42 protein-coding genes and 1 tRNA gene (2 of these 43 cut by a window edge) are annotated in these 57,671 nt (G+C 67.8%); 23 read left to right on the forward strand and 20 right to left on the reverse strand.

Annotation, left to right across the window (positions count from 1 at the left end; all coding sequences use genetic code 11):
* Positions 1 to 32: the 3' end of a stage II sporulation protein M gene (locus ASG79_RS20015; protein ID WP_186447784.1), read on the forward strand. It extends 961 nt beyond the left edge of the window; only the last 32 of its 993 coding nucleotides appear in the window; the start codon falls outside the window, past its left edge; its stop codon occupies positions 30 to 32.
* 124 nt (positions 33 to 156) lie between these two features.
* A complete protein-coding gene (locus tag ASG79_RS20020) occupies positions 157 to 1,455 on the forward strand; it encodes a TIGR01906 family membrane protein (protein WP_056393503.1) in 1,299 nt (432 codons plus the stop codon).
* Here the strand turns inward: ASG79_RS20020 and ASG79_RS20025 are convergent.
* Complete coding sequence (locus ASG79_RS20025) at positions 1,446 to 3,275, reverse strand: AMP-dependent synthetase/ligase (protein WP_056393505.1); 1,830 nt, start codon at positions 3,273 to 3,275, stop codon at positions 1,446 to 1,448. The two genes, ASG79_RS20020 and ASG79_RS20025, sit on opposite strands and share 10 nt — an antisense overlap.
* Before the next feature lie 67 nt (positions 3,276 to 3,342).
* On the reverse strand, positions 3,343 to 5,070 hold the full coding sequence (locus tag ASG79_RS20030) for a dolichyl-phosphate-mannose--protein mannosyltransferase (protein ID WP_056393507.1): 1,728 nt from the start codon (positions 5,068 to 5,070) through the stop codon (positions 3,343 to 3,345).
* A gap of 46 nt (positions 5,071 to 5,116) precedes the next feature.
* Between ASG79_RS20030 and rsmI the strand changes: the two genes are divergently transcribed.
* A complete protein-coding gene (gene rsmI / locus ASG79_RS20035; protein ID WP_056393510.1) occupies positions 5,117 to 5,992 on the forward strand; it encodes a 16S rRNA (cytidine(1402)-2'-O)-methyltransferase in 876 nt (291 codons plus the stop codon).
* A 181-nt stretch (positions 5,993 to 6,173) separates the two neighbouring features.
* Complete coding sequence (locus tag ASG79_RS20040) at positions 6,174 to 7,673, forward strand: NAD-dependent succinate-semialdehyde dehydrogenase (protein WP_056393611.1); 1,500 nt, start codon at positions 6,174 to 6,176, stop codon at positions 7,671 to 7,673.
* A 60-nt stretch (positions 7,674 to 7,733) separates the two neighbouring features.
* Here the strand turns inward: ASG79_RS20040 and ASG79_RS20045 are convergent, their stop codons facing one another.
* The 3 genes from ASG79_RS20045 to ASG79_RS20055 are packed head-to-tail and all read right to left on the reverse strand — an operon-like array spanning position 7,734 to position 12,880.
* The gene (locus ASG79_RS20045) at positions 7,734 to 10,262 is read right to left on the reverse strand and encodes a transglutaminaseTgpA domain-containing protein (protein WP_056393513.1); all 2,529 of its coding nucleotides are present in this window, start codon (positions 10,260 to 10,262) and stop codon (positions 7,734 to 7,736) included.
* Complete coding sequence (locus ASG79_RS20050; RefSeq protein WP_056393514.1) at positions 10,259 to 11,770, reverse strand: DUF58 domain-containing protein; 1,512 nt, start codon at positions 11,768 to 11,770, stop codon at positions 10,259 to 10,261. Before ASG79_RS20050 ends, ASG79_RS20045 begins: the two co-directional genes overlap by 4 nt.
* 9 nt (positions 11,771 to 11,779) lie before the next feature.
* Positions 11,780 to 12,880, reverse strand: coding sequence for an AAA family ATPase (locus ASG79_RS20055; protein ID WP_018770139.1), 1,101 nt, complete (start codon positions 12,878 to 12,880; stop codon positions 11,780 to 11,782).
* A gap of 164 nt (positions 12,881 to 13,044) precedes the next feature.
* Between ASG79_RS20055 and ASG79_RS20060 the strand changes: the two genes are divergently transcribed.
* From ASG79_RS20060 to ASG79_RS20080, 5 genes are all read left to right on the forward strand, one after another.
* The gene (locus tag ASG79_RS20060; RefSeq protein WP_056393516.1) at positions 13,045 to 13,950 is read left to right on the forward strand and encodes a TatD family hydrolase; all 906 of its coding nucleotides are present in this window, start codon (positions 13,045 to 13,047) and stop codon (positions 13,948 to 13,950) included.
* A gap of 257 nt (positions 13,951 to 14,207) precedes the next feature.
* Positions 14,208 to 15,401 carry a resuscitation-promoting factor gene (locus ASG79_RS20065; protein ID WP_186447783.1) on the forward strand — a complete coding sequence of 398 codons (1,194 nt, stop codon included), beginning with the start codon at positions 14,208 to 14,210 and terminating at the stop codon, positions 15,399 to 15,401.
* Between the two features lie 113 nt (positions 15,402 to 15,514).
* Positions 15,515 to 16,387, forward strand: coding sequence for a 16S rRNA (adenine(1518)-N(6)/adenine(1519)-N(6))-dimethyltransferase RsmA (gene rsmA / locus ASG79_RS20070; protein WP_018770136.1), 873 nt, complete (start codon positions 15,515 to 15,517; stop codon positions 16,385 to 16,387).
* Positions 16,384 to 17,361: a 4-(cytidine 5'-diphospho)-2-C-methyl-D-erythritol kinase gene (locus ASG79_RS20075; protein ID WP_056393518.1), complete on the forward strand. Its 978-nt coding sequence runs from the start codon at positions 16,384 to 16,386 to the stop codon at positions 17,359 to 17,361. The genes rsmA and ASG79_RS20075 overlap by 4 nt, the downstream gene beginning before the upstream one ends.
* Before the next feature lie 37 nt (positions 17,362 to 17,398).
* The gene (locus tag ASG79_RS20080) at positions 17,399 to 19,222 is read left to right on the forward strand and encodes an ABC-F family ATP-binding cassette domain-containing protein (protein ID WP_018770134.1); all 1,824 of its coding nucleotides are present in this window, start codon (positions 17,399 to 17,401) and stop codon (positions 19,220 to 19,222) included.
* A 171-nt stretch (positions 19,223 to 19,393) separates the two neighbouring features.
* Here ASG79_RS20080 and ASG79_RS20085 read toward each other — a convergent pair whose 3' ends face one another.
* Positions 19,394 to 20,020 (reverse strand): TetR/AcrR family transcriptional regulator, encoded by a 627-nt coding sequence (locus ASG79_RS20085; protein WP_056393519.1) that lies wholly within the window; start codon positions 20,018 to 20,020, stop codon positions 19,394 to 19,396.
* A gap of 132 nt (positions 20,021 to 20,152) precedes the next feature.
* On the opposite strand from ASG79_RS20085, the gene ASG79_RS20090 reads away from it, so the two are divergent.
* The 9 genes from ASG79_RS20090 to sufU all read left to right on the forward strand — a co-directional run bounded on the left by ASG79_RS20090 (position 20,153) and on the right by sufU (position 32,174).
* Positions 20,153 to 20,224 (forward strand) — tRNA-Gln (locus tag ASG79_RS20090).
* Between the two features lie 104 nt (positions 20,225 to 20,328).
* Positions 20,329 to 21,807, forward strand: coding sequence for a bifunctional UDP-N-acetylglucosamine diphosphorylase/glucosamine-1-phosphate N-acetyltransferase GlmU (glmU, locus tag ASG79_RS20095; protein WP_056393612.1), 1,479 nt, complete (start codon positions 20,329 to 20,331; stop codon positions 21,805 to 21,807).
* 2 nt (positions 21,808 to 21,809) lie between these two features.
* On the forward strand, positions 21,810 to 22,790 hold the full coding sequence (locus ASG79_RS20100; RefSeq protein WP_018770131.1) for a ribose-phosphate diphosphokinase: 981 nt from the start codon (positions 21,810 to 21,812) through the stop codon (positions 22,788 to 22,790).
* 225 nt (positions 22,791 to 23,015) lie between these two features.
* The gene (locus tag ASG79_RS20105) at positions 23,016 to 23,630 is read left to right on the forward strand and encodes a 50S ribosomal protein L25/general stress protein Ctc (RefSeq protein ID WP_056393520.1); all 615 of its coding nucleotides are present in this window, start codon (positions 23,016 to 23,018) and stop codon (positions 23,628 to 23,630) included.
* 108 nt (positions 23,631 to 23,738) lie between these two features.
* The gene (gene pth, locus ASG79_RS20110; protein ID WP_018770129.1) at positions 23,739 to 24,344 is read left to right on the forward strand and encodes an aminoacyl-tRNA hydrolase; all 606 of its coding nucleotides are present in this window, start codon (positions 23,739 to 23,741) and stop codon (positions 24,342 to 24,344) included.
* 208 nt (positions 24,345 to 24,552) lie between these two features.
* Positions 24,553 to 27,189: a helix-turn-helix transcriptional regulator gene (locus ASG79_RS20115; RefSeq protein WP_082581843.1), complete on the forward strand. Its 2,637-nt coding sequence runs from the start codon at positions 24,553 to 24,555 to the stop codon at positions 27,187 to 27,189.
* A 70-nt stretch (positions 27,190 to 27,259) separates the two neighbouring features.
* The gene (locus ASG79_RS20120; protein WP_235509879.1) at positions 27,260 to 29,833 is read left to right on the forward strand and encodes a helix-turn-helix domain-containing protein; all 2,574 of its coding nucleotides are present in this window, start codon (positions 27,260 to 27,262) and stop codon (positions 29,831 to 29,833) included.
* 542 nt (positions 29,834 to 30,375) lie between these two features.
* Entirely contained in the window at positions 30,376 to 31,701 is a 1,326-nt protein-coding gene (locus ASG79_RS20125) for a SufS family cysteine desulfurase (protein WP_026265910.1), read from the forward strand.
* 23 nt (positions 31,702 to 31,724) lie between these two features.
* Positions 31,725 to 32,174: a Fe-S cluster assembly sulfur transfer protein SufU gene (sufU, locus tag ASG79_RS20130; protein WP_018770125.1), complete on the forward strand. Its 450-nt coding sequence runs from the start codon at positions 31,725 to 31,727 to the stop codon at positions 32,172 to 32,174.
* Positions 32,175 to 32,264: 90 nt separating this feature from the next.
* Here sufU and ASG79_RS20135 read toward each other — a convergent pair whose 3' ends face one another.
* From ASG79_RS20135 to ASG79_RS20145, 3 genes are read right to left on the reverse strand one after another with little or no spacing between them, the layout of a single operon-like run.
* Positions 32,265 to 32,486, reverse strand: a complete 222-nt coding sequence (locus ASG79_RS20135) for an SCO4848 family membrane protein (RefSeq protein WP_056393524.1) — start codon at positions 32,484 to 32,486, stop codon at positions 32,265 to 32,267.
* 3 nt (positions 32,487 to 32,489) lie between these two features.
* Entirely contained in the window at positions 32,490 to 32,987 is a 498-nt protein-coding gene (locus ASG79_RS20140) for a DUF2505 domain-containing protein (protein WP_018770123.1), read from the reverse strand.
* Between the two features lie 44 nt (positions 32,988 to 33,031).
* Entirely contained in the window at positions 33,032 to 34,537 is a 1,506-nt protein-coding gene (locus ASG79_RS20145; RefSeq protein WP_056393527.1) for an SDR family oxidoreductase, read from the reverse strand.
* Between the two features lie 296 nt (positions 34,538 to 34,833).
* Here ASG79_RS20145 and mfd point away from each other — a divergent pair, with 296 nt between their 5' ends.
* Together mfd and ASG79_RS20155 are read left to right on the forward strand one after the other, a co-directional pair.
* Positions 34,834 to 38,598: a transcription-repair coupling factor gene (gene mfd / locus ASG79_RS20150; RefSeq protein WP_223994488.1), complete on the forward strand. Its 3,765-nt coding sequence runs from the start codon at positions 34,834 to 34,836 to the stop codon at positions 38,596 to 38,598.
* 6 nt (positions 38,599 to 38,604) lie between these two features.
* Entirely contained in the window at positions 38,605 to 39,417 is an 813-nt protein-coding gene (locus ASG79_RS20155) for a metal-dependent hydrolase (protein WP_018770120.1), read from the forward strand.
* A gap of 81 nt (positions 39,418 to 39,498) precedes the next feature.
* Here ASG79_RS20155 and ASG79_RS20160 read toward each other — a convergent pair whose 3' ends face one another.
* The 6 genes from ASG79_RS20160 to nirB all read right to left on the reverse strand — a co-directional run bounded on the left by ASG79_RS20160 (position 39,499) and on the right by nirB (position 46,579).
* Positions 39,499 to 39,762: a hypothetical protein gene (locus tag ASG79_RS20160; protein ID WP_018770119.1), complete on the reverse strand. Its 264-nt coding sequence runs from the start codon at positions 39,760 to 39,762 to the stop codon at positions 39,499 to 39,501.
* A 52-nt stretch (positions 39,763 to 39,814) separates the two neighbouring features.
* Positions 39,815 to 40,534 (reverse strand): deoxyribose-phosphate aldolase, encoded by a 720-nt coding sequence (gene deoC, locus ASG79_RS20165; RefSeq protein ID WP_056393529.1) that lies wholly within the window; start codon positions 40,532 to 40,534, stop codon positions 39,815 to 39,817.
* Positions 40,535 to 40,623: 89 nt separating this feature from the next.
* The gene (locus ASG79_RS20170) at positions 40,624 to 41,496 is read right to left on the reverse strand and encodes an FAD-dependent oxidoreductase (RefSeq protein ID WP_026265906.1); all 873 of its coding nucleotides are present in this window, start codon (positions 41,494 to 41,496) and stop codon (positions 40,624 to 40,626) included.
* Positions 41,497 to 41,721: 225 nt separating this feature from the next.
* Positions 41,722 to 42,888 carry a uroporphyrinogen-III synthase gene (locus ASG79_RS20175; protein WP_018770116.1) on the reverse strand — a complete coding sequence of 389 codons (1,167 nt, stop codon included), beginning with the start codon at positions 42,886 to 42,888 and terminating at the stop codon, positions 41,722 to 41,724.
* 14 nt (positions 42,889 to 42,902) lie between these two features.
* Positions 42,903 to 43,934: a uroporphyrinogen-III C-methyltransferase gene (cobA, locus tag ASG79_RS20180; RefSeq protein ID WP_056393531.1), complete on the reverse strand. Its 1,032-nt coding sequence runs from the start codon at positions 43,932 to 43,934 to the stop codon at positions 42,903 to 42,905.
* A 2-nt stretch (positions 43,935 to 43,936) separates the two neighbouring features.
* On the reverse strand, positions 43,937 to 46,579 hold the full coding sequence (gene nirB, locus ASG79_RS20185) for a nitrite reductase large subunit NirB (RefSeq protein WP_056393533.1): 2,643 nt from the start codon (positions 46,577 to 46,579) through the stop codon (positions 43,937 to 43,939).
* Positions 46,580 to 46,851: 272 nt separating this feature from the next.
* On the opposite strand from nirB, the gene nirD reads away from it, so the two are divergent.
* A complete protein-coding gene (gene nirD, locus ASG79_RS20190) occupies positions 46,852 to 47,232 on the forward strand; it encodes a nitrite reductase small subunit NirD (RefSeq protein ID WP_018770113.1) in 381 nt (126 codons plus the stop codon).
* A 70-nt stretch (positions 47,233 to 47,302) separates the two neighbouring features.
* On the opposite strand, the gene ASG79_RS20195 is transcribed toward nirD, so the two are convergent.
* On the reverse strand, positions 47,303 to 49,051 hold the full coding sequence (locus ASG79_RS20195; protein ID WP_056393535.1) for a phospho-sugar mutase: 1,749 nt from the start codon (positions 49,049 to 49,051) through the stop codon (positions 47,303 to 47,305).
* 57 nt (positions 49,052 to 49,108) lie between these two features.
* Positions 49,109 to 49,927, reverse strand: coding sequence for a purine-nucleoside phosphorylase (locus ASG79_RS20200; RefSeq protein WP_056393537.1), 819 nt, complete (start codon positions 49,925 to 49,927; stop codon positions 49,109 to 49,111).
* Between the two features lie 103 nt (positions 49,928 to 50,030).
* Between ASG79_RS20200 and ASG79_RS20205 the strand changes: the two genes are divergently transcribed.
* A complete protein-coding gene (locus tag ASG79_RS20205; protein WP_056393538.1) occupies positions 50,031 to 51,446 on the forward strand; it encodes an NAD(P)H-quinone dehydrogenase in 1,416 nt (471 codons plus the stop codon).
* 20 nt (positions 51,447 to 51,466) lie between these two features.
* On the opposite strand, the gene ASG79_RS20210 is transcribed toward ASG79_RS20205, so the two are convergent.
* The 3 genes from ASG79_RS20210 to ASG79_RS20220 are packed head-to-tail and all read right to left on the reverse strand — an operon-like array spanning position 51,467 to position 56,644.
* Positions 51,467 to 53,026, reverse strand: coding sequence for an FAD-dependent oxidoreductase (locus tag ASG79_RS20210; protein WP_056393540.1), 1,560 nt, complete (start codon positions 53,024 to 53,026; stop codon positions 51,467 to 51,469).
* Positions 53,023 to 55,230 carry a molybdopterin oxidoreductase family protein gene (locus ASG79_RS20215; protein ID WP_056393542.1) on the reverse strand — a complete coding sequence of 736 codons (2,208 nt, stop codon included), beginning with the start codon at positions 55,228 to 55,230 and terminating at the stop codon, positions 53,023 to 53,025. Before ASG79_RS20215 ends, ASG79_RS20210 begins: the two co-directional genes overlap by 4 nt.
* A 1-nt stretch (position 55,231) precedes the next feature.
* Complete coding sequence (locus ASG79_RS20220; protein WP_018770103.1) at positions 55,232 to 56,644, reverse strand: MFS transporter; 1,413 nt, start codon at positions 56,642 to 56,644, stop codon at positions 55,232 to 55,234.
* Positions 56,645 to 56,922: 278 nt separating this feature from the next.
* Here ASG79_RS20220 and ASG79_RS20225 point away from each other — a divergent pair, with 278 nt between their 5' ends.
* Positions 56,923 to 57,671, forward strand: the 5' portion of a protein-coding gene (locus ASG79_RS20225; RefSeq protein ID WP_056393544.1) for an MFS transporter. 661 nt of this gene lie beyond the right edge of the window; only the first 749 of its 1,410 coding nucleotides appear in the window; its start codon is at positions 56,923 to 56,925; its stop codon lies off the right edge, out of view.

The raw sequence follows: 57,671 nt of genomic DNA on the forward strand, positions 1-57,671 counted from the left end.
AGGATGCCGGCTACACGGAAATCGCTGCCTGAATCGTTGTAATCCTGCCGGGGTGGTTCCTCGCCCGGCGGAACTTCCGGACGGTAGGCTCGACTGCAGAATGAATCGCACCGGCTGACTGGGACCGGTGCGGAACCCAACGGAAGTGACGCTGCTGTGAATGACGAGACACCGGCCCGCGCCAAAAGCGCCACGCCGCAGCCGGAGCCGTTCCTGGACACGTCCGGGGACTCCGACGAGCCCGCATTTTCCTGGCTGACGCCCGCTGCCGGGGACAAACCGGCCGGGAACGAACCGGCCGGGGGCAAACCTGCCGCTGGCAAGCCAGGCGGAGAAAAGCCAGCCGGCGACAAGCCCGGCATCAATAGGACCGGCCCCGACGAGCCCGGCGGACACGCCGGCCGGAACCAGGCAGCGGCAGGAAGCAAGGCCGCCCAGCCAGGAAGCCGGGCCGACCGCAAGGCCGCGGAAGCCGCCGTCGGATCCTCCGCCAACGGCTCCTCCACCGCCGGAGCCCCAGCCGCCGCAGCTGCCGCCTCCCGCAGGCCCGCGGAGCACACTTCCACTGCGGGCTCCGCCGCGGCCGGGCCCGGCACCGGTTCGCCGGTCTTCAAGGAACCCCTTCCCACGTCAGCACTGCACGTCCGTCCCCCCGAGGAGGAAGTGGAGCGCCGCAACGCCCAGCGCGAAAGCGCTGCGAACGCCAAACCCGTGGCACCGCGTGTCATGCAGGTTTTGCTGGCCATCATCTACCCGGTAATCCTGCTGATCCTGGCCGTCCGGGCCGTGACCAGCCCGCTTTTTCTCTGGGTGGAGTACAACCGTCCCGGGTTCCCCGGTGACGGATACGGCTTCAACACCGACGACAGAATGACGTACGGCTCCTATGCGGTGGACTACCTGAGCAACTGGGCGGGCCCCAGGTACCTGGGCGATCTGGTGCACCGCGGCGGCGAGAAGCTCTTCAAGGACGGCGAAGTCAGCCACATGGCCGACGTCAAGGTTGTCATCCTGTCCACCTTTGGTGCCGGTGCACTGCTGCTCCTCCTGGCGCTGACCGCGATCCTGTACCTGCGCAAACGCAGCACCGGCGGGATCCGGCGCGGCCTCTTCGCCGGTTCCATCATCACGCTGGCACTGATCCTGGGCCTCGGCACGCTGGCGGCCCTGGGCTGGCAGCAGTTCTTCACCGAATTCCACCGGGTCTTCTTCGCCGCCGGATCCTGGACCTTCAGCCTGGATGACACCCTGATCCGGCTGTTCCCCAGCCAGTTCTGGATCGACGCCGGCATCGCCATCGCGGGCCTGGTGCTCCTGGCATCCATTGTGACGATGGTCCTCACCTGGCCCACGCGACGCCGCCGCGGCATTGCGCAGCAGGCAAAGCCGGCCACGGCGGACCGGGACAAGGCGGACCGGGAAAAGGCGGGGCCGGCCACGGAGGATCAGCCGTAGATTCCGGCAATCTCCGCCTGAAACTCCTGGACCACTACGGAACGCTTCAGCTTCAGGGACGGTGTGAGGTGCCCGGACTCGACGCTGAACTCGGCGTCCAGAAGCCTGAACGTGCGTACCGATTCGGCTTTGGACACCATCCGGTTGGCCAGGTCCACTGCCTCCTGCACCGCAGCCAGGACGGCGGGATCGTTCGCGGCTTCGCTGAGGGGGAGGGGAGGAAGGCCCCGTTCGGACCGCCAGTTGGCAACGCCCTCCGGGTCCAGGGTCAGCAGGGCTGACACGAACGGTTTGCCGTCGCCCACCACCACGGCGTGGGCCACCAGTTGGTGGCTGCGGATCTTCTCCTCCAGCGGCCCGGGCGCCACGTTCTTGCCGCCGGCCGTGACCAGGAGGTCCTTTTTGCGTCCCGTGACGGTAAGGAAACCGTCCTTGTCGAGTTCACCGAGGTCTCCGGTACGGAAGAATCCGTCCACGAACGCCTCGGCGTTAGCCTCCGGATTGGAATGGTAGCCCCGGAAAACGCCGATTCCCTTGACCAGGATTTCGCCGTCTTCGGCCACCCGGATGGTGGTGCCCGGGATGGGAATGCCCACCGTTCCCACTTTGGTGCGGGAAGGCGTATTCGCGGTGCATGGCGCCGTGGTCTCGGTCAGCCCATACCCCTCCAGGACGGGAATGCCTACGCCACGGAAGAAATGGGCATCCTCGGAAGCCAGGGGACTGGCCCCGGACACGGTGTATCCCACCTCGCCACCCATCGCCTGGCGCAGCCGCGGGTAGACCAGCCGGTCATAGATCCCGTGCCTGATCCGGCTCAACCGGCCCGGACCAGGCCCCTCGCCGCGGCTGTGCCGGTCCTGTTCGCGTGAGTACTCGATGGCGGCGGCCGCTGCGGCGTCGAAGAGCCTGCCCTTGCCTGCCACAGCGGCCTTGTGGGCGGCCGTGGCCCTGACCTTTTCGAAGATGCGCGGCACCACCAACAGGAAGGTGGGGCGGAACGTGCCGAGGTCTTCGAGGAGCTGGGCGGCCCCGGGGGTATGCCCCAGCGTTGCCCCTGCGGCAAGGCATACCACCTGGACGGCGCGGGCCAGCACGTGGGCCAGCGGCAGGAACATCAGGGTGCGGGCCTGGTCCTCCTGCAGGATCTCGGGCAGGAACGCAACGATGTTCTTGGCCACCAGGGCAAAATTCCCGTGCGTGATCTCGCACCCTTTGGGCTTGCCCGTGGTGCCCGATGTGTACACCAGGGAGGCGAGGTCGGCCAACCCCGCGCGGCTGCGGTGCCGCTCCAGTTCAGCATCACTGACTCCGGTGCCCGCAGCGGCGAGGCTGGCAAGGTCCGGGGCCTCGCCGTCGTAATCCATCCGCACCACGTTGACCAGGCGGTCGCTGAGCTCGGCGCAACCGGCCACCACTCCGCTGACCAGCTGCACCGTGGCCCGGTCACCGGCGAAGACGCGGCGGACCCCTGCGTCCTGGATGATCCACTCCACCTGGCTGGCCGAGGACGTTTCGTAGATGGGCACCGTCACACCGCCGGCGAACCAGATGGCGAAGTCCACCAGGGTCCATTCGTACGAGGTGGGCGACATCACGGCCACCGTGTCGCCGGGCTCCAGGCCCCCGGCGATGAGCCCCTTGGCCAGGGCGCTGACGTCCTGGAGGAATTTTTGCGCGGGGATATCCACCCAGCCGTTGGGGCCCTTCCGCCGGTACAGGGCGTGGGCCGGGTTGGCGGCGTGCTGCTCCAGCAGCAGGTCAGTCACGTTGCTGTTGGCCTCAAGCTCAACCAGCAGTTCCGTGCTCGCTTCTCTCACAGCAGGTCTCCGTTTCCGCTGCCATGCCGCGGCAGCGGCTCCTTCAGGTCTCTGTTGCCATCCTGCCCTAGATCCAGGATGGCATCCACATCCGGACCTTCCAGTCGACGTACGGGATGACCTCGCCGGTCCAGATCGGGTAGAAAAACGCCGACAGCAGGAGCGCCGCCGCCAGGAACAGGACCACCAGATACATGCCGGAGCGACGGCGCCACGGCGGATCCGTGGCCCGGCCCAGGACCAGCCCCAGACAGTACACCAGGGCCAGGACCAGGAACGGCTCAAAGGACACCGCGTAGAAGTAGAACATGGTCCGCTCCGGATACATGAACCATGGCAGGTAGCCCCCGCCCACCCCGGCCAGCACTGCCCCGGCGCGCCAGTCCCGGCGTCCCACCCACCAGAACAGCAGGACCACCAGCGAGATGGCTGCTGCCCACCAGATCAGCGGGTTACCGACGGACAGGATGGCGGAGGTGCACTTTTCCACGTCACAGCCCGGGGTGCCCTGGGGCGGGGATTCATAGAAGAACGACGTCGGCCGTCCCATCACCAGCCAGCTCCAGGCGCTGGCCTGGTAGGGGTGCTCGGAGCTCAGGCCCTGGTGGAACTTGTACGCTTCCAGGTGGTAGTGGACAAGGGACCGGACGGAGTCGGGCAGCCAGCCCCATTCCGCTGACGGGTTGCTCTCCGCCCAGTGACGGTAGTAGGCATTGGCCGAAAGGAACCAGCCGGTCCAGGTAGCCGAGTAGACAATGGCTGCGACGGGCACGGTGGCCGCGAAGGCGGGAATTCCGTCCCGGATCACGCCGCCGCTGATCCAGCCGCGGATGCCCGCCACCCGCCGGGCGTTGAGGTCCCACAGCACGGTCAGGAGGCCAAAGCCCGCCAGGAAGAACAGGCCGGACCACTTGGTGCCCACGGCCAGGCCCAGGCAGACCCCCGCGGCCACCCGCCACCAGCGCACGCCCAGCCACGGTCCGGCCAGCAGCGCCCGGGCCGGGGGCTGTCCGCCGTTCGTGGCGGCGGCATGGGCAAGCCGGGCCGCCAGGCGACGGCGCCCGTCGTCGCGGTCCATCAGCAGGGCGCCGAACGCGGCAAGGATCCAGAACGTGAGGAAAATGTCCAGCAAGGACGTCCTGGACATCACCAGGTGGTGGCCGTCGACGGCGAGGAGCAGCCCCGCGGCACCCGCGAGCGGAAGCGAGCGGAACAGTTTCAGGGCGATCAAGGACACCAGCAGCACCGTGAGGGTGCCGGTGAGGGCTGCGGCGAAGCGCCAGCCAAAGGGATTCTCCGGCCCGAACAGCCACATCCCGGCCGCGATCATCCACTTGCCCACCGGTGGATGGACGACGTATTCGGGAGTGTTCAGCAGGACGTCCGGATTGCCGGCATTAAAGGAATCATTTGCCATGTCCGGCCAACTGCGCTCATAGCCGCTCATGAGGTAGGAGTAGGCGTCCTTGACGTAGTACGTCTCGTCGAACACCAGCTTGTGCGGCACTTCCAGGCGGATGAACCGGAGGAGGCCGCCGGCCACCGCCGTCAGGACCGGGACCAGGACGAACCACAGCCGGAGCGACGGCGGATAATCCCGCCAGGACATGCCGGTACCAATGAGCCTTGCCCGCAGTGCCTCCACCGTGAACGCCTCATCAGGCCGGCTGATCCAGGGGCGGGCGGCCTTGCCGCCGGGTGCCGTCCCGGTTGCCCCGGCTTCGGCCGGGGATCCCGCGGCGTTGGGTTTCCCGGGCCCCGTGGGCCGCGTCGAGGTCTGCGTCACGAGCCCCATGCTACCTTTTGCGGCTGCGGAGACCCGGCGGCAGTAGGCTTGGTGGGTGGACCCGAACCCCAGCCCCCTTTCTGAACCCGGCCCTGCGACCGCGGGACGGATCGTCCTTGCCGCCACTCCCATCGGGAACACAGGAGACGCCTCGGCCCGCCTCGTGGAACTGCTGGGCACTGCAGACATTGTGGCCGCTGAGGACACGCGGCGCCTCCACCGTCTGGTCCAAAGCCTGGGCATTGACGTGGCGGGCCGCGTCATCAGCTACCACGAGCACAATGAGGCCACCAGGACCGCTGAGCTCCTTGACCACGTGCGCTCCGGCAGCACGCTCCTGATGGTCACTGACGCCGGGATGCCGTCGGTATCCGACCCCGGCTTCCGGCTGGTGGAAGGCGCCATTGCGGCGGGACTTCCCGTCACCGCGGTTCCCGGACCGTCCGCGGTCCTCACGGCCCTTGCGTTGTCGGGCCTGCCCACGGACCGGTTCTGTTTTGAGGGATTCCTTCCCCGCAAGGCCGGCGAACGGGCCTCCCGCCTGGCGGACCTTGCCGGGGAGCGGCGCACCATGGTGTTCTTCGAGGCGCCGCACCGGCTCGAAGCCATGCTGCGTGCGCTGCGCGAGAGGTTCGGGCCGGACCGGCCCATCGCAGTCTGCCGGGAACTGACGAAAACGTACGAGGAAGTCATCCGCGGCACTGTTGGCGAACTGCTCCAGTGGGCCGAGGACACGGAGGTCCGCGGCGAGATCGCCGTGGTGCTCGGCGGGGCTCCTGAGCAGGCGGCCGGCACCCCGGAGGACCATGTGGCTGCCGTCAATGAGCTGGTGTCCCAGGGCATCCGGCTCAAGGAGGCCGTCGCCGCCGTCGCCGAAGACGTCCGGGTCAGCAAGAGGGAGCTCTACTCGGCCGTCCTGGCGGCCCGCTAGCCGGGCCACGGTCCGCTTTCGGCGCCTGTGCAGGTGCACAGCGAAGCCGCGATTCCGCAGTGCGCATCGGCGTAGACCATAGCCATGCCCCGCAGTAGTCTGGCTGTTAATCAGCCCCATGATCCCGGTCACTCCGGCCGCGGCGATGGGCTGCCACAACCCTACTGACGAGGGAGTCATCGTGACTGTCACTGCACAGCCGGCCGTTTCCGCCGAGCGCGAAACCCGGCTTTTGGCCTCCGTTCCCACCGGGCTGCTCATCAATGGTGAGTGGCGCGACGCCGCCTCAGGCAAGACGTTCGACGTCGAGGATCCCGCCACCGGGAAGGTGCTGCTGAGCATTGCCGACGCCGGACCCGAGGATGGTGCGGCAGCCCTCGATGCTGCCGCGGCTGCCCAGGAATCCTGGGCAAAGGTGCCGCCGCGCGAACGCGGGGAGATCCTGCGCCGGGCCTTCGACCTGGTCACCGAACGTGCAGAAGACTTCGCCCTCCTGATGACCCTGGAAATGGGCAAGCCGCTGGCCGAGGCCCGCGGCGAAGTAACCTATGGCGCCGAGTTCCTGCGCTGGTTTTCCGAGGAAGCAGTCCGGGCTTTCGGCCGGTACTCGGTCTCGCCGGACGGCAAGTCCCGCCTCCTGGTCACCAAGAAGCCGGTGGGCCCCTGCCTGCTGATCACCCCGTGGAACTTCCCGCTGGCCATGGCCACCCGCAAGATCGCCCCGGCCGTCGCCGCCGGCTGCACCATGGTATTGAAGTCGGCCAACCTGACGCCCCTGACCTCCCAGCTGTTCGCTGCCGTGATGCAGGAGGCCGGGCTGCCTGCCGGTGTCCTGAACGTCATCCCCACCTCAACGGCCGGTGCCACCACCGGGCCGCTGATCAAGGATTCGCGCCTGCGCAAGCTGTCGTTCACCGGTTCCACCGAGGTGGGACGCCGGCTGCTGGCCGATGCGTCCGAAACCGTGCTGCGGACCTCCATGGAACTGGGCGGCAACGCCCCGTTCCTGGTCTTTGAGGACGCTGACCTGGACGCGGCCGTTACCGGCGCCATGCTGGCCAAGCTGCGGAACATGGGCGAGGCGTGCACCGCAGCCAACCGCTTCATCGTGCACGAGTCCGTAGCCGGGGAGTTCGCGGAGAAGTTCGCCGCGAAGATGAAGGACATGACCACCGCCCGCGGCACCGAGCCCGAGTCCAAGGTGGGGCCGCTGATCGACGCCAAGAGCCGGGACAAAGTCCACGAACTGGTCTCCGACGCCGTCGCCTCCGGCGCGAAGGCCGTCCTGGGCGGCGCACCGGTAGAGGGACCTGGCTACTTCTACCAGCCCACCATCCTCTCCGGCGTCACCGAAGGCACCCGGATCCTCTCCGAGGAAATCTTTGGCCCCGTCGCTCCGATCATCACCTTCTCCACCGAGGACGAAGCCGTCCGCCTGGCCAACGACACCGAATATGGGCTGGTGGCCTACGTCTTCACCAAGGATCTCAACCGCGGCATCCGGATGGGCGAGAAACTCGAAACCGGCATGCTCGGCCTGAACGCCGGCGTCATCTCCAACGCCGCGGCGCCCTTCGGCGGCGTGAAGCAGTCGGGCCTGGGACGCGAAGGCGGCCTCGAAGGCATCGAGGAATACCTTTACACCCAGTACATCGGCATCGCCGACCCCTACGCTGGCTAGTTCCGGAAGTTTCGCAGCGTACAAGTGCCGGCCGGGGTTTCCCCGGCCGGCACCTGCCGTTCAGCCCTGCCCGGCCCCGCGGCCGCCGTCGGCCGCCCCCGCCTTGGAACGCCGTCCTGCCGACGGATGCCCGGGCGCCCCGGGGCGTAGGCGCGCTGCAGCGTGAAGTGCTGTGCGGATGATCCTGCCGGCCGCAATGAACGGCATCCTGAGCAGCTGGCCCAGCCGGCGGGTGACCGACGGCGGAAGCCATGCCGCCGTCAAACGCCTGGGCAGGGTGGCGTTTGCCCGAAGGGACGCTTCCACGGCCGCAACCCCGGCTGCAATGTCGCCTTCGGTCGGGTCGGGGCCGGAGCCTGGGGAACCAGTGCCGCCCGGGCGGCCGTACCGGTAATGTTCGAACGCCGAGGTAAAGCACGACACTGCCCCGTGCGCCTCCTGGTCCATGCCTCCGGGCTCACCCAGCAGTTCAGCCCGGAACCGGGATGAATATGCCCTGGGCGTCTCGCTGTCCGCGGGGGGCAGGCCGTAGTCGGCGCCAAGATCCTTGATCTCATTCCATGCCGACGGTACGGCCAGGTCCGGTCGCCTTGGACGCAGCCGCCGTGACCTGATACCCCTCCGAACCAGGTGGGGGGCGGCCACCAGGAGAAGCAAGCCCACCAATGCGGCTGCACCAAGGAACCAGGGGGTCAATTGCGCGGAGTCGCCTGTGCTGCTGCCGGCGCCGGGGACGGCCTGGGCAGTGGTGCTGGGGGATGGGGCGGGAACCGGGGCCGTGTCGGGGATGAGGCCGTCGTTGTTGCCCAGGGAATCCGCGACCGAAGGCGCTGAGGCCTCGGTTGCGTAGTCCGGGACCACCCCCCGCGACGGCGTCGGCTCGAACGGTACCCAGCCCAGGCCCTGGAAGTACAATTCCGGCCAGGCGTGGGCGTCGCGCGCATCTGCCTCATACTCCGGGAGGGCGCCTTGGCCGGACACGGAGACCGTCGCCCCGGTCAGCCTGCCGGGGGCATAGCCCACGGCGATCCTGCTGGGGATTCCGTCCAGGCGGGCCATCACCGCCATCGCCGATGCGTAATGGATGCAGTAACCGCTCTTCTGCTGCAGGAAGTCAGCAAGGACGGAAAGGCCGTTACCGTCATAGCCGCCCTGCACCGGGGACTGCAGTGAATATGTGAACTCGGACGAGCGCAGGTACTTCTGGATGGCCAGGGCCTTCTGGTACGGCGTCCCCGCACCCCCGGCAACGGTCTGTGCCGTGGTTTTGACGATGTCCGGGACGTTGCCCGGGATGCGGGTGAAAATGTCGGGGATGCCCCGTGCGGGCCCTGAGGACTGGGCCAGGAGCGCCGCTGAAAGCTTGGGCACCGCGGAGGTCACCACGTACTCCTGCCGCCGGGTGGTGGTGTCAGTGCCCTTGATGCTCAGCGTGGCCGGATCCCAGGTCCACTGTCCGCCCAGTCCGCGGACGGTCTCGGGCGCATAGGGCGCCGGCAGGTAGGGACTGGTGAAGGACCCGGTGTCGATGGCTGTCACCAGCCGCACCTGCTCATCGGTCAGGACCGGATACCCGGGGTCGATCCGGCCGTCAAGGGGCACCCTGGAGGCGGTGCGGTCGTCCGGTCCCCACGAATCGCCGTCGAAATTGTCCACGGTGACCGATCGCAGGTAGAGGGGGTTGGGTGACGTGGTGGCGTAGGTGATCCTGCCGCTTCCGTCCGGTGTGCGAAGGCTGTTGCCCAGGGTGATCATCGGATTCAGGCCTGTGGCGGCACCCCACGGATTGAGCCGTGAACCCTGCGGGAACGTGCCTGTGTCGAAGCCGGGAATCGCCAGGGGCAGCACCAGGGTGGCTGCCAGCGCCACGGAGCCCGTCAGCACGGCCCTGCGCACCAGGCCCGGGCTTCGGGCCGAGCCGCCCTGCAACCTCCCGTCCGGGGCAAACCATTGGCTGCAGGCGAGGATCAGCAGGTAGCCCGCTACGGTGGCAACGAAACTCCATACCCCCACGCTCTGCGGTTTGATCATGGCCGGAACCACCAGCAGCGCAAGCAGGCCTGTGCCGGAGGCGGCCGGCATCCCGAGCGGAACCGCGAGTGCATCGACCAGGATGACCGCCAGGCCAAGCACGGCACAGACCACCATGACGATCCCGGCGTTGGGCGCCACTGGGGCAGTCTCTGCCAGGACAGTCTCGCTGGCCCGCCGGATCAGCCGGTCCAGGTCCGGGAGCGTGGCACCTGTGGGGACAACCCACAGGAAACTGGAGCCGCGGAAGAACGTCAACGTCAGGACGGCGCCCAGTGCCACGAATCCGCCTGCGGTGACCAGCAGGGGCTGGGCCCGGACGGAACGCAGCGCGGCAAGCGTGAATGCCACCACCAGCACGGTGGTCATCACCGGCCAGTACCAGTTCCAGCCCCGCAGGACACCGTTCAAGGACAGGGCAGCGCCGCAGACGGCCACGGTGATGGATCCCCCCATGGCCCACGGGTAGGCGCCGGCGCGCAGGCGTCCCGCAGGCATTTCATGCTGTGCCTGTGCCTCGTGGCCCGCACCCGTTGGCCGGGCCGGCGCCATGGTCATGTGGCCACCCCTGCTCCCCGCCGGACCTCTGCCGCCGTAACCACCGGCAGGGCCGGGTCCTGGTCGAACTGGCGCCACGCGGCGGCAAGCTGCGTCGCGGGCGCCACGGCCACCGCCCGCCAGCCGCCCTGCCGCAGCACTTCCAGGACATCCTGGGACTCCATGGGACGTTCCACGGCCAGGATGGCGAACGCGTTGGTGCCGTACGAAGCGGCAGGGGCCAGTGCTGCGGCTTCCTCCCTGGTGATGCGACCCAGGACAGCGATCAGTGGCCCGCGCATCCGATGGGCGGACAGCTTGTCCATCAAGTGGTCGTCAAAGGCCGGCAGTCCCTGCTCCGGGCTTCCCTGTGTCCGCACTTTCGGGGCACCGGGGCGCGGCGCGTTCCTGGCCATGACACCCAGCTGCATGACACCCCGCTGCGCATCGTCCCGGCGAGTGCTGTCCCGGTGAGTGCTTTCCCGGCGGGGGTGGGGCGCCCCGGACAGGTGGATGGCGGCAAGGCTTTCGGCAATGGACTGCAGGCCGGATGATCCGCTGAATTCTTCCACCGCCGGTTCCGGGGACGAGGGGGAGTGGAGGAACGCCGGTTCCCCGCCCGTGTCCAGCGCCCGAAGGCTGTAGTTGCGCTCGGCAAGGTGTGCGCTGACGGACATGGTGGCAACAACAGCCCACTCGAAGGTGTCGCTGGTGGCCGGCGCATGCCCCTCCGGCACGGGCAGGCCCGGCATCGACGTGCCGGAGCCCCCGCCGAACGCACTGGCCCGATGGTCCAGGATGATGGTGGCTTCCGGCGTGGTCACGGACTCCTCCTGCCTGACCATCAAGGACCCATGCCGTGCCGTGGCAGGCCAATGGACCCGTCGCATCGGGTCACCGTGGCGGTATTCCCGGGTCATGATGTCGTCGTCGCTCGGGTTTGCCCGGACACGGGTGGCGGTGACGCCGTCGTTCCCCCGCGCTCCCGCCAGCCCGGCGGCAGGCAGGACGACGGCTGCCGGCGTCACGGTGAGGATGTCGCCGTCGTCAATCGCCTGCCGGTGCAGGGAGAGGCCGAAAGGGTCGGTGAACTCGGCCGTGACCGGGCCGATCCTGAACTGCCCCCGGTACCTGGACGTGAGGTGGTATTCGTAGCGGCTTGTGCCGCCGGTGGCCGAACGGGACGGGAACCGGAAGGACGGCGCGTGGCCGAAGTGCGCCGGCAGCCGCTCCTCCATGGCAACCCGTCCGCTGCCCGGGCCCGTCCTGGCCACGGCAAGGTGGACCGTCGCCGGGGCGGAGGTTTCCACAGGGGAGGGATTGAATTCGCGGTAGACGCGGAAGCGCGGCTTGACCAGCCTGACGCCGGCAAGGGAGACGAGCGGCAGGACCAGCAGCAAGATGGCAAGTGTCAGGAGGTCCCGGCGCCCCATGACCTGGGCCGCGGCCAGCGTGAAGGCCCCGGCTGCGAGCATGCCCCAGCCGCGCCTGGTGAACAGGTGCCGCGGAAGCTTATCCAGCAGGGCCATGGTCCGTGCCTAGCGGTTCCTGCTGCCGGCGGCGGCCGCGGCCCGGTTGGGCTGCCCCGGCTGGGCCTGTGGCACGGGCAGCCTGGACAGGATGCCCCGCAGGACGCTGTGGGGTGTCTCGCCTGCGCCCGCCGCCTTCCGGTCCAGGATGATGCGGTGCGCCAGGACGGCCTCGGCCACGTCCCGCACGTCGTCCGGCAGGACGAAGTCGCGGCCCTCCAGGGCGGCTGTGGCCTTGGCGGCACGCAGCAGCTGCAGCATGGAACGGGGACTGGCGCCGAGCCGCAGCAGCGGGCTTTCCCTGGTGGCCCTGCCCACTGCCACCGTATATTCCTTCACGGCGTCTGAGACATAGACCTGCTGGACAGTGGCGGTCATGGCCGCGACGTCGGACGCGGTGACCACGGGGGAGACATTGGCCAGCGGCGAGACCGCCTGGTGGGTTTCGAGCATCTCGATCTCTGCGGCCTTGTCCGGGTAGCCCATGGAAATCCGGGCCATGAACCGGTCCCGCTGGGCCTCCGGCAGCGGATAGGTGCCTTCCATTTCAATGGGGTTCTGGGTTGCGACCACCATGAACGGCTCATCGAGCTTGTAGGACGTGCCGTCCACGGTGACCTGATGCTCCTCCATGCACTCCAGCAGGGCGGACTGCGTCTTGGCGGATGCGCGGTTGATTTCATCACCGATGACGATGTTGGCGAAGACCGCACCCGGCCGGAACTCGAACAGCCTTGAGGCCTGGTTGTAGATGGACACCCCGGTGACATCCGAGGGCAGCAGGTCCGGGGTGAACTGGATGCGGTTGACCGTGCAGTCGATGGTTCGGGCGAGGGTCTTTGCGAGCAGGGTTTTCCCGACGCCGGGCACATCCTCGAGCAGCAGGTGGCCTTGTGCGAGGAGTACGGTGAGCGCCAGCTTGGCGGCATCGGACTTGCCGTCGATGACGGTATTGACCGTGGTGAGGATGCGCTGCGCCGCGGCGTGGAAGGACACCGGGTCCATGGCCGCAGGCCGGTGCCCGTTCAAGTGGCTGACGGAATCAGCGACGCCGGCCAGGTTAAGGTTCGGTGCGCTTCCATTGTTGGCAGTGCGTCGGTGGGGTTCCATCGGCAACCTTTCAGCCCGGGTTTCACCTGGACGGGACAGCAAGCCTGCCTTCGCCCCTTGGTGGGCGTGCGCGTGTGTTCGTTCCAGACTACTAACACAACTGCCGTGCCTGACAGAGAGTTCCGGCAAATATGGGGGTACCTTTCGGCCGATAGTCTGGGTGGATGTGCAATTCGTCAATTCCCGCCGCTTACCGGGTACCTGCAGACGAGGAGACTCCGGACCAGGCCGCCGGCCGCCGGAAGGATTTTCCGCCCGCGCCGGAGCCCCTGCCAGTACCAGTCATGGACAACCACACCCACCTGGACTTCCCGGACGGAAAGGGGCCGGTGGGGATCAAGGCTGCGCTGGATGCAGCGGCGGCCGTGGGAGTCCAGGGCGCCGTGCAGGTGGGCTGCGACCTCGAATCCTCACGGTTCACGGTGGAGGCGGTGGACCGGGACGAACGGCTCCTGGGCGCCGTGGCCCTGCACCCCAACGACGCGCCGCATTATGCTGCCCGCGGTGAACTGGAAGCGGCCCTTGCCGAAATCGAACGCCTGGCGGGGCATCCCCGGATCCGGGCCATCGGCGAAACCGGACTGGACTTCTACCGCACCGACGGAGAGGGGCTGCGGCACCAGGAGTACTCGTTCCGGCGGCATATCGACATTGCCAAACGCCTGGACCTCACCCTCCAGATCCATGACCGGGACGCGCACAGCGACGTGGTGCGCGTCCTTCAGGAAGAGGGCGCGCCGGACAGGGTGGTGTTCCATTGCTTCTCCGGTGGCGAGGACCTGGCCAAAACCTGTAACGACCAGGGCTGGTGGATGTCCTTTGCCGGCACGCTGACGTTCAGGAACGCCACGAATCTGCGCGCCGCGCTCGCCGTCGCGGACCGGCAGCTCATCATGGTGGAAACGGACGCTCCATTCCTGACCCCGCACCCGCACAGGGGGCGTCCCAACGCGAGCTACACGGTCCCGTACACCGTGCGGGCCATGGCAGAATTGACAGGCTCCGACCTGGCCGGCCTGTGCAGCGCAATCAGCGAAAATACCGTACGGGCATACGGATCCTGGGCCTGACACTCCTTCCCCTGCCGGCTGCCAAATGCATATCTGGTATGCAAAAATGTTGGCCACTTTATAACGCTACGGTTACAGTGGGAAACTATTAGCCGGGGTCGGGGAAGGCCAACGGGTAATTTCACTTCATTCGCAGCCGGCCCGGCTTGTCCAGTATCCGGCCATGCCGCTGCGCGGAGTGTGGCGGCGCACCGGTGCCCGGACTGTCCTTTTCAAGGTTGCTCCGGGCATTTTATTGCGCGTTTCCCCGTGCCCGGATGGACCGAGAGTTACGGGCAATCGTGATCAAGTTCTTCACATCGGACGGCAAGTTCAGCTATATCAAAGTTGGCGCCCAGCTGCTGGTGCTTTGCGGCCTGGTCGCAGGCCTCGTAGCCTTCGTGGGCAATAACAAAACAGTCACGCTCAACGTGGACGGCAAAGCGTCGTCCGTGCAGTCCTTTGGCGGAACAGTGGAACAGGTGGTCAAGAGTGCCAACCTGGAACTGAAGCCCGGCGACCGCGTGTCGCCTTCCCTCGACGCGACGGTCCAGAACGGCACCGTCATCAACATCAACCAGGCCAAGGAAGTCAAAGTCAGCCTTGACGGGGCTGAAAAGACGGTGAACACCACCGCCCAGGACGTCGAAGACCTGGTGACAGAACTCGGCGTCGCCAGTGCCTCGTCCGTTTCAGCGCCCAAGGATGCCACCCTTTCGCTGGCAGGTTCCTACGTCTCGATCTCCACGCCCAAGACCGTCAGCATTGTGGCTGACGGCAAAGTGAACACCGCCACCACCACGGCCCCCACCGTTGGCAAGGTGCTGGAGGATTCCGGCGTGACCCTCGCCGCCAACGACCGCACCTCGCAGCCGGCCAACGCCAACGTGGTGAACAACATGGTCATCAAGGTGTCCCGGGTGGACACCAGCCAGACCACGGTCACCAGTGAAGACGTGCCCTTCGAGACCGTTACCGCCGAAAGCGCAGACATGCTCAAGGGCGAAAAGGAAGTGACCCAGGCGGGCGCCGCCGGAAAGCTGGAACGCACTTTCAAGCTGGTACTCGTGGACGGACGGGAAGCGTCCCGCACGCTGGTGTCCGAGAAGGTGGCCGTGCAGCCGGTCACCGAGAAAGTCACCGTTGGCACCAAGGCCAAGCCTGCACCCCAGGCCGCACCTGCGGCCGCTGCCGGCGCCAACACCGGCGCAGCTGCACCGGCCATGATGAACGAGGCCATGTGGGACAAGATTGCCCAGTGCGAATCCAGTGGAAACTGGAGCATCAACAGCGGCAACGGCTACTACGGCGGCCTCCAGTTCGACATCCGCACCTGGATCGGAGCCGGCGGCGGCGCCTACGCCCCTAACGCCAGCCTCGCCACCAAGGCGCAGCAGATCGACATCGCCAACCGCGTCTACGCGCAGCGCGGCCTGTCACCCTGGGGCTGCGGCTGGGCAGCAACCAGCTGATCCACCGGACATAAGCGCAGAGTCAATGGCCGTGGCCGGGCCCGGGGTACCCGGGCCCGGCCACGGCCGTTAACCCGGCAGGGCGGATGTGCCGCGCGGGATAGGATACCTAGGTGACTGAACCGATCCCCGCCGTGCCCGCACCGTTGTTCGGTGCCTCCGACATACGCCGGCTGGCAGAGGAAATCGGGATCAGGCCCACCAAGACCCTGGGGCAGAACTTTGTCATCGATGGCAACACCATCCGGCGCATTGTCGCCGCGGCGGGCGTGGGACCGGATGAAACGGTGCTTGAGGTGGGCCCGGGGCTGGGGTCCCTCACGCTGGGCCTGCTCGACGCCGCGGCGGCAGTTGTCGCCGTCGAAATTGATCCTGTCCTTGCCGCGAAGCTGCCCGAAACCGTGCAGGAATGGCGGCCGGCCGCCGCCAACTCCTTCCACCTGGTGCATGCCGATGCCATGAAGGTCACCGAGCTGCCTGTCGAGCCGACAGCACTGGTGGCCAACCTGCCCTACAACGTGGCGGTTCCGGTGGTGCTGCACCTCCTGCAGTATTTCCCAAGCCTGCGGCACGGCCTGGTGATGGTGCAGGACGAGGTGGCTGACCGGCTGGCAGCCGGCCCGGGATCCAAGACCTACGGGGTGCCGTCCGTTAAGGCCGCCTGGTACAGCCAGATGCGCAAGGCCGGCGTGATCGGCATGAACGTTTTCTGGCCGGCACCGAAGATCCATTCCGGGCTGGTGGCCTTTACCCGCCGCGAACCGCCCGCCACCACCGCCACCCGCGAGCAGGTGTTTGCCGTGGTGGATGCCGCGTTCGCGCAGCGCCGCAAGACGCTCCGGGCCGCCCTGGCGGGCTGGGCCGGGGGAGCCCCGGAGGCCGAGCGCTGCCTGCTCGCAGCCGGCGTCGACCCCACCGCACGCGGCGAGGTCATCGACATCGCCGCGTTCGCCAGGATCGCCGAAGCCCGGGAAAACCGGCCGTGAGCGCGGGACTGGACAAGGCAGGCAGGGGGCGGTTCGCCGCCAGGACGGTCCGCGTCAAGGCGCCCGGCAAAGTCAATGTCTCCCTGGCCGTCGGTCCGCTCCGGCCGGACGGCTACCATTCCGTGGCCAGCGTCTACCTCGCGGTGTCCCTCTACGAGGAAGTGGCGGCGACCAGCACCGCCGAGCCCGGGATCACCATCAGCCTCAGCCCCGAAAGCACCCTGGACCTCGACGCGGTCGATATTCCCCTGGACAGCAACAACCTCGCCCACAAGGCGGCTGCCATCATGGCTGACGTCTCCGAACACGCCACGGGGGTGCACCTGGAGATCACCAAGCGGGTCCCGGTGGCCGGCGGGATGGGCGGCGGATCCGCCGATGCCGCCGCCACGCTCCTTGCCTGTGACGCACTCTGGAACAGTGGGCTGTCACGGGAGGAACTGGCGCACCTGGCGTCCGAACTCGGCGCCGACGTCCCCTTCTCGCTCCTGGGCGGGACCGCCGTCGGCCTTGGCCTGGGCGATGAACTCTCTCCGGCGCTGGCCAAGGCGCAGACCCACTGGGTGCTGGTGGTGGCCGACTACGGCCTGTCCACCCCCGAGGTGTACCGGACGCTGGACCGGCTGCGTGAGGCCGAAGGGGTGGAGGCCAGTGAGCCCACCGGAGTGGATCCACAAATCCTGACGGCGCTGCGGGGCGGGGATGCCGAATCCTTGAGCCGGGTGCTGGTCAACGATCTGCAACGGGCTTCCATTGAGTTGTCGCCGGCGCTGCGCGATACGCTGGGAATCGGCGAATCCCATGGGGCCATTGCCGGAATCGTTTCGGGTTCCGGCCCCACCGTGGCTTTGCTGGCTGATGATTCCGTTGCTGCGGAGGCGCTGGCGGAGGACCTGCGGCGCTACGGCCTGACAGCCCTTCCCGTCCACGGCCCGGTCCCCGGCGCGCGCATCATCTCCGACATCCTCCTTTAATTAAGACTTCCAGTCCGGCAGCAGAAAGCAGTTCCCTTTGGCACACCTTCTTGGCGGCGAGAACCTCACGGTTTCCTACGCAACCCGCACCGTCCTGGACGGCATCACCCTGGGACTGGAGGAGGGGGACCGGATCGGCATGGTGGGCCGCAACGGTGATGGCAAGTCCACGCTCATGCGTCTGCTGGCGCTGCGCTCCACCCCGGACTCCGGCCGCGTCACCAAACGCGGCGACGTCAATGTGGGGTACCTGGACCAGAGCGACGTGCTCGACGGCGACCTGACGGTGGGTGCCGCCATCGTGGGTGACCAGGCCGACTACGAATGGGCCCGCAACCCGCAGATCCGCGAGATCATGGGCGGCCTGGTGTCCGACGTCGACTGGCATGCCAACGTCCACGCCCTCTCCGGCGGCCAGAAACGGCGGGTGGCCCTCGCCAAACTGCTCATCGAGGACCACGACGTCATCATGCTGGATGAGCCCACCAACCACCTCGACGTCGAGGGCGTGGCCTGGCTTTCCCGGCACCTGAAGACGCGCTGGCGGCCCAACCAGGGCGCCTTCCTGGTGGTGACCCACGACCGCTGGTTCCTGGACGAAGTCTGCACCAAGACCTGGGAGGTGCACGACGGGATCGTGGACCCCTTCGAAGGCGGCTACGCGGCCTACGTCCTGGCCCGCGCGGAGCGCGACCGCATGGCGTCCGTGGTGGAGGGCAAACGCCAGCAGCTGGTCAAGAAAGAGCTCGCCTGGCTGCGCCGGGGCGCCCCGGCCCGCACCGCCAAGCCCAAGTTCCGGATCGAGGCCGCCAACGCGCTCATTGAGGACGTTCCCGCGCCGCGCGACTCCATGGCGTTGAGCAAGATGGCCACGGCGCGCCAAGGCAAGGACGTGCTGGACCTGGAGAACGTGTCCCTCAACTTCCAGGGCGCCGACGACGGCCGGAAGCTTTTCGACAACATCACCCTTCGCCTGGCTCCGGGGGAGCGCCTGGGCCTGGTGGGCGTCAACGGTGCCGGAAAAACCACCCTCCTGAAGCTGCTCAACGGCGAGATCACACCCGATGCGGGCAAGCTGAAGCGGGGCAAAACGGTGGTCACCGCCGTTCTCACCCAGGAGGTCAAGGAGCTCGACGACGTCTCGGACCTGCGCGTGATCGAGGTCATCGAGCGGGAGAAGCGTTCCTTCAACGTCGGCGGTAAGGAATTCAGCGCAGGGCAGCTCGTGGAGCAGCTCGGCTTCACCAACGAGAAGCAGTGGACACCGGTCAGGGACCTGTCCGGCGGTGAGCGGCGCCGCCTGCAGCTGCTCCGGCTGCTGGTGGGTGAACCCAACGTGCTGATGCTCGATGAGCCCACCAACGACCTTGACACCGACACCCTCGCCGCCGTCGAGGACGTCCTTGACGGCTGGCCCGGCACGCTGGTGGTGGTCAGCCACGACCGCTACCTGCTCGAACGCGTCACCGACCACCAGATGGCGCTGCTGGGCGACGGCAAGCTCCGCGGCCTCCCCGGCGGCGTGGACCAGTACCTCGAGTTGCGCGAAGCCGCCCTCGCCGGTTCCACCGTCACCGGCGGTGGAAACCCGGTCACCAGCGCGGGCCAGGCGCCGGCCACCGGGACCGGCCCGTCCGAGGCCGAGAAGCGCGACGCCCGCAAGGCCCTCAACAGGATCGAGCGGCAGATCAAGAAGCTGGACCAGCAGGAAAAGAAGCTTCACGACGACATGGTCAAAAGCACGGAGAAGTCCGATTTCGACGCCCTGGCCGAACAGAACAAGCAGCTCAAGGACCTGGCCGACGAAAAAGACGCCCTGGAAATGGAGTGGCTCGAGGCCTCGGAACTCCTCGGCGACTGACAAAGGCGACGCGGCCAAGAGCGGAGCTGGGGGCCTTCGTGTAGTCGCGCATCGCGGCGCATCGTGGCGTGGAGGTCGCCCAGCGACCGGAACGTCACCTATGCGGTGTGTCTAAGCGACGGCGAAGGGCCCCTTCGCCGTGTCAGTGACCACGGCGAAGGCGGCTTGGGCTTACGGCTCAGACTGCAGTTCCGGCTCCTTCTTGAGGCCGGTCAGACCGTTCCAGGCCAGGTTGACCAGGTGCGCGGCGACCGTGTGCTTGTCCGGCTGGCGGCTGTCCTGCCACCACTGGCCGGTCATGGCCACCATGCCCACAAGCATCTGGGCGTACATGGCACCGTCCTCGCCGCTGAAGCCGCGGCGGGAGAATTCGTCGGAGAGGATGTGTTCCACGCGCGCGGTCACGTGCGAGAGGAGGGTGGAGAAGGCGCCCTCCGGCTGGGACGGGGGAGCATCGCGCATGAGGATCCTGAACCCTTCGGTGCGCTCCTCGATGTAGGTGAGCAGTGCCAGCGCGGCGCGTTCGACGAGGACGCGGGGTTTGGCTTCCTCGGTGAGGGCCGCGTTGATCGAGTCCAGGAGAATGTGGAATTCACCGTCCACCACCTCGGTGTACAGGCCTTCCTTGGACCCGAAGTGTTCGTAGATGACCGGCTTGGACACTCCTGCGCAGGCGGCGATTTCCTCGATGGTGGTCCCGTCCAGGCCGCGGACGGCGAAAAGGCCGCGCCCGACGTCGATCAGCTGGCTCCGGCGCTGCAGGCCAGTCATCCGCGTCCGCGGAAGGTTGTTGCTCACCTTCCCATCATGCCTCACCGCCGGGGACGGGATTCCGCGGGACCGGCGGGACCCAACGCCCCGTGTCGCGCGGTGGCCTGAACCCATGGCAAAATAGGGACTTGTGCCCGGGCCTCGAGTCTTTCGGCACGGTCCGCTCTGGTGTAACGGCAGCACCCCGGCCTTTGGAGCCGTGGAGTATAGGTTCGAATCCTATGGGCGGAACTGCTGCGCAAGGAGCGATCATGAGGATGGCACCCGGTGCCCGGCGGGCTGGCCCGCCGGCTGCCGAAAAGCGCAAGCACAACCAAGCAAGGAGAACCCGTTACGTGATCCCCGAGAATACCGGCCCGGCCGCTGTAATCGTCCTGGCAGCAGGCGCCGGTACCCGGATGAAGTCGCGTACACCGAAGATCCTCCACGAGATCGGCGGACTGTCCATGGTGGGCCACGCCCTCCGCGCCGCCCGCAGCATCAACCCGCAACGGCTCGCCATTGTGGTGCGCCACGAACGGGACCTGGTGGCGGGACACGTCGCAGCACTGGATCCGCAGGCCGTCATCGTGGACCAGGACGACATCCCCGGCACCGGCCGCGCCGTGGAGGCCGCGCTGCAGGCGCTGGACGCCGAACAGGAACTGTCAGGCACCGTCGTGGTCACCTACGGTGACGTGCCCCTCCTGTCCGGGGAACTGCTCACCGAACTCGTCGCCACCCACGAACGCGACGGCAACGCCGTCACCGTCCTCACGGCAGTCCTTGACGACGCCACCGGCTACGGCCGCATCCTCCGCGGCGAAGACGGCTCCGTTACCGGCATCCGCGAACACAAGGACGCCACCGAGGCAGAGCGGCTGATCCGGGAGGTCAACTCCGGGATCTACGCCTTTGACGCCGCGGTGCTCCGCGGGGCACTGGGGAAGGTCACCACTGACAACGTGCAGGGGGAGAAATACCTCACCGACGTACTGGGGCTGGCCCGCGAATCAGGCGGCCGGGTCGCGGCCGTCGTGACTGCGGACCGGTGGCAGGTGGAGGGCGCCAACGACCGCGTCCAGCTTGCCGCGCTCGGCGCCGAGCTGAACCGGCGCACGGTGGAAGCCTGGATGCGGGCCGGCGTCACCGTCGTCGACCCGGCCACCACCTGGATCGATTCCTCCGTCACCCTGGACGAGGATGTCCGCCTCCTGCCCAACACCCAGCTGCACGGCGCCACCTCCGTGGCGCGGGACGCCGTCGTCGGCCCTGACACCACCCTGACCGACGTCACCGTCGGCGAGGGCGCCACGGTGATCCGCACCCACGGTTCCGGCTCCGTGATCGGCCCGCGCGCCGCCGTCGGCCCCTTCACGTACCTTCGCCCCGGCACCGTGCTTGGTGAAAAGGGCAAGATCGGTGCCTTCTACGAAACCAAGAACGTCACCATCGGCCGCGGCTCCAAGCTGTCCCACCTGGGCTATGCAGGCGACGCCGAAATCGGCGAGGACACCAACATCGGCTGTGGAAACATCACGGCCAATTACGACGGCGAGAAGAAGCACCGCACGGTCATCGGCTCGGGCGTCCGTACAGGCTCCAACACCGTCTTTGTTGCCCCGGTCACCGTGGGGGACGGCGCCTACAGCGGCGCCGGCGCGGTGATCCGCAAGGACGTGCCGGCGGGCGCGCTGGCGCTCAGCGTTGCCGCCCAGCGCAACGCCGAAGGCTGGGTCCCCGCGCACCGCCCGGGAACCCGCTCCGCTGAACTGGCCCAGGCGGCCATCAATGACTCCTCAAGTACCCCGGCATCTACAGAAGAGGGCAAGTAACCATGAGTGAAATTACGGCGCACGGCGAGAAGAAGCTGGTGCTCGCCACTGGGCGGGCCCATCCGGAGCTTGCCCGGGAGATCGCCAAGGAACTCGGCACTGACCTCCTTCCCGTTGATGCCTACGATTTCGCCAACGGCGAGATCTATGTCCGGGCCGGCGAGAGCGTACGCGGCACCGACGCGTTCGTGATCCAGGCGCACCCCGCACCGCTGAACAACCACCTCATGGAACAGCTGATCATGATCGATTCGCTGAAGCGGGCCTCCGCCAAGCGGATCACCGTGGTTTCGCCGTTCTACCCCTATGCCCGGCAGGACAAGAAGGGCCGTGGCCGCGAGCCCATCTCCGCCCGCCTCGTTGCCGACCTCTACAAGACCGCCGGCGCGGACCGCATCATGAGCGTGGACCTGCACACTTCCCAGATCCAGGGCTTCTTCGACGGGCCGGTTGACCACCTGATGGCCATTCCGCTCCTGGCCGACTACATCCGCACCCGTGTCGCTGCCGACAACATCACCGTTGTCTCCCCGGACACCGGACGGGTCCGGGTCGCGGAACAGTGGGCTGAGCGCCTGGGTGGCGCGCCCCTGGCCTTTGTCCACAAGAGCCGTGACCTCACCGTCCCCAACCAGGCTGTCTCCAAGACCGTGGTGGGCCAGATCGAGGGACGCACCTGCGTCCTGATCGACGACATGATCGACACCGGCGGAACCATCTCCGGCGCCGTCACGGTCCTGAAGAACGCCGGCGCCAAGGATGTCATCATCGCCGCCACGCACGCCGTCTTCTCGGATCCGGCCGCACGCCGTCTCTCCGAGTCCGGCGCACGCGAAGTGGTGGTCACCAACACCCTCCCGCTGACGTCCTCCCAGCGCTTCCCGCAGCTGACAGTGCTCTCCATCGCACCGCTGATCGCCAGGGCCATCCGCGAAGTGTTCGACGACGGCTCGGTCACCAGCCTCTTCGACGGCAAGGCATAGCCCCGCACCAGGCCGGGGACGTTTTCAGGAAACGGCCCCGGCGCTGGTAAGCTGGTCAGCGATACCTTGGCGAGGGAGGGCATAGCCTCCGTTATCGACTGGGTCTGATCAGTCCTTCGGTTGAAGGACTGCCTTCTTGAAGGGCCGCCCTCCGGCGCCCGGCGTTGAAGGTCACACCAGACCTCCGCCCTTGCTGAACACCGTTTAGTCTTCAAGGAGATATCCATGTCTGAGCAGAAGCTCGCAGCAGAACTGCGCACCGAATTCGGCAAGGGCTACGCCCGCCGCGCCCGGATGAACAACCTGATCCCCGCCGTCATCTACGGCCACGGCGCAGAGCCCATCCACGTCACCCTGCCGGCAAAGGCCACCACCCTGGCCGTCCGCACCGCCAACGCCCTGCTGTCCCTGGACATCAACGGCGAGGGCCACCTGGCCCTGGTCAAGGACGTCCAGCGCGATCCCGTAAAGCAGATCATCGAGCACATCGACCTCCTGACCGTCCGCCAGGGCGAGAAGGTCACGGTTGACGTTCCGGTCCACGTTGAAGGCGAAACCGCTCCCGGCACCGTCCACAACCTGGAACTGACGGTTGTGTCCCTCGAGGCCGAGGCAACCCACCTGCCCGAGTCCGTCGTCGTCAGCATCGAAGGCCGCGACGCCGGCGAGCACATCCACGCTTCCGACCTGGTCCTGCCCAAGGGTTCCGCCCTGCTGACCGACCCCGAAGCCCTCGTGGTGAACATCTCCGAAGCCATCGAAATCGCCGAGGAAGCAGAAACCGAAGCTGCCGGCGAAGCAGCAGAAGCTCCCGCAGCAGAAGAAGCCGCAGCAGAGTAATTTCTCCGCAATTCACGACAGTGGCCGGACCCCCACGGGTCCGGCCACTGTCATGTCCGCACACCGCCGTTCCATTTCCGCGTAACCGCCCCCAATAGGATTGACTCCATGACAGATACCTGGCTGATCGTTGGCCTCGGCAACCCAGGCGCCCAGTACCAAGGCAACAGGCACAACGTAGGCCAGATGGTGCTCGATGAACTGGCCGGCCGCATCGGCGCCGGATTCAAGACCCACAAAGCCCGCGCGCAGGTCCTTGAAGGCCGGTTGGGGATCGGCGGCCCGCGCGTGGTCCTTGCGAAACCGATGAGCTACATGAATGTTTCAGGCGGCCCGGTCTCCGCCCTGGCCAATTTCTACGGGATCCCCGCAGACCACGTGGTGGCTGTCCATGACGAGATCGATATTCCGTTCAACACCGTCAAGCTCAAGCTCGGCGGCGGCGAGGGCGGCCATAACGGGTTGCGGGACATCTCCAAGGCCCTGGGTACCAAGGACTACCTCAGGGTCCGCGTGGGGGTGGGAAGGCCGCCTGGCAGGATGGACACAGCCGATTACGTGCTGCGTGATTTCGGCACCGCGGAACACAAGGAACTGCCCTTCCTGCTGGACGATGCCGCCGACGCCGTGGAGTCCCTGTTGCGCGATGGATTGACGGCTGCCCAGCAGAGGTTCCACCCGGCCAAATCGGGATCACAACAGCTGGAATCGTAAAAGTTCCTTTTGACCCTGTTTCCTTGTCTGTGGCAGGGGGTACTCTTCTTCCTATGCGGGGGAGCAATGGGGCTACATCCCGCTATTGCAGGATGTAGGGGAAAAGTTCATGTCAATCGAGCCACTCAGCTGGGGACGTGGGTCAACACCTCAGGGTGACAGGCTGCCCACACCAACCTCCGCGGCGCCGGAGGGCCAGCAATGGTCCATGCCTGCACGAAGCGCCAACCTGGATGCTGTCCGCACCGCACTGACCAGCGAAAACTCCCTGGGCGTTGTCATCACCGGAGCCAGAGGCGTGGGCAAGTCCTCCCTGGCGCGCGCTGCCGTTGCGGACCTGGGTCCCGATGTCTGGTCGCTGCAACTCCGGAGCGGCCCCTCCGGTCCCAGCACCCCGTACGGCTGCCTCTCCTTCCTGCTGGCCCGGCTCCCGCAGGCCTACATGGGCTCGCCCACCGCCATCCTCCGTGGCATAACCTCCCTGATCCGCAGCGACGCCGCCGGCAGGCCCTGCGTCATCACTTTGGACACGTCGGCCTGCATCGACGACATGAGTGCGGGGGTGCTGTTGAATGTCCTGCTGACCGGCACGGCAAAGATCATCGCTGTGGCCCCCAACGCCAGCGACCTGCCGGCAGACTTCCACTGGCTGCTGACGGAGCGGAAGCTCACGGAAGTGCGGCTCAACAACCTCAACGAACTCCAAACCCGGCAGGTGCTCCTTTCCCTGCTGGGCCACCGCGTCGCCTCTTCCCTGGTGACCACCTACCACCAGATGGTGGGTGGAAATCCCTTGCTGCTCAAAGCGCTGGTCACCGAACAGCAGCTCTCCGGAAACCTGGTCCTGTCCGATTCGGTCTGGACGCTGCGGGACAAAGTGGTGCTCGACGGCGCCGCCAGCCTTGACGACATCGTCCGGTCCCGCTGGTCGCGGGAGACACCCGAAACCCGGGACGTCATCGAAATGCTTTCCTGTGCCCGGCGGGTGGAACTGGCCGCCCTTACCGCCATCTATGGCGCGGACGTGGTTGCGGACATGGAAGACGGCGGCCTGCTGGAGATCGACGACTCCGAGCACCGCTGGGTGTCGCTGCGGGAGAAGTACATCGGTGACGTAGTCCGGACCTGGCTGAGCATTTCCCGCCGGCGGGAGCTGCGCAGCGTCCTGCTGGGCGGCCAGGAGCCGGACCCGGCAGCCATGACGGTGGAAGAATTGATGTCTTTCGCCGCGTGGACCCATGAGTGCGAGGCCGAGCTGAGCCCGCAGTTGGCACTCGCGGCCGCCCAGGCCGCAGTCCAGCTCTTCGACCCCCGTTTTGCCCTGACGTACGCGGAGATGGTGCAGAGGACCGACGCCGGGTGGGCATCGGCGCAGCGGCAAAAGGCTGCGGCGTACCTGCAGCTGGACATGCCGGTCCAGGCGCTTTCCGCCCTGGATGGCATCTCCCAGCCTGAACTCGAGGCTTTGGATCCCCTGGAGTACGCCGAAGTGGTGGCCGCCAAAGCGCGGGTCATGCTCTGCATTCCGGAGCGTGCGGGCAAAGTCCGGGAACTGCTCGCCGCGGCGCGGGAACGGCTCGGGAAAGCGGACAACAACTCCTCCTGGCCGGCAGCGGCAGCGGTGGCGGCAAACCGTATCTCGTTGAGTGAATTCGAATACCAGGCCCATGCCGGCGATTACGCCGCCATGATCCCGGCGCTCGAGCGGGCTGCCGATCCCGCAGGCAATCCGGACACCGGGTTCCGGCTCCAGTGCGCGATCATCCTGATGGGCGCGCTGGCCATGACCGGGCGCGAGATGGACGCGCTGGGCCTCATGCGAAAGCTCGGCGGCCAGCTCACGGACGCCTCGCACGTCGTGGGCCTGCGCGAGCGCTACGCCAGGGAGGCCTACTTCGTCGCACTGATGGCTGGCCAGTGGCGCCGCTGCATCGACCTCCTCAGCCCATTCAGCACGGGCCAGCCCCACCGGCTTCCATACCGCAGCGCCGCCACCGAACTCGCAGCCGGCGTGGCCTTTGTCTTTTCCGGGCGCGGCGAGACCGCCCTGGAGCCTTTGATCTCAGCCGCCGCCCAGCTGGAGTTGCAGCCTGTCCAGGCCGCACTGCGTACCGCCTACGCAGCCACGGCTTTGGCGTACGCCCAGACCGGCAACGCCGCGTTCGCCCGCAAGTACCTCACCAAACTGCAAAGGGCGCCGGGCAAGGCAGGATTTGCCACGGAGAGCATTATCGATTTTTGTTCGCTCGTGGCGGGGCGCTGGCTGGGCGACTCCGAGGCAGTGGCAGCGCTGAAACAAGGGGCCCGCCGGAACCTGGAGGCGGGCAGGCACACAGTGGCCGGCATCTACCTGCTGGCAGCAACGGTGAACGGCAGCGACGCCGACTTCCGCCTCCTGGAGGAGATCGCAGGCCGCCGGCAGGGACCGCTGGCCGATGTCTCGCGGCTGATCGCAGTCGGCAGCAGGACAAAGGATGCCAAAACCCTCCTTGCCGGCGGTGAAATTGCAGCCACGCTCGAACTCGATGCGGTCGAGGCCAGGTGCATGGCGCTGGCAGTGGACTTTGCCCGGCAGGACGGGGATGCCCTTTCGGCGAGGACTGCGCAGGCCCGGCTGGACATCCTGGCTGCCACCGTGGCCAACCTTCCCATTGTTCCCAGCAGCGGAAGCCCGCTGCTGACCAGCCGGGAACGGCAGATTGCCCGCATGGCCGGCCGCGGCGTCTCGAACCGTGACATCGCCATGGAGATGGGTGTTTCCGTGCGCACCGTGGAAGGCCACCTGTACCAGGTCTTCACCAAGCTTGGCGTAACTTCAAGGGGTGATCTGACTGGACTCGTCTAATGGCCACAAGCCGGCGACTGCACACCGGCTCCTGACCGGCCGCCGCGAGCCGGTGGACCGCATCTGCACCATGGTCCGGAACGGAACCCACCGGGCCGTCTTCATCATGGCCGGCCCGGGCATCGGAAAGTCGGCCGTCACTGACGCCGTGACCGAGCGCCTGGCCGGAAACATGAAAATCCTGCGCATCCACGCCAGTTCGGCCCTGGCCGGAGTGCCATTCGGAGTCCTGACACCCTATACGGGGGAACTCAGCGCCGAGGAGTCCGTCTCGCCGGTCGCGGTGCTGCGTTCCATGTGGTCCTACTTTGAGAAGCTCAAGGCCGGCAGCGGGGGAGCGGTCCTGCTGGCGGTGGACGATGCCCACCACCTCGATGATGCTTCCGCGGGGGTGCTGGCCGAGGTGATTTCAGCCGGATGGGCAACGGTGCTTGCTGCCGCCCGGCCACGTCCGGGTCTCCCACAGCCGCTCGACCAGCTCTGGTACGACGGCCTGGCCGAACGCGTGGACCTCCGGCCCCTCAACCGTGAACAGATTGAAGAAGTCCTGGACCACGTCCTCGACGGGACCGTGCCGGCTGCAACGGTGGACTCCATCTGGAACGCATCAAGCGGCAATCCCCGGATCCTCGACGCCCTGCTGCACGACTCCGCCGAGGCCGGCGTCCTCGCCAAGCGCAACGGAATTTGGATGCTGCTGGGCCCGCTGCCCGCGGATGGGGACCGCCTCGCAGGCGTGGTGGCCAAAGACCATCTCCGGCGCCGGACCGAAGAGCAGGAAGCACTGAAGCTCATTGCCCTTGCCGGGCCGGTGGGCAGGAAGGTCATCGAAGACATCAGCGGGGCAGCCGTGGTCCGGTCCCTGCTGGACCAGCAGATCATCGTCGAAGCCCCCGGCATCCCGGCGGAGCTTTCCATCTGGAACGGACTCTTCGCCGGCGCCATCCGGAACACCGTGTCGGTCTCCCGCAGCCTCCAGCTGCTGGAGAAGGTCAGGGCCCACCAGGACCCCACCCAATTGCGCGGGGAGGGCCGGTTGCGGGCAGTGGAGTGGGCCCTGGAGTGCGGCGTCAGGGTCAGCGACGACGAGATGCTGGCCGCGGCCAAGGAAGCCTTGCTGCGGTTCCGCAACGACAGTGCACGGTCCATTGCGTCCCGTATCCACGACCCCGCCATGGTCCCGCTGGCCCAGGCCATCCAGGCGCGGGCCCTGTATAACGAGGGCGCCTATACCGGGGCCGCGGCACTCCTTGACGAGTGCTGGCTCCGGCTGGCCGATGATCCCCAGGGACCGGCCGTCCTGCTGCTCCGGGTTTCGGCCCACCTGGCCATCGGCCATCCCCTGGGGATGATCGCGGACGACGTCGAAAAGAACGTCCCGCTCTCCAGCGACGGCGAAAGGAGCTGGCAGGAAGGGCTCCTGCACCTGCTCCACCTCGGTGCCGAGGTGAACTTCCCGGCGCTGAACGACGAAGTGGACACGATGCGGAAGCGCCCCCCGGCAGAAGCCGGAGAACCGCTCCGCGCCTTGGCTGAGGGCCTTCTCTCCCACGCCCTCGGCTCGGCGGGACGCCCCGTGCAGGGGCTGGAGGCCGCACTGCTGGCAGCCTCGGAACTTCCCCCGCTCGAAGGCAGCCTGTTCTTCTTCCCTGAGTTCGTGCTGGGAAGGCTCGTCTCCGACTACCTGGCCATGGGTGAATGGGAGCCGGCGGAGCGCGAGATCGACCATTACGCGGCCGGACACACGCTTGGCGCGGCCACCTTCAACGGAAGCCTCCAGCTGCTGCGGGGGTATTCGCTGCTGCGGCAGGGGAGGATGGAACGCGCTTATCAGGTCCTGCTGCCCGCTGTTGAGGCGCTGAGGCTCAACGACCCGCTGCAGCTGTACCGGTTCGGCACGGCCCTCGGCTTCTACGCCGCGGCCCGGCTGGGCGACACGGAACAGGCACAGCGCCTTGAACAGGATCACAAGGACGCCGACGCCGGCTGGCCGGCGCATGATCTTTTGGCAGAGGCCTACATGGCCGCTGCCGCCGAATACCTGGCCCGCGACGGCAAGGGATTGGCCGCACTGCAGACGCTGATGACCACCACCCAGGCCTCTGCACGGAAGGGAAACCTGCTCCAGGTCCTGGCCATGTGCTGGGACCTGGGCGACCCCTCGGTGGTGCCCATGGTGCAGGCGGCGGCCCGGGACGTGGAAGGCCGGTGGGCAGAAGCTCTTCTGACGCTGGCCACCGCCTGGGAAAATGCCGACGGCGACACCCTCATGGCAACAGCTGCCTCGCTGGAGGAGGCAGGCTTTGTCAACCTGGCCCGCGAAGCCTATGCCCGTGCCAGCACGGTGCTGGAGCAGGCCGGTGAACGCCGGCGCTCACGCCAGGCCGTGGCCCAGCGCGAAAAGTGCGACCACGAACTGGGCGAGCGGTTCCGTGAAGGACGCTTCATCGCCGCGGCGCCCACCGTTCGCCTCACCAGGCGCGAACAGGACATCGTGGAGCTGGCCGTGCAGGGCCTGACCGACCGCGAGATCGCACAGCGGCTCATGGTCTCCGTCCGGACCGTGGAGGGCCACCTCTACCGCACCTACGTCAAGCTCGGCGTCCGCAGCCGCGATGAGCTGGAAGCGGCCCTGCCAAAGTAGGTCTGGCCTCCCAAACCGGCCCTGCCGTGCCTCCGTGCTGCCAGTCGGGCATCGGAATCCCTGCTGACCGCCCGACGTCGAAATCCCTGCCCCCGGCCACCCGCTGCCCACGGTGTTTCCACCCGGGAAGCACCGCCGGGCCGCCGTCGTACCCAAGCCCGCCAACCATCCCGCCCGGAGGGTGCGCAGGAGCGCCAACCCGGTAGTGCACCCGCCTGGATTCGAGTACACCCTACTCGTGTACGTAAGGGCCCCACGGGATTTACTTAAGGAGGCAAAGCAAAGCGGCAGGCCGGAAGCCGCAGAGCAGCCAATCAGGACAGTGAGGCCCTCTCAACTTCCGGTCCCCAGGGACCGGGTCAAGACGGGGCCGGCGACGTCAGAGTCTTCTGAGACCGAGACTCTCCCCCCAGCCGTCGCCGGCCCTTTACTCCCTCGGCCGAAGCCCGGGGCAGCGGTGGCGGCCGCCCCTCCCGGGCGGCCGCCACAGCCGTGTGTGGGACAATTGGGTTGTCAGACATGGGCAGCCCAAGGAGTTCGTTTTGGCCGTAGTATCAACGCCAGCCACACTGGAACGTGCCGTACCTGTCATGGACAACGCCGAGGTGCTGCGCATCCGCAATGACTTCCCGGTCCTCAACCAACTGGTGAACGGACAGCCGCTGGTCTACCTCGACTCCGGGGCGACATCCCAGAACCCCGTGAGCGTCATCGAAGCCGAGCAGGAATTCTATGAGCAGCGCAACGCTGCCGTGCACCGGGGCGCCCACCATCTTGCGGTTGAGGCCACCGAAGTCTTCGAGGACGCCCGCCAAACCATCGCCGACTTCATCGGTGCGGACTACGAGGAAACCATCTGGACCTCGAACGCGACGGAGGGACTGAACCTCCTCTCCTATGCGCTGTCCAATGCCGGACTGTGGGCTGCCCAGGGCCGCGGCGACCAGCGGCTCGGGGAGCTGTCCCTGGGGCCCGGGGACGACATCGTGGTGACCGAGATGGAACACCATGCCAACCTGATTCCATGGCAGGAGCTGGCATTCCGCACAGGAGCCACCCTCCGGTACATCCCCATCGGAGATGACGGCAGCCTTCGCATGGACCAGGCCGCCGGGATTATCGGCCCGCGTACCAAAGTCCTGGCCTTCACCCACGCTTCCAACGTCCTGGGAATCATCAACCCGGTAGCGGAACTGACGGCCCTCGGGCATGCGGCCGGCGCCTTGGTTGTCCTGGACGCCTGCCAGTCGGCTCCCCACCTGCCCTTGAACGTCAAGGAACTCGGCGTGGACTTCGCGGTCTTCTCCGGCCACAAGATGCTCGCCCCCACGGGGATTGGCGTGCTGTACGGGCGGCAGGAGCTGCTGGACATCCTCCCGCCGTTCCTGACCGGCGGGTCAATGATCACTACCGTCACCATGGAGCGGGCCGAGTACCTCCCGGCGCCCCAGCGCTTCGAAGCGGGCACCCAGCGCATCTCCCAGGCGGTAGCCATGGCGGCCGCAGCGAACTACCTGACGGAAACCGGGCTGGCCCGGATCCATGCGTGGGAGGCCGCACTGGGCCAGCGCATGGTGGCGGGGCTGGAATCCATTCCCGGCGTCCGGGTCCTGGGCCCGGCAGCCGGAAAGGAACGGATCGGCCTTGCCGCATTCGACGTCGAAGGCGTCCACGCCCATGACGTGGGACAGTTCCTGGACTCCCGGGGAATCGCCGTCCGCGTGGGACACCACTGCGCCCAGCCGCTGCACCGCAGGCTTGGACTGACCGCCACGACCCGGGCCAGCGCCTACCTCTACAACACCACGGACGACGTGGACCGCTTCCTTGAAGCCGTTGCCGGCGTCCGGGCCTACTTCCGCGCATAGCGGAGAAGACGAAAGGTGACACCATGAGCCTTGACCAGCTGTACCAGCAGATCATCCTGGACCATTCGAAGGCCCGCCACGGCAGCGGGCTCGCCGCGACCGAAGCGCCCCAAGGCACCTCCACCGGGCAGTCGCACCAGCTCAACCCCGTGTGCGGCGACGAAGTTACACTCCGGCTCGCCGTCCAGGACGGGAAAGTGGCACAGGTGGCGTGGGACGGCGCCGGCTGCTCTATTTCCATGGCCTCGGCGTCCGTCCTCAGCGACCTCGCCGAAGGCATGACCGTGGCTGAACTGCACGAAATTATCGACAGCTTCCGGGAGGTGCTGAGGTCCCGTGGGAAGGTCCATGCTGATCCTGAGCTGCTTGGGGATGCGGCAGCGTTCGAAGGAGTGGCACGCTACGCAGCCCGGGTCAAGTGCGCCATGATCTCCTGGGTTGCTGCGGAGGACGCGCTTAACCAGGCAGCCTAGGCCAGGCAACCCAGGCCAGACGGAAACAGCCCGGACCTTGCTCCAACAGGAGTAAGGTCCGGGCTGTTTTCGCGCCGTGGAACGGCTGGTTCAGCCCAGCAGGCCGAGAACACCGATCACCGCTGTGGCGAGTCCCAGCACCATGGAGATGCTCACCAGCACCACGTGCACGGTCAGGAATTTGGTGGCCTTTCCTGCCGCATCGCGGGCGCGGGGATCCTTCATCACGCGGCGCAGGAACTGCGGCCAGACCACCAGGGACCAGACGCCGGCGACGATGAGGACCAGCGCTGCGAGGACGGGAAGCTGCATGGGTTAGTGGCTTTCCAGCCAGGCCTGAGCCTGTGCGGCCTGCAGGTTCAGGGCTTTGGCCACCATGGGTTCGGCGGCGTCGGCGATCTTGCCGCCCAGGAACGGAACAGAGGACTTAACGGCGCCCTCGAGCTCCACCCGGGTTCCACCGGCATCGGCCACCAGGCGCTGGACGGCCGTGACATCCACCGGGGCGCCGGCGATCTTCAGCGAAATGTTGCTCTGGCGGGAGCCGTCGGCGGCCGGGGCCTCCCAGTTTTCAACCTGCGTCACCTTCAGGTGCTCACCCACGAACTTGCGGGCAATCTCGGGCAGGCGCGTGGTGGGGAGGGTACGCACCGAGGTGGCGTTGAAGGCCCCTGCGATGTCACCGTCCACGCTGAAGGACTCCAGGGTGCCGCCTACCAGTTGGCTGACGTGGCGCTGGAAATCTTCGTTCACCAGCACAGCAGCAACGCTGTCAACGGAGTGCGGAAGGGTTGTGGTTGCGCTCAGCGCCATGGGTCCTCCTGGGATTTGGGGAAAGGATTTACGCCTCCAACATCCTACGGGGTGACCGGCGAGGGCTCCGCATCGGCAAGTTTCTGGGCGGCAGCGGTGATGTTCCGGGCCATGGCCGGGAAGATCAGGCTGTGGAACGGAAGCACGGCGAGCCAATAGAGCCGTCCGCTCAATCCCTTGGGGAAGAAGATGGCGCGCTGCCGGTAGCGGCTGCCCGCGCCGTCGGGCTCCACGGAAAGCTCCAGCCAGGCCCGTCCCGGCGCCCGCATCTCGGCCCGCAGCCGCAGGAGCCTGCCCCGGTCGATCTGCTCCACCCGCCACCAGTCCACCACTTCGCCGATGGCCAGGGTGTGCGGGTGCCGCCGGCCACGCAGCAGGCCTGCGCCGCCGGTCAGTTTGTCCAGCCAGCCGCGGACCTGCCAGGCCAGGGGCAGGGAATACCAGCCGTTGCGCCCGCCGATGCCCTCGATGATCGTCCAGACGTGGGCCGGGTCCACATCGCCGTGGAAGGTCCGCTCGTCGATGTACACCTTGTGCCCCGACCAATCGGGGTCGCTGGGAAGCGGATCGGAGTCGGCACCGGCGTTGGCCCAGGTGGTCTCCACCTGGCCGTCCCGCTCCTTTCCCAGCGCCAGGGCCACCGCCGTGCGGTAGGGGGTCAGGCCGCCGTCGGGCTGGGGAATGTACTGGTCGATGTCGTGTTCGTTGGCCACCGCGTCATGCTGCAGGGACTGGACCAGCGGCACGGCCATGGAGAGCGGGATGGGTGTTGTCAGGGCCACCCACATGCCTGCCAGCTTGGGTGCCGGTACCGGCAGCGCCAGCACCACCCGGTAGGGCAGGCCCGCTTCGGCGGCGTACTCCTGCATCATCCCCGCGTAGGTCAGCACCTGCCGGCAGCCGATGTCGAAGGTGCGGTTGATGGGGCCCTCCAGCGACGCTGCGGACACCAGGTAGTAGAGGACATCACGCACGGCGATGGCTTCGATCCTGTTGCGCACCCAGCTGGGCGCCGGCATCAGGGGCAGCGTTTCGGAGAGGTGCCGGATCATCTCGAAGGAGGCGGAGCCGGAGCCGATCACCACGCCTGCCTGGAACACTACGGCGTCCACCGGGCTGTCCAGGAAGACCTTGCCCACCGCCTCCCGTGACCGCATGTGGGTGGACAGCTCCACCCCCTGGGGGTGCAGGCCGCCAAGGTAGACGATCCGGCGGACCCCCGCGGCCGCTGCAGCATCCGCGGCCGTCCTGGCCATGGCCTTTTCCTTGGCTTCGAATCCCGCGCCGGCGGCCATCGAATGCACCAGGTAGTAGAAGACCTCGACGCCGGCCAGGGCGTCGCGGAGGGCGTCGCCGTCGTCCAGGCTGCTTTCCACCACGTCCACTTTGTCCCGCCAGGGCACGCCGGCGATCTTGTCCGGCGAGCGGACCAGCACCTTGACGGTGTGGCCTGCTTCCAAAAGCCGGGGCACCAGGCGGCCGCCGATGTAACCGGTGGCCCCGGTGACAAGGACAGTCTTTGGTGCTGGCTGGGCGCTCATTGCAGTCATGCTGGCTCCTGTATGGTCCTGGCCCCTGTTCGTGCCGGCCTGGCTTCGTCCTTTGTTCTTCGGAGCCGCGGCCCGTCCGGACGGGCCGCGGCTCCGAACAACACGGCTCCTAACAAAATGGCTCCGAACTAAGGGGCTCCGAACGGGCAACTGTCCGGCCCTGCCAGCCTAGGCCTGTGGGCGCCGCGCTGCCATGTCGTTCCTGCGCTGTAGGCTGGGAGTACCCGGGATTCGCAGCGAATTTCGGGTTTTCGCGTTGCCTGCGACCCTCGATGAACACCACAGGAGCTTCTGCCATGAGTCTTCCCGGCCAGTCCGCCGCCGGCACATCCAGCACAGGTACATCCAGCACAGGCACGTCCAGGACAGGCACGGCCCGGCCCGCCAAGACCAGTGCCGCCCCGTCGCTGGACGGGCTGCGCCGTGCCCTGGCGCCGGACCAGACGTTCGCCCGGGTCCGCGCCGAGGCTGCCCGGGGATTCGCCGTCCGCGGACAGGACTACCAGATCAGCGCTCCTCCGGGACTTCGTCCGGTGCTGCTCGCGGAGATGGCTGACGGGCTGGCGGCCAAGGCGGAACAGGCGGGCGGTATGGAGCCGGGCGTGGTGCTGGCCGTCACTGCCACCGGCCGGGAGGCGGAGGACCTCACTGCGGCCCTGCGCGCGTACCTGCCCGCGGATTCGGTGGCCGAGTTCCCCAGCTGGGAGACCCTCCCGCACGAGCGGCTGTCGCCGCGCTCGGACACCGTAGGCCGCCGCTTGTCCGTGCTGCGCCGCCTGGCCCATCCGGAAAATCCAGCCCATCCGGAAAGCTCGACGGCGGGCCGGCTCCGCGTCGTCGTCGCGCCGGTCCGCGCCGTGGTCCAGCCGGTGGTGGCGGGCCTGGGCGACCTGGTTCCCGTCACGCTGAAGGTGGGCCAGGAGGTGCCGTTCTCCGACGTCGTGAAGAGCCTTGCCGACGCCGCGTACGCCCGTGTGGACATGGTGACGCACCGCGGTGAGTTCGCCGTCCGCGGCGGCATCATCGACGTTTTCCCGCCCACCGAGGACCACCCCATCAGGGTGGAGTTCTTCGGGGACGAAGTGGACCAGATGCGCTGGTTTGCCGTGGCCGACCAGCGCTCGCTGTCCGCCCCGGGCGTCCACCACCCCGCCGAACTGCATGCCCCGCCGTGCCGGGAAATCCTCATCACCCCGTCCGTCATGTCCCGCGCCGCCACGCTGAAGTCCCAGCTTCCGGCCGCCGCGGACATGCTGGAGAAGATCGCCGGCGGAATCGCCGTGGAGGGCATGGAATCCCTGGCGCCGGTGCTGGTGGATGCGATGGTTCCGTTCGTTGACCAGCTGCCTGCCGACTCCATCGCCGTGCTGATCGAGCCGGAGAAGGTGCGCACCCGCGCCCACGACCTTGCCGCCACCAACGAGGAGTTCCTCGAAGCGGCATGGTCCACCGCGTCCGACGGCGGTGCGGCACCTTTGGACCTCAGCTCGCAGGCGAGTGCGGCGCTGCACTCTGCCAGCTTCCGGTCCCTGGCGGAAACGCGCACCTCCTCGCTGGAGCACGGCGTGTCCTGGTGGTCGATTACGTCACTGGCGCAGGACGCGGAGCTGCTGCCCGAGATCGACGTGCTGAACCTGCATGCCCGGGAGCCGCGGGGCTACCAGGGCGACGTGGCGGAAATGATGGAGTTCATCGGTTCGCACGTCCGCGACCAGTGGCGGATCGTGGTGGCCACGGAAGGGCCCGGGCCGGCCCAGCGCCTGGCCGAGTTGTTCCATGAGAACGACATTCCCTGTGCCCGGGTGGACAGCCTGGACCACGAACCCCAGCCGGGCATCATCGAGGTGACCACTGCCGCCGTCGGCCGTGGTTTTGTCCTGGACGGCCTCAAACTGGGCCTGCTCACCGAAGCCGACCTGCTGGGACGGACCTCCGCCGGGTCCACCAAGGACATGCGGAGGATGCCCTCCAAACGGCGCAACGCCGTCGATCCCCTGCAACTGGTGGCGGGGGACCACGTGGTCCATGAACAGCACGGCATTGGCCGGTTCGTGGAACTCATCCAGCGCAAGGTGGCCGGCGGCGGCGACGGCGTCCGGGAATACCTGGTGCTGGAGTACGCGCCGGCCAAGCGCGGCGCACCCGGCGACCGGCTGTTCGTCCCCACGGACCAGCTGGACCAGGTGACCCGCTACGTGGGCGGCGACACCCCCGTGCTGAGCAAGATGGGCGGCGCGGACTGGGCCAGTACCAAGTCCAAGGCCCGCAAAGCCGTCAAGGAGATCGCCGGCGAACTGATCCGGCTGTACTCTGCCCGCATGGCCTCCCGTGGCCACGCGTTTGGACCCGACACGCCCTGGCAGCGGGAACTGGAGGAGGCGTTCCCGTATGTGGAGACGCCGGACCAGCTGACCACCATCAACGAGGTTAAGGCGGACATGGAGCGGGAGATTCCCATGGACCGGCTGGTGTCCGGCGACGTGGGCTACGGCAAGACCGAGATCGCGGTGCGCGCTGCCTTCAAGGCGGTGCAGGACGGCAAACAGGTGGCGGTGCTGGTGCCCACCACCCTGCTGGCCCAGCAGCACTACGAGACCTTCACCGAACGCTTCTCCGGCTTCCCGCTGCGGGTGAAGCCGTTGTCCCGGTTCCAGAGCGCCAAGGAAGCGAAGGAGACGGCGGAGGGTGTGAAGAGCGGTGCCGTGGACGTGGTGATCGGCACGCACCGGTTGTTGGCCAAGGACTTTGAGTTCAAGGACCTGGGCCTGGTGATCGTGGACGAGGAACAGCGGTTCGGCGTGGAGCACAAGGAAGCGCTGAAGAAGATGCGCACCAACGTGGACGTCCTGGCCATGAGTGCCACCCCGATTCCCCGCACCCTGGAGATGTCCCTCACCGGCATCCGGGAAACCTCCACCCTGGCCACCCCGCCGGAGGAACGGCACCCCGTGCTGACCTACGTGGGCCCGTACACGGACAAGCAGACCTCGGCCGCCATCCGCCGCGAGCTGATGCGTGAAGGCCAGGTGTTCCTGGTCCACAACCGGGTGTCCACTATCGAGCGGACGGCCGCCAGGATCCGCGAGCTGGTGCCCGAGGCACGGGTCGAGGTGGCGCACGGCAAGATGTCGGAGAGCCGCCTGGAGCAGATCATCGTTGACTTCTGGGAGCGGCGCTTCGACGTGCTGGTGTGCACCACCATCATCGAGACCGGCCTGGACATCTCCAACGCCAACACGTTGATCGTGGACGGCGCGGACAAGTACGGCCTGTCCCAGCTGCACCAGCTCCGCGGCCGCGTGGGCCGTGGCCGTGAACGCGCCTACGCCTACTTCCTGTATCCGTCAGAGAAGCCGCTGGGCGAGGTGGCGCTGGAACGGCTCAAGGCCGTGGCCGCGCACAACGAACTGGGCGCCGGCATGCAGTTGGCCATGAAGGACCTGGAAATCCGCGGTGCCGGCAACCTGCTGGGCGGCGAACAGTCCGGCCACATCCAGGGAGTGGGCTTTGACCTGTACATCCGGCTGGTGGGCGAGGCCGTGGCGGACTACCGGGGCGAGGCCGAAGAAAAGGCCGCGGAGATGAAGATCGAGCTGCCCGTCAACGCCCACCTGCCGCACGACTATGTCCCCGGCGAACGGCTGCGCCTGGAGGCCTACCGGAAGCTCGCGGCGGCCATCACCAATGAGGCCATCGACGAGGTCCAGGCCGAGCTCGTTGACCGCTACGGTGAACTTCCGCTGCCCGCCCAGAACCTGGTGGCGGTGGCACGCTTCCGTGTTGGTGCGCGCGAAGCCGGCCTGTCCGACGTCGCTCTGCAGGGCAACTTCATCAAGTTCTCCCCGGCCTCGCTCCCGGAATCCAAGATCATGCGCCTGAACCGGATGTACCCCGGATCGCAGTCCAAACCCGCACTCGACGCCGTCCTCATCCCCAAGCCCAAGACGGCACGGATCGGCGGACGGGATCTGCAGGACGCCGAGATCCTGGAATGGGCCAACGGCGTGATCCGGAATATCTTCTCCGACGCCCCGCTCGCCGCCCCGGCAGTCAGCGGCTAGTACGTGATGGGAGGACACCACGCCGCGTCTGGAGCCGCGGCGTGGGTAGCTGTTGCGTCCACCGGCCCCTACACCCTGGGTTGGTACCCGCTGGATCCCACGGGCATCCTCATCGGCGGCATGGCCACCGCGGGCACGGCACTGGTGTGCGACTGGGACCACCGGGCAAGCACGGTGGCCCACTCGCTGCCGCCGCTGTCCAACGTGATTGCGCGCGGCATCGAGAACGCCAGCGGGGGCCACCGGCAGGGAACGCACTCCATCCTTGGTGCCGCGGTTTTTGTCTTCCTCGCCGGCCTGGCATCGCAGGTGCACCTGGACACCGGCTGGGGCCGCCTGTCCGTGGGGGCCGGGCTGCTGTGCATGTTCCTGATCAACATTGCGGCGAAGGCGCTGAAGCTCTTTCCCAAAAGCGGCTTTATCTCCAACTGGATCTTCGCGCTGGTCATGGCGGGCCTGGTCACCGTATACGCGCCGGGGCAGTGGACCTGGCTGCCCACCTCGATGCTGATCGGGGTGGTGGTGCACATCGTGGGCGACCTCATCACCACCGGAGGAGTGCCGCTGCTGTGGCCGCTGGTGGTCCGGCCGCCGAAAATACTGCGCCGGCTGCCCCTGCTGCGGAACGTCTGGCGGGCCAACGGCGCCCTGTCCCTTCCCCTGCTGGGGCGTGCCGGTTCCAAGCGGGAGTGGCTGGTGCTGATCCCGGTCAGCGCGTACGCCATGGTGGGCATGTCGATGGCCGGCTGGGCCATCGCCCAACAGCACTGGGGCCGTGCGGCGGCTGCCGCGGGCGCCTGGATCAGGCTCTGGTTCTAGCAGGCAACACCCTTCAGCGGGAAACAGCAACGGACCGGCGGAAAAGTCCGCCGGTCCGTTGTTTGCTGTATGGAGTGGGTGTTAGTGCTCGCCCGCAGAGTCGGACCGGCCCAGGATGGTCTGCGGGATCCAGAAGGCCAGCGCAAACAGGGCCAGGCAGGCGGCCATGGGCCAAGGGTTGCCCAGGCTGAGGAAGGACAGCGAGTAGATGGCGCCCAGGAACAGCACGAAGCAGACCGCGAACAGGATGACGCTGGTGGCGAGGTTGTTCTCGTTCTGCGGGGTCCGGACGGAGTCCTGGTTCGACGCCGAGTCCCGGCTGGACGCGTTGATCTGGCTGGACATATGTTCCTCCTCGGCCCCGCGGGGCTTGGTCTGCGGCCGCTTCCGGGTCCGGTCAGTAAGCGGTTGAACCCTGTTCACCCTTGACGATGGCAATCCCGGAGCTGGCACCAATTCGTGTTGCACCTGCTGCAATCATAGCCTGCGCGTCGGCCAGGGACCGTACGCCGCCGGAGGCCTTGACCCCCAGGTCAGGGCCCACCGCGCGGCGCATCAGGGCCACGTCTTCAACGGTGGCGCCGCCACCGTTGAAGCCCGTGGAGGTTTTCACGAAGTCCGCCCCGGCCTCAACGGCCGCCCGGCATGCCAGCACCTTCTGCTCATCCGTGAGCAGGGCTGTTTCGATGATGACTTTCAGGATGGCGCCGCCGGCGTGCACCGTCTCGGCCACCGCGGCGATGTCCTCGGTCAAGGCGCCCTGGTCACCGGCCCTCGCGGCGGCAATGTTGATCACCATGTCCACCTCGTCCGCGCCGTCCAGCACGGCGCCGCGGGCCTCGAACGACTTCACGTCTGTAGGGGTGGCCCCCAGCGGAAAGCCCACCACGGAACAGGTGAGGACGCCGGAGCCCTTGAGCGCCTTGGTGACGGTCTTGACCCAGATGGGGTTGACGCAGACCGACTTGAACCGGTACTCGGCTGCCTCCGCGCAGACCTTCAGCACGTCAGCTTCCGAGGCTTCGGGCTTGAGCAGCGTGTGGTCGATGCAGGAGGCGATGTTCGCGGTCCCGGCCGGATCAGCGGTTCCTGCGTGAACGGTGGCTTCGTTGCTCATGATGGTCCTCTCGAAGGGCCTTTTGGGCCCGGCGTTGACTCGGTTTCGGGAACCATCTTGTCACAGCGCACGGCGCCGGTGGCGGCCGCTCAGGCGGCAGCCTGAAGGACCGGCGCTGCAGCCGCGGCAGTCAGCAACTGGGTGGCACAGGCACCTGCCGCCGACGCGGCGGCCACCAGCAGCCCCAACCGCACGCCGTCGAACGCTGCTGCGTCGCCGATCGCCCAGATCCCCGGCACGGACGTCCGGAAGTCCCTGCTGATCTCGATGCCGCCGCCGGCGGCCGTCCGCAGGCCCGCGCTGGCGGCGAGGCCGTCCCGGGATACCCGTTCCTCGGCCAGGACCACCAGGTCGCCGGTCATGCTGCTGCCGTCTTCAAAGACCACGGCGGAGGCGGCGAGGGGGGAACCGGCCCCTCCGGAAACGACGGCCGGGATGATGGCCGCGGGCCGGGCGGTGGTGCGGATTGGCCGCACCCCCTTGGCCCGGAGTACCGCTTCGGCCTGCCCTGCCGCTGCCCCGGTGCCCACCAGGATCCCCACGGGGCGGCGGCCCAGCTCGCGGGTGACTTCCTGCACTCCGTCCGCAATGCGCGGGGCGTCATCGATGGTGGAGTAGCTCAGGCACTGCGCGGCGCCGTCCACCGGGTTGGCCACGGGAGCCGAACCGGTGGCGATGACCAGCTGGTCGTAGGCGAATTCCATGCCGTCGGCGGTTGCCACGGTGCGCTTGGCAGCATCGATGTGGCTGGCCGGCTGGCCAAAGCGGACGGAGACCTGGGGGAGCATGGCCAGCTCCAGCAGTTCCGCGGGGGTGTCATCGCGGTTGCTCAGCACGGTGATGGTGCCGGCGAACCGTGCCCGGTCCAGTTGGGCCACCAGGGCCTGGGCGGCGGGGCCGGCGCCGGCGATGACGATGCGGGTTGCGGCGGAGGTGGACGTTGAGGGTGCCGGAGCGGACATGTGCTGGCCCTTTCGCTGGCGGCCGGGAACCGGCCGGAACTTCATGATGGAACCCAGCGTAGGGGCCTGCTTTTTCGGTTGTGTTACCCACCCATTGCTGTTTACCGGGCCCGTGTTCGCCAGTATTTACCGGCCGGTAACAGAACCCGTGACCCACCTCTCATTCACCGGCCGGCGGACACAATCCGCCATTCCCGGCGCACAAGTGGCCGGCACAGGCGTTCCTTAGACGCGGATCCGGTACCCGCGCTTGACTACCGTTTCAATGAGCTTTCCGTCCGGCAGTGACGAACGCAGCCTGCTGACCGTCATGTCCAGTGCGTGCACGGAACCCCGGAGTTCCAGCAGGTCGGAGAGGGATTCACGGGACAGGACAGCGCCGCCGGCACCCAGCAGGGCGCGCAGGAGCAGCAGGGGAGCGGGTGCCAGTTCCACCGCCTGGCCGTCGATCCGCAGGCTGCGGCCGCGAAGCTCGATGTTCCCGGAGCGGGTGTCCAGCCGCCGGACATGGTTCAGGGCCAGATGCTCGCACACCAGCCGGATGAGGGCCCCCATGCGGAAACGTTCCGGGATGAGCGGCGTCACGCCCGCGTCCAGGAGTGGCTGTGCCGTCACGGGACCCACCACCGCGGTGGTGACGTTCAGCTTCAGGCTTTCCACCAGCTGCTTGTACAGGCCCATTTCGTGGGCGGTGCTCCACATCGCGTCCACGGCTGGGGCGCTGGTGAAGGTCAGGACGTCCAGGTTCCCGCTGCAGGCGGCCTCGATCAGGCGCGGCAGCCTGTCCTCGCCGTCGGGCTTGACCCACCGGTAGGGCGTGACAGTGAGGACCGTGGCGCCGGACATCCGCAGGCGTTCGATCTGGCGGACGTCGGTGTAGCCGTGCAGCTGCATGGCGACGGTCTTGCCCCGGACGCCTTCGGTGAGCAGCATGTCCACCAGCGTGGCGGTGGTTTCGTCGCTGCTGATGCCGACGTCGGCAAGGCCGGCCGCGCGCACGGCACCGCGGGCTTTGGGCCCCCGGACGAACATGCGGCAGTTTCCCAGCGTTTCCAGCAGTTCGTCGCCGATTCCGAAGGAGTCAGCGGCCTCGCACCACCGGCGCATTCCGTAGGCGGTGGTGGCGATGCACAGGTCCGGCTTGGCGGCGATGATGGCCCGCGTGTCCTCGATGAGGCGCATGTCCTCCTGGACGGGGGCGATCTTCAGCGCCGGCGCATGCAGCACTTCGGCACCCCGGCGCTCCAGGGCCTCGATCAGGTCGCGGGACCGCCGGTCCGAGGTGACGCCGATGCGGAACCCTTCCAAGGGCGACTCCGCGGCATCGGTGGCTTCTTCGGCCTGCGTCGTCGGTGCGGCCTGGGCCGGTTCAGCCGGTGCAAGTGCAGTCATGGGGGTCAATCCTTTCATGATCCCAGCAGCGAGGCCGCCAGCCTGTCCAGGTCTGCGGCGGAACCGGCGTGGTCACGGTTCGCTTCAGCCACCCGCACCACCTCGCCGATGACCAGCACTGCCGGGTTGCTGCAGCCGGCAGCGGCGGAGGTGATGGTGCCGAGGTCAGCGATGGTGGTGCGCTGGCCGGGCCGGTAGCCCCGCTCCACCACGGCCATGGGCATGTCCGGGCGCATCCCGGCGCGGCGCAGGCCTGCCGCCAGCTGGTGGAGGGTGCCGATGCCCATGAGCACCACGATGGTGCCGCCCAGACCGGCCAGGTGGTGGTGCTCCTTCTCCGTCAGCGGCGCGTGCCCGGAGACCACGGTGAACATGTGGCTGACTTCGCGGTGGGTCACCGGGATGCCTGCTGCGGCCGGGACCGAGATGGCGCTGGTGACGCCGGAGATGACGTGCACTTTGACGCCGGCTGCCACGCAGGCGGCAACTTCCTCGCCGCCGCGGCCAAAGACGTAGGGGTCCCCGCCCTTGAGGCGGACCACGTTGTTGCCGGCAAGGGCACTTTCCACCATCAGCTTTTCGATGTCAGACTGGCTGACCTTGTGGTGGCCAGGCTTCTTTCCGACGTCCACGAGTTCCGCGGAGGTCAGCCGCGGCAGTTCCTGGTACGGCGCCAGTCGGTCGTAGAACACGACGTCGGCATCGCGGAGTGCCTTGACCGCCGCCACGGTGAGCAGGTCGCTCGTGCCGGGGCCGCCGCCCACCAGGGTGACGTGTCCGGCGGGTCCCGCAGCAGGCTCGGCCGCGACCGGGATGCCGGTCTTCCGGCAGCGGTCCAGGAAGGCGTCCCAGCCGGGCTGTCCGTCCTCGACGGCGGCGACCAGGAACAGCCGCTCCGGCAGGTGGACGAGCCGCGCCTCTTCGGGGCTGCCAAGGCGGTGCACGACGGCGCCCGCGGCTTGGTACCGCCGCACCGCCTGCCGCGCGGCGTCGGGGGCGCCGGCCACCAGGACGTTCCGGCCGGTGAGGTCGATACTGAGCTGCATGGCTATGCCTCGTTTCCAGGGGTTTCCGTGGTGGCGGCGCGGACCGGGATGGAAGCCCCGATCAGGACCTTGCCTTTTTCCTCCGGAGTGGCGGGGCGCATCTGGCCGCGCTCGTCCGGGACGAAGGTGATGGAGTCGTCCTTCTGGTCGGGGGCATTGACGAAGGAGCGGAACCGGCGCAGGCGTTCGGGGTCCTTGAGGGTGTCTGCCCACTCATCCACGTACGTGTCCACGTGCTTGGCCATGGCGGCCTCAAGGTCCTCGGCGATACCCAGGGTGTCCTTCACCACCACGTCCTCAACGTGCTTGATGCCGCCGTCGAGCTCCTCCTGCCAGCGGGCCGTGCGCTGCAGGCGGTCCGCGGTGCGGATGTAGTACATGAAGTAGCGGTCGATGTACTTGATCAGGGTTTCGTCGTCCAGGTCCTTGGCCAGGAGCTGGGCGTGGGCCGGGGTGGCTCCGCCGTTGCCGCCCACGTACAGGTTCCAGCCGTCGGCCGTGGCGATCACGCCCACGTCCTTGCCGCGGGCCTCCGCGCATTCGCGGGCACAGCCGGAAACACCCATCTTGAGCTTGTGCGGGCTGCGCAGGCCGCGGTAGCGCAGTTCCAGCTTGATGGCCATGGCCACCGAATCCTGGACGCCGAAGCGGCACCAGGTGGAACCGACGCAGGACTTCACGGTCCGCAGGCTCTTGCCGTAGGCCTGGCCGGACTCGAAGCCGGCGTCCACGAGTTCCTTCCAGATCTCCGGCAGCTGCTCCAGCCGGGCGCCGAACATGTCGATGCGCTGGCCGCCGGTGATCTTGGTGTACAGGCCGTACTTCTCGGCCACGGCCGCAATGACGCCCAGCTTCTTGGGGGTGATCTCACCGCCGGCGATGCGGGGGACCACCGAGTAGGTGCCGTCCTTCTGCATGTTGGCCAGGGCGCGGTCGTTGGTGTCCTGCAGGGTGCCGCGGCCGGCGTCCAGGACGTAGGCGCTGTTCTGGCTGGCCAGGATGTTGGCGATGGTCGGCTTGCAGATGTCGCAGCCGGCGCCGGTGCCGTACTTGGCCATGATCTCTTCGAAGGAGGTCAGCCCCAGGACGCGGATGGCGTCGAACAGTTCCTGGCGGGACAGTTCGATATGCTCGCAGAGGGCCTTGGAGACCTCCACGCCGGACTTGGTCAGCTCGGTTTCCAGCAGCTTCTTCAGCATGGGGACGCAGGAGCCGCACTGGGTGCCGGCCCGGGTGCAGCCCTTCAACTCGCCCAGTTCCTGGACCGGGGCGTTGCCCTCGCAGGCGCCGCAGGCGTTGATGGTGTCACGGATGGTTCCGGCCGTGACGTTGTTGCAGGAGCACAGCGTGGCGTCATCCGGCAGTTCGGTCTCCGGCGCCTCGCCACCGCCGGCCGCGCTCAGGAAGGCGCCCGGTTCGGCCGGGAGCTCGCGGCCCAGGAGCGGGCGCAGGCTCATGTAGGGGGAGGCATCGCCGACGAAGATGCCGCCCAGGAGGGTCTTGGCGTCATCCGTGGTCACGATCTTCTGGTAGACGCCGCGGGCCGGGTCGGCATAGACGATTTCCAGGGCGTGCTCGGTCTTGGCGAACGCGTCACCGAAGCTGGCCACGTCCACACCGGACAGCTTGAGCTTGGTGGCGGTGTCGAAGCCCGGGAAGGTGGCGTCCCCGCCGTGCAGCCGGTCGGCCACGATCTCCGCCATGGTGTTGGCGGGCGCCACCAGGCCCAGGCACATGCCGCCGTAGTTGGCCACTTCACCGATGGCCCAGATGCCGGGCACTTCGGTTTCGCAGTAGTCGTTGATGACCACGCCGCCGCGGGGACCCAGGCTGAATACCTGTTCCTCGCCCTCGGCGGCGCGGAAGAGTTCATCGCGGGGACGGACGCCGATGGCGACGATCACGATGTCGGCGTCGATGACGCGGCCGTCGGCCATCAGCACCCCGGTGACCTGGCCGTCGTCGTCGGAAAGTACCTCCGAGGGAAAGACGCCGCCGTGGACTTCGAAACCCTTGGATTTGATGAGCCTGCCCATGGCCTGGCCCGCGCCCTCGTCGAGCTGGGTGGCCATCAGCCACTGGGAACCGTCGATGACGATCGGGTTGGCGCCGAGCTGCTCGGTGCCGGCAGCTGACTCGAGGCCCAGGAGCCCGCCGCCGATAGTGACGGCGTTGACCTTGCGGCCGAGCTTCTCCGTGAGCTCCGCGATGGCCTTGTTGATGGCCCAGACGTCTTCAAGCGTGCGGTAGACGTGCGTGTGCTCCGCGCCGGGGATGGGCAGGCGGGCCGCATTCGAGCCGGTGGCGACTACGAGTTCGTCGTAGGGGTAGCTGTTGCCGGCGGCGGTTTCCACCGTCTTCGCTTCGGCGTTGATCTTTACGACGCGCTCGCCGGTCTTCAGGTCCAGGCCGGCGTGGTCCCACATGGACGCCGTGCCGAGCGTCAGGTCGACGTCGTTGTCGGTGAGGGCTTTGGACAGCGCCACCCGGTCATAGGGGAGGTGGACTTCCTCGGTGAGGACCGTGACATGCCAGCCATCGAGGCCGCGGGCATGCATTGCGTCCGCAAAACGGTGGGCCGCGGGGCCGCCGCCGGCGACGACGATGCGGCGCGGAGTCTCTGTGCTTGAAGTCTGTTCGGTCACTGATGGGCCTTTCGCATGGGCCGCAGGCAGTTTTCCTGCAGCCTTCTCTGACGAGCTGTCCATCCAGACTAGGGAGACGCAGTTTCGCTTCAGTTTCCCATTTGTTTCGCCAACTTAACTTCTGCATCACGAGCGCATTTCCGGGCGGGTTAGGTCTCTTTTACGCGCCGGACACATTCACCGCACCCCGTTGAAACACCCGGACCCTAGCGTTGGAAACGGCCGCAAAAGCAGCCGTGCAAGGACAACAGGCACAGGGAAAGGAGCCGGACATGACGGCAACACTGGAACTTGGGGCGCTCGCCGCCGAATCTGACATCGCTGGATTCCACACCGGCTGGCACCGTGTCTGCGCGGTGGAGGACCTCGAACCAGCCTGGGGCGAGGCCGCACTGGTGGCAGGCCGGCAGGTGGCGCTGTTCCGCACCGGCCCCAGTGAAGTCTTCGCCGTGGCACACGAGGACCCGGCCACCGGAGCCCACGTCATGGCGCGCGGCATCCTGGGCTCAAAGGGGACGCGGCCCACCATCGCCTCCCCCCTGCACAAGGAGGTCTACGACCTTGAGACCGGCGAATGCTTCACCACACCGGGCCTGCGCCTGGCAGCATTCAGCACCCGGGTCACCGACGGCATCGTCGAGGTGCAGCTGTAACACCTGCACCCCTTATGGGGCGCCGGGCCTTCAGTGGCCCAGGCGCCCTTTGGTGTTTAACCGGCAGTTCCTACAGGCCCAGCGCTTCGCTGACGTCGTGCAGGACCTCGTCCAGCGAGGCACGCGCGGCCTGGCGCGCTGCCGGCAGTTCCGCGGCGGACCCCACCTGGTGGATCACCTCGAGGTAGCACTTGAGCTTGGGCTCGGTGCCGCTGGGCCGGATGATGACACGGGTCAGGTTTCGGGTGATGTAGAGCAGCCCTTCGGTGGGCGGCAGGTGCGCGCTGCCTTCAGCCAGGTCCGTGAAGACCTCCACAGCGGACTGTCCGAACGATTCCGGCGGCGAAACCCGCAGGCGGTTCATCATGGCGTCCAGGAGTCCCAGGTCCGCAACCCTGATGCTTAGCTGGTCGCTGGCGTGCAGGCCGTGCTGCAGGTACAGCTCATCCAGGGTGTCGAAGACCGTCTTGCCTGCGGCCTTGGCCGCTGCCGCGAGTTCGGCGATCAGGACGGCGGCGGAAATGCCGTCCTTGTCCTTCACCAGCTCCGGGGCAACGCAGTACCCCAGCGCCTCCTCGTAGCCGTAGACCAGCCCGGGAACCCGGGAGATCCACTTGAACCCGGTCAGTGTTTCCTCATGGGCGAAGCCGGCCGCGGCGGCGATGCGGGCCAGCAGCCGTGAGGAAACGATCGAATTGGCGAAGACGCCCCGGCCGTCAGCGTCCGCGCCGGCGGTGCCGTCCGCGAGCCGGGCCACCATGTGGGCGCCCAGCAGGGAACCCACTTCGTCGCCCCGGAGCATCCGCCAGGCGCCCGTATCGGGGTCCTTTGCCGCCACGGCTGCCCTGTCGGCGTCGGGATCATTGGCGATCACGAGGTCGGCGTCCAGCTGCGCGGCCGCCTCGAGGGCCAGGTCCAGGGCGCCGGGTTCCTCCGGGTTGGGGAAACTTACGGTGGGGAAATCAGGGTCCGGTTCGGCCTGTTCAGCCACCACGGTGACATCTTTGAAACCTGCCGCTTCCAGGACGTCCAGCGCAGTCCCGCCGCCGACGCCGTGCAGCGGGGTGAGGACTATCCGCAGGTCCCGGGCGGGGAAGCGGTCCGCCATGGCCAGTGCCGCCGTCGCCCGCTCATACCCGGCTGCCAGCGAACCGTCCAGGACGGTCCAGCCGCCCTCTGCCAGCGTGATGGATTCCAGCGGCCCCACGGCGCTGATCCGGCCAGCGATTTCCGCGTCGTAGGGCGCCACGATCTGGGCGCCGTCGCCGTCTGCCGGCACAGCATGCCGTCCCAGGTACACCTTGTACCCGTTGTCCTGGGGCGGGTTGTGGCTGGCGGTGACCATGACGCCGCCGTCGCAGTCCAGGGCGCGGACGGCGTACGCCAGCAGGGGAGTGGGGAGGGGCGCCGGGAGCAGGAAGGTTTCGATGCCGGCCGCGGTGAAGATTGCCGCGGTTTCGGCCGCGAAGACATCCGAGTTATGCCGGGCGTCATACCCGACGACGGCGCGCGGGCGGGTGCCCGGGGCGGCCTTGGCTGCGGCGTCCCCCAGGAAGGCCGCGAGTCCCGCTGCGGCGCGGCGCACCACCACCCGGTTCATCCGGTTCGGCCCCGGGCCCAGGGCGGCGCGCAGCCCTGCCGTGCCGAACTGGAGCGTTCCGCGGAAGCTGTCTTCCAGTTCCTGCCGGGCCGCGGGATCGCCGTCCTCAACAAGGCGGACAAGCTCAAGGAGCAGCGCCTTCGTTGCGGGATCCGGGTCTTGGGCAGCCCATTCGCGGGCTTCGGTGAGCAGGCGAAGTTCGGCATCGGAAGACGTCATGGGCCTAACGCTATCGTCATTGCCCGTGCCCGTGACGCACCCTGGGCGCCTGATCCGTTAGAGCCGGGCGATGATATCGGCCAGCAGCCTGGAGATGCGCGGGCCGGCTGCCCGGCCGGATTCGATGACTTCCTGGTGGCTGAGCGGCTGGGGGCTGATCCCGGCCGCGAGGTTGGTGACCAGCGAAATTCCGAACACTTCCATCCCGGAGTGCCGCCCGGCGATGGCTTCCAGCGCCGTGGACATGCCGATCAGGTCGGCACCGATCCGCTTGGCGTACTGCACCTCGGCCGGTGTTTCGTAGTGCGGGCCGGGGAACTGTGCATACACGCCCTCGTCCAGGGTGGGGTCCACCTCGCGGGCCAGCCCGCGGATGCGCGGCGAGTACAGGTCGGTAAGGTCCACGAAGGTGGCGCCTTCCAGCGGTGAGGACGCGGTGAGGTTGATGTGGTCCTTGATCAGCACCGGGGTGCCGGGGGCCCAGTCCTCGTTGAGTCCGCCGCAGCCGTTGGTGAGGACCAGGGTGCTGCACCCGGCGGCCGCCGCGGTCCGGATTCCGTGGACCACTGCCCTGACGCCCTTGCCCTCGTAGTAGTGCGTGCGGGCGCCCAGGACCAGGGCGCGCTTTCCCGAGGGCGTCAGTATGGAGCGGATGGTGCCCACGTGGCCTTCCACGGCGGGGGCATGGAAGCCGGGGACTTCTTCGGCCGACAGGGTGGCGGTGGTCTCGCCGATGAGGTCGGCGGCCTCGCCCCACCCGGAGCCGAGGACCAAGGCAGTGTCGTGCCGGTCCACGCCTGTCTCTTCGGCGATGTAGTCCGCTGCGGCGCGTGCGGCGGCAAACGGGTCCGTGTTCAGGAAGTCTGTTGTACTCACCAGTACAAGTTATCGTGCCGCCCGTGTTGCCCCCGTCACGGCCGGCCCGGAGAGCGCCCTGTTTTCTTGGTGGTCAGCGGCAAATGGGCGAGAATGGATGACTGTGACTACGCATCCAGATTTCAGCTCCCCCCGGATCGCAATCCTGGGAGGTGGTCCCGGCGGATACGAAGCCGCCATGGTGGCCGCCTCGCTCGGGGCGACGGTCACCATCATCGAACGCGCGGGCCTGGGTGGATCCGCCGTGCTGACCGATGTGGTTCCCTCCAAGACCCTCATTGCCACGGCCGACCTGATGACCCGCGTGGCAGAGGCCGGCGAGCTGGGAGTGAAGTTCGACGTCGACGGCGGCGACTTCGTGCCGGTGATGCGAGCAGACCTCAAGCACATCAACGACCGCCTCCTCAACCTTGCCCGCAACCAGTCCCAGGACATCCGGGACGGCCTGGAAAAGCTGGGCGTGCGGATTATTGCGGGTTCCGGCCGGCTGCTGGACACCCACACCATCGAGGTCATGACGGTGGACGGCACCGAGACTGTAGAGGCGGACACCATCCTGCTGGCCGTGGGCGCACACCCGCGCGAGCTGGAGACCGCCCGCCCCGACGGTGAGCGGATCCTGAACTGGACGCAAATCTACAACCTGGACGAGCTGCCCGAGGAGCTCATCGTGGTGGGGTCCGGTGTTACCGGCGCGGAGTTTGCCTCCGCCTACAACGGCCTTGGTTCCAAGGTCACCCTGGTGTCCAGCCGCGACCGCGTGCTGCCCGGCTCCGACGTTGACGCCGCCGTGGTCCTGGAGGAAGTCTTCGAACGCCGCGGGGTCCGGGTTTTGTCCCGTTCCCGTGCCCAGACCGTGGAACGCACCGACAACGGCGTGGTGGTGACCCTTTCCGACGGCTCCACGGTGACCGGCAGCCACTGCCTGCTCTGCCTGGGGTCCATCCCCAATACGGCAGGCCTGGGCCTCGAGGAGGCCGGCGTCGCCGTCAGCGAGAGCGGCCACATCAAGGTGGACGGCGTCTCCCGCACGACGGCCCCGAACATCTACGCCGCCGGTGACTGCACGGGCGTCCTGCCGCTGGCCTCCGTGGCCGCCATGCAGGGCCGCATCGCGGTGGCGCACTTCATGGGCGACGGCGTGACCCCGCTCAAGCTCCACCAGGTGGCATCCAACATCTTCACCTCGCCCGAAATCGCCAACGTTGGCGTATCCGAAGCCGAGATCGAGTCCGGCAAGTACCAGGCCGACGTCGTCAAGCTCTCCCTGCGCAGCAACGCCCGCGCCAAGATGCGCAACGCCAAGGACGGGTTCGTCAAGATCTTTGCGCGGAAGGGTTCCGGCACGGTGATCGGTGGCGTGGTGGTGGGGCCGAACGCCTCGGAGCTGATCTTCCCGATCTCCATCGCGGTCAAGCAGAAGCTGCACGTTGACGACGTCGCCAGCACCTTCACGGTGTACCCGTCGCTGACCGGATCCATCTCCGAAGCCGCCCGCCGCCTGCACGTCCACATGTAACGAGGGGCGGGCAGCCCCGGTCAGGCTGCCGGCACCGCCCGGAAATGCCGTTCAATGAGGCCCTTGATGTCCTCATGGCAGCCACCGCATCCTGTGCCCGCCCGGGTGGCCTTGGAAACGTCCGCCACCGTGGAGCAGCCGTCGGCCACGGCGCCCGTGATGGTGGACCCGCTGACTCCGGCGCACCGGCACACGGTCCCGGCCGGGTCCGCGGCTGCGCCCGGCAGCTGGTCCGGCCCGTCCAGGCGGAGGAGGAGCGACCGGTCGGCAGGCAGTTCTGCGCCGCGTTCGAAGAGTCCCACCAGCTCGGCCGCCGTGCGGGGCATGCCCACCGCCACCAGGCCTTCGAGCACTCCGCCTCGGGTGGTCATCTTGACGTACCGGCCGTGCTCAGGATCAGCCCACTGGGCCACCTGCAGGCGGGCCCTGCCGTTGGCCGCGCCCGCCGTGAGCGCTTCCTCGTCCCACGGATCCGCGTCGTTGTTCCCGGCCACGGCCATGTTCAGGCCGCGGGCCTTCAGCACCACGACGCCGGGCTGTTCCGGCGGGAGCGCGGACAGCAGTTCCGCCTCCTCCACCCCACCGGAGGACAGCAGGGTCAGGTAGCCCGCCAGCCACTCGGCCTGCCGCCAGCCAGGGCCCACCAGGCCGGAGGGCCCCGTGGCGTTCCGGCATGCGGCGCAGCCCGGATCGGGGCAGTGGACCTCCGCGCAGTCGCCGATGGCAAAGATATGCGGTTCGTGGTGCGCCCGCAGCCGGTGGTCCACCAGGATCCCGGTGCCGGTGGCCAGCCCGCAGCCGTCGGCCAGCTCCGTCCGGGGACGCACCCCGCATGAAATGACCAGGAGGTCCCCGTCAACCGCCTGCCCGTCATCCAGCAGCAAAGCCGAGAAACCGCCGTCGGGCGCGTTGTGCTCAACGCCGGTGGAACGGGCGTTGCCTGCCACCCGGACCCCGCAGCGCCGCAGCCCTGCAGCGAGGACGGCCCCGCCGGCACGGTCGATGCTGCGCCCCAGGGGGTGCGGGCCGTTGTGGACCACCGTGACGGTGGCGCCTTCCTCCGCTGCGGCCAGCGCCGTTTCCAGGCCCAGGACGCCGCCGCCCAGGACCACTACGCGCTTGCCGCCGTCCACCGCCTGCCGCAGGACAGCGGCGTCGCGAAGGTCCCGCAGCGCGGTGACGCCGGCGGGAAGCACGGGGGAGGAAGGATCCGGGTTGATGCCGGTCAGGTTGGGAATGACGGGCCGGGATCCGGTGGCGAACACCAGCCGGTCGTAGTGCACGGGTGCTCCTTCAGCAAGCAGGACCTGCTGCCGGGGCCTGTCCACGCGCTTGACCCGCACGCCCAGGCGGACGTCCACGCCGTCCGCGGCCAGCTCGGCGGCATCGGCAAGGGCCAGTGCGTCAGCGGTGGTCCGGCCGACGCCGAGGTCGGCCACCAGGACGCGGTTGTAGGCTGCCTCGGGTTCCTCACCGAGCACGGTGACCTGGACCTGCCCTGCGCGCACGGCGGGCAGGAGCTCGTCCACCAGCCTGGCGGCCACGGGGCCGAATCCCACGATGACAATCTGCTCGCTCATGAGGCCTCCGTCGTTTGCAGCATGCGGGCGGAATCGGGTGCGGCCACGGGCCGGACCCATACGGTGTTGAATTTGAATTCGGGCATCCCGGAGATGGGATCAGTGGCGGCTTCGGTGAGGCGGTTGGCGCTTTCGGAGCCGGGGAAGTGGAAGGGCAGGAACACTGTCTCCGGGCGGATGGCTGTGCTCAGCTCCGCATGGCACACCACCTCGCCGCGCACGTTCGCCACGGAGACCAGCGATCCGGCGGCGATGCCCATGGCGGCTGCCGCCGAGGGGTGGATCTGCACCCTCGCCTCGGGCTGTGCGGCGACGAGTTCGGCCACCCGCCGCGTCTGGGCCCCTGACTGGTAATGCTCCAGGAGCCGGCCGGTGATGAGGGTCATGGCTTTGCCGGCGGGGTCTCCGAAGGTCCCGCCATCGCCGGCAGAAGTACGACGGCGGCGCGGCACCACCGGGACCATCACGGCCTTGCCGTCGGGGTGGGCGAAGCGGCTGGCGAACAGCCGCGGCGTTCCGCTGCTGCCGGCCGGGTAGGGCCAGTAGGCGGCCTCCCCGCGGTCCAGCATGGCGTAGTCAATGCCCGAGTAGTCTGCCAGGCCCCCGGCGGAGGCACGCCGCAGTTCCTCGAAGACCGTCTCCGGATCCTCGCTGTAGGTGGACGGGGCGTCCAGCCGCTCGGCGAGGCGGGCCATGATCCACAGCTCGCTCCGGGCACCAGCCGGAGGTGAGATGGCACGGCGGCGGCGCAGGACGCGCCCCTCCAGGTTGGTCAATGTCCCCTCCTCCTCCGCCCACTGCAGCACGGGAAGGATAAGGTCCGCCTCCGCGGCGGTTTCGGACATGAAGAAGTCGCAGACCACCAGGAAGTCCAGGCTCCGCAGCCCTTCGATGACGGCGTTGGCGTCGGGAGCTGCCACCGCGATGTTGGAGGCATGCACAAAAAGGCACCGGACGCCGTCGGGCTTTCCCAGTGACTTCAGCAGCTGCACGGCGGGCAGGCCGGGTCCGGGGATGGTCTCCTCCGGAACGCCCCAGACGGCCGCGACGTGTGCGCGGGCAGCCGGGTCGGTGATCTTGCGGTAGCCCGGGAGCTGGTCCGCCTTCTGGCCGTGCTCGCGGCCGCCCTGGCCATTGCCCTGGCCGGTAAGGGTCCCGTACCCGCTGCGGGCGGAGCCCGGCAGGCCCAGGAGGAGGCTGAGGTTGATGGCCGCGGTTGCGGTGTCGGTGCCGTCCACGTGCTGTTCCACGCCGCGTCCGGTGAGGATGTAGCTTCCGCCTTCCCGCGCCCCGGCAGCGAGCATGCGGGCGGTTTGCCGGATCAGTTCCGCGGGGACGCCGGTCAACGACTGGACGCGTTCGGGCCAGAAGGCGTTGACGCTGCGGACTACGGCGCTGTAGCCCGAGGTGCGCTCTTCGATGTAGGCGGTGTCCACCAGGTTCTCGTGGATGACCACGTGGGAGAGGCCCAGCAGCAGGGTAAGGTCGGTGCCCGGCAGCGGCTGGAGGTGCAGGCCGCCGCCGTCGGCCGTAAAGGCTGCCGTGGCGGAGCGGCGGGGGTCAACCACCACCAGCCCGCCGGCGTCGCGGGCTCCGCGCAGGTGCTGTACGAACGGGGGCATGGTCTCGGCAACGTTTGACCCCAGCATCAGGATGGTGCTGGCGGTGTCCAGGGCTTCGAGCGGGAAGGGCAGGCCGCGGTCCACGCCAAACGCCCGCATTCCGGCGGCCGCGGCGGATGACATGCAGAACCTGCCGTTGTAGTCGATGCGTGAGGTGCCCAGGGCCAGCCGGGCGAACTTGCCCAGCTGGTAGGCCTTCTCATTGGTGAGTCCGCCGCCGCCGAAGACGCCGACGGCGTCCGCGCCGTGGCGTGCGCGGGCGTCCTTCACTGCCTGGGCGGCAAGGTCCAGGGCCTGGTCCCAGCCGATGGGCCGGTGGACGCCGTCGGGTCCCTTCAGCAGCGGCTCGGTGATCCGGCCCGCATGGTTCAGGAGCGTGGGGGAGGTCCACCCTTTGCGGCAGAGGCCGCCGCGGTTGGTGGGGAAGTCCCGGCCTGCAACCTCCAGTGCGGGCGCGGGATTCGGTGCAGGCACGGGGCCTGGCCCCGGCTGGGCAGCCGGGGCCAGGCCCGCAGGGGACGTGAGCGTCATGGCGCACTGCAGGGCGCAGTAGGGGCAGTGCGTGTCGGCGCTTTTGGTCATGTTAGACGTGTCCCATCGCGTTCCGGCCGGCGTTGCGGATGTAGCAGGTCCAGCAGACCAGCAGCATCACCACGTAGGCGGCAACGAATCCGTAGAAGGCCGGGGTGTAGGAGCCACTGGCGGTGCTGGAAGCGTTCAGGACCTGGGGGATGACGAAGCCGCCGTAGGCTCCGATCGCTGAGATCAGCCCGAGTGCCGAGGACGCCAGGCGCTGGGTTGCCACGGAGCTGGCGCCGTTGCGTGCGGCCCGGCTGGAGGTGGCGAAGATAACGGGGATCATCCGGTAGGTGGCGCCGTTTCCAAAGCCGCTGGCGGTGAACAGCATCAGGAAGAGGACCAGGAAGAGCCAGAAGTTCTTCAGCGGCAGGGTCCAGATCATGGTGAGGGTGATGACGGCCATGGAAGCGAAGGCTGTGACGGTCATCCGGGCCCCGCCCATGCGGTCCGCCATGCGTCCGCCGTACGGGCGGGCCAGCGAGCCCACCAGGGGGCCCAGGAATGCAAGGGACAGGGCCACGGTGCCTACTCCGATGGAGGAGAACGCGGGGAAGTAGTCCTTGATCAGCTTGGGGAACACGCCGGCGAAGCCGATGAATGAGCCAAAGGTGCCGATGTACAGCAGCGCCATGATCCACAGGTGCGGTTCCTTGAGCGCAGCGACCGAGCCGGCCACGTCACCCTTGGCGCTGGTGAGGTTGTTCATGTACTTGAAGGCGCCGAACGCTGCGAGAAGGATGAAGGGAACCCACATCCAGCCGGCCATGGGAAGGTTGACGGTGCCGGCGGCCAGCAGGGTGATCACGATGGGAACGGCAAGCTGTGCGACGGCGGCGCCCAGGTTCCCGCCTGCGGCGTTCAGGCCCAGCGCCCAGCCCTTTTCCCTGGCCGGGTAGAAGAAAGTGATGTTCGCCATGGAGCTGGCGAAGTTGCCGCCGCCGAAGCCGGCCAGTGCGGCCACGAGCAGCATGACGCCGAAGGGCGTCTCCGGGTTGGAGACACACAGCGCCAGGCCGGTGGAGGGGATCAGGAGCAGCAGGGCGGACACGATGGTCCAGTTGCGTCCGCCGAACCGGGGAACCATGAAGGTGTACGGGATGCGGAGGGTGGCGCCCACGAGGCTGGGCATGGAGATGAGCCAGAAGATCTCCGAGGTGGAGAATGTGAAGCCGGCGGCCGGCAGCTGGACCACCACAATGGACCACAGCTGCCAGACAACGAAGCCGAGGAACTCGGCGAAGATGGACCAGTTCAGGTTGCGGCGGGCGATGGCGCGGCCGGCGGTTTCCCACTGCTCCTTGTTCTCGGCATCCCAGTTGGCGATCCAGCGGCCGGGGCGGAATTCAAGGGCAGGGGTGTCTGTGGTGCGGGTAGAGCCGGGCTGTACGCCGGCATCGACGGTGCGGTCAACAGTCACGGGTTACCTCCTTCAGGGGGATGTTGTTCCTCAAAGGTAGGGACGGCGCGTTTCACGGACGGTCGATGTTTGTTAACGCGCTGTGACTTTTGCCTATCCGGTCCGGCCCGGCGGCGTGAGGCCGCCTGCCGGACCGCATTGTGAGACATGCAACACACGTCCGAATGGTGGACGTTTCGTCCATTGACTGGACGTGGCGAAGTAAGATCGAACTCTAACTATTCGAGCCGGGAGGCAGCCCTGCCTGTGCCCGGCCGGTCTCACGAAAGCGTTTACCTATGTCATCCACCGATACCACCACGGTGCCTGGTTCGCACCAGCCGGTGAACTCCCGCGGCCGCGTCATCGTGGCCAGCCTGATCGGCACCACAGTGGAGTTCTACGACTTCTACGTCTATGCCACTGCCGCCGTGCTCGTTTTCCCGAAGCTCTTCTTCCCGGGCGCGAACGAAACCACCCAGCTGCTGAGCTCCTTCGCCGTATTTGGCGTGGCATTCATCGCCCGGCCGCTCGGCTCCATCGTCTTCGGGCACTTCGGCGACAAGTTCGGCCGCAAGGGCACGCTGGTGGCGTCGCTGTTGACCATGGGTATTGCCACCTTCCTCATCGGCTGCCTCCCCACCGCGCTGGTTCCGGGCTGGGAATTCTGGGCACCGGCCCTGCTGGTGGTCATGCGCTTCGCCCAGGGCCTTGCGCTCGGCGGGGAGTGGAGCGGGGCCGCGCTGCTGGCCACCGAGAACGCCCCTGCCAACAAGCGGGCCATCTACGGCACCTTCCCGCAGCTGGGCGCCCCGATCGGCTTCATCATCGCCAACGTCATCTTCCTGGTTGCGAGCTACACCCTGACGCCGGAAGCTTTCCAGGCGTGGGGCTGGCGCGTCCCGTTCCTGCTCAGCGCCGTCATGGTGATCCTGGGCCTGTACGTACGGCTCAAGCTGATCGAAACCCCCGCCTTCACCAAGGTGCTGGAATCCAAGGAGGTGGCCAAGCTGCCGCTTGGCCGCGTCTTCAGGACCAGCTGGCGCCA

Origin of the sequence: Arthrobacter sp. Soil761 (assembly GCF_001428325.1) — a bacterium.
Taxonomy (GTDB): domain Bacteria; phylum Actinomycetota; class Actinomycetes; order Actinomycetales; family Micrococcaceae; genus Arthrobacter.

What these genes read in the sequence shown, in the direction of transcription:
- ASG79_RS20045 (WP_056393513.1), bottom strand. Translation starts at nt 10,262, where the DNA reads ATGACCATGGCGCCGGCCCGGCCAACGGGTGCGGGCCACGAGGCACAG.
- ASG79_RS20065 (WP_186447783.1), top strand. Translation starts at nt 14,208, where the DNA reads ATGGACCGAGAGTTACGGGCAATCGTGATCAAGTTCTTCACATCGGAC.
- ASG79_RS20120 (WP_235509879.1), top strand. Translation starts at nt 27,260, where the DNA reads ATGGTCCGGAACGGAACCCACCGGGCCGTCTTCATCATGGCCGGCCCG.
- ASG79_RS20210 (WP_056393540.1), bottom strand. Translation starts at nt 53,026, where the DNA reads ATGAGCGAGCAGATTGTCATCGTGGGATTCGGCCCCGTGGCCGCCAGG.
- ASG79_RS20170 (WP_026265906.1), bottom strand. Translation starts at nt 41,496, where the DNA reads ATGTCCGCTCCGGCACCCTCAACGTCCACCTCCGCCGCAACCCGCATC.
- deoC (WP_056393529.1), bottom strand. Translation starts at nt 40,534, where the DNA reads ATGAGCAACGAAGCCACCGTTCACGCAGGAACCGCTGATCCGGCCGGG.
- pth (WP_018770129.1), top strand. Translation starts at nt 23,739, where the DNA reads ATGACAGATACCTGGCTGATCGTTGGCCTCGGCAACCCAGGCGCCCAG.
- ASG79_RS20195 (WP_056393535.1), bottom strand. Translation starts at nt 49,051, where the DNA reads ATGACGTCTTCCGATGCCGAACTTCGCCTGCTCACCGAAGCCCGCGAA.
- nirD (WP_018770113.1), top strand. Translation starts at nt 46,852, where the DNA reads ATGACGGCAACACTGGAACTTGGGGCGCTCGCCGCCGAATCTGACATC.
- mfd (WP_223994488.1), top strand. Translation starts at nt 34,834, where the DNA reads ATGAGTCTTCCCGGCCAGTCCGCCGCCGGCACATCCAGCACAGGTACA.
- ASG79_RS20105 (WP_056393520.1), top strand. Translation starts at nt 23,016, where the DNA reads ATGTCTGAGCAGAAGCTCGCAGCAGAACTGCGCACCGAATTCGGCAAG.
- ASG79_RS20030 (WP_056393507.1), bottom strand. Translation starts at nt 5,070, where the DNA reads ATGGGGCTCGTGACGCAGACCTCGACGCGGCCCACGGGGCCCGGGAAA.
- ASG79_RS20115 (WP_082581843.1), top strand. Translation starts at nt 24,553, where the DNA reads ATGCCTGCACGAAGCGCCAACCTGGATGCTGTCCGCACCGCACTGACC.
- sufU (WP_018770125.1), top strand. Translation starts at nt 31,725, where the DNA reads ATGAGCCTTGACCAGCTGTACCAGCAGATCATCCTGGACCATTCGAAG.
- ASG79_RS20055 (WP_018770139.1), bottom strand. Translation starts at nt 12,880, where the DNA reads ATGGAACCCCACCGACGCACTGCCAACAATGGAAGCGCACCGAACCTT.
- ASG79_RS20050 (WP_056393514.1), bottom strand. Translation starts at nt 11,770, where the DNA reads ATGGCCCTGCTGGATAAGCTTCCGCGGCACCTGTTCACCAGGCGCGGC.
- ASG79_RS20140 (WP_018770123.1), bottom strand. Translation starts at nt 32,987, where the DNA reads ATGGCGCTGAGCGCAACCACAACCCTTCCGCACTCCGTTGACAGCGTT.
- ASG79_RS20060 (WP_056393516.1), top strand. Translation starts at nt 13,045, where the DNA reads ATGTGCAATTCGTCAATTCCCGCCGCTTACCGGGTACCTGCAGACGAG.
- ASG79_RS20100 (WP_018770131.1), top strand. Translation starts at nt 21,810, where the DNA reads ATGAGTGAAATTACGGCGCACGGCGAGAAGAAGCTGGTGCTCGCCACT.
- cobA (WP_056393531.1), bottom strand. Translation starts at nt 43,934, where the DNA reads ATGCAGCTCAGTATCGACCTCACCGGCCGGAACGTCCTGGTGGCCGGC.
- ASG79_RS20145 (WP_056393527.1), bottom strand. Translation starts at nt 34,537, where the DNA reads ATGACTGCAATGAGCGCCCAGCCAGCACCAAAGACTGTCCTTGTCACC.
- ASG79_RS20215 (WP_056393542.1), bottom strand. Translation starts at nt 55,230, where the DNA reads ATGACCAAAAGCGCCGACACGCACTGCCCCTACTGCGCCCTGCAGTGC.
- ASG79_RS20135 (WP_056393524.1), bottom strand. Translation starts at nt 32,486, where the DNA reads ATGCAGCTTCCCGTCCTCGCAGCGCTGGTCCTCATCGTCGCCGGCGTC.
- ASG79_RS20175 (WP_018770116.1), bottom strand. Translation starts at nt 42,888, where the DNA reads ATGACTGCACTTGCACCGGCTGAACCGGCCCAGGCCGCACCGACGACG.
- ASG79_RS20160 (WP_018770119.1), bottom strand. Translation starts at nt 39,762, where the DNA reads ATGTCCAGCCAGATCAACGCGTCCAGCCGGGACTCGGCGTCGAACCAG.
- ASG79_RS20155 (WP_018770120.1), top strand. Translation starts at nt 38,605, where the DNA reads ATGGGAGGACACCACGCCGCGTCTGGAGCCGCGGCGTGGGTAGCTGTT.